At 55.7% G+C, this 51,832-nt stretch carries 50 protein-coding genes and 1 pseudogene; 15 read left to right on the top strand and 36 right to left on the bottom strand.

The genetic code is table 11. The features are described from left to right. The first annotated feature begins 287 nt into the window (after positions 1-287). From WC600_16445 to WC600_16430, 4 genes are all read left to right on the top strand, one after another. The gene (locus tag WC600_16445) at positions 288-677 is read left to right on the top strand and encodes a hypothetical protein (GenBank protein ID MFA4904325.1); all 390 of its coding nucleotides are present in this window, start codon (positions 288-290) and stop codon (positions 675-677) included. 382 nt (positions 678-1,059) lie between these two features. Beyond that, the gene (locus WC600_16440) at positions 1,060-1,521 is read left to right on the top strand and encodes a universal stress protein (GenBank protein MFA4904324.1); all 462 of its coding nucleotides are present in this window, start codon (positions 1,060-1,062) and stop codon (positions 1,519-1,521) included. 83 nt (positions 1,522-1,604) lie between these two features. After that, a complete protein-coding gene (gap, locus tag WC600_16435; protein ID MFA4904323.1) occupies positions 1,605-2,597 on the top strand; it encodes a type I glyceraldehyde-3-phosphate dehydrogenase in 993 nt (330 codons plus the stop codon). Positions 2,598-2,759: 162 nt separating this feature from the next. Continuing rightward, positions 2,760-3,911 carry a hypothetical protein gene (locus WC600_16430; GenBank protein MFA4904322.1) on the top strand — a complete coding sequence of 384 codons (1,152 nt, stop codon included), beginning with the start codon at positions 2,760-2,762 and terminating at the stop codon, positions 3,909-3,911. Between the two features lie 191 nt (positions 3,912-4,102). Here WC600_16430 and WC600_16425 read toward each other — a convergent pair whose 3' ends face one another. The 5 genes from WC600_16425 to WC600_16405 form a co-directional block, all read right to left on the bottom strand. Beyond that, entirely contained in the window at positions 4,103-5,089 is a 987-nt protein-coding gene (locus WC600_16425) for a lysylphosphatidylglycerol synthase domain-containing protein (GenBank protein ID MFA4904321.1), read from the bottom strand. A 27-nt stretch (positions 5,090-5,116) separates the two neighbouring features. Further along, a complete protein-coding gene (locus WC600_16420) occupies positions 5,117-5,947 on the bottom strand; it encodes a class I SAM-dependent methyltransferase (protein MFA4904320.1) in 831 nt (276 codons plus the stop codon). A 155-nt stretch (positions 5,948-6,102) separates the two neighbouring features. Continuing rightward, a complete protein-coding gene (locus WC600_16415; GenBank protein MFA4904319.1) occupies positions 6,103-7,242 on the bottom strand; it encodes a glycosyltransferase family 4 protein in 1,140 nt (379 codons plus the stop codon). A gap of 112 nt (positions 7,243-7,354) precedes the next feature. Next, positions 7,355-8,326, bottom strand: a complete 972-nt coding sequence (locus WC600_16410) for a glycosyltransferase family 2 protein (GenBank protein ID MFA4904318.1) — start codon at positions 8,324-8,326, stop codon at positions 7,355-7,357. 183 nt (positions 8,327-8,509) lie between these two features. Then, positions 8,510-10,192, bottom strand: coding sequence for a hypothetical protein (locus WC600_16405; GenBank protein ID MFA4904317.1), 1,683 nt, complete (start codon positions 10,190-10,192; stop codon positions 8,510-8,512). A 466-nt stretch (positions 10,193-10,658) separates the two neighbouring features. Here WC600_16405 and WC600_16400 point away from each other — a divergent pair, with 466 nt between their 5' ends. Further along, positions 10,659-11,396: a DUF72 domain-containing protein gene (locus WC600_16400; protein ID MFA4904316.1), complete on the top strand. Its 738-nt coding sequence runs from the start codon at positions 10,659-10,661 to the stop codon at positions 11,394-11,396. 120 nt (positions 11,397-11,516) lie between these two features. Here the strand turns inward: WC600_16400 and WC600_16395 are convergent, their stop codons facing one another. From WC600_16395 to trxA, 3 genes are read right to left on the bottom strand one after another with little or no spacing between them, the layout of a single operon-like run. Next, a complete protein-coding gene (locus WC600_16395) occupies positions 11,517-12,245 on the bottom strand; it encodes an outer membrane protein assembly factor BamD (protein ID MFA4904315.1) in 729 nt (242 codons plus the stop codon). Between the two features lie 14 nt (positions 12,246-12,259). Next, a complete protein-coding gene (locus tag WC600_16390) occupies positions 12,260-12,409 on the bottom strand; it encodes a hypothetical protein (protein ID MFA4904314.1) in 150 nt (49 codons plus the stop codon). A gap of 38 nt (positions 12,410-12,447) precedes the next feature. Next, positions 12,448-12,771 (bottom strand): thioredoxin, encoded by a 324-nt coding sequence (gene trxA / locus WC600_16385; protein ID MFA4904313.1) that lies wholly within the window; start codon positions 12,769-12,771, stop codon positions 12,448-12,450. A 268-nt stretch (positions 12,772-13,039) separates the two neighbouring features. Between trxA and WC600_16380 the strand changes: the two genes are divergently transcribed. Together WC600_16380 and WC600_16375 are read left to right on the top strand one after the other, a co-directional pair. After that, entirely contained in the window at positions 13,040-13,360 is a 321-nt protein-coding gene (locus tag WC600_16380) for a nucleotidyltransferase domain-containing protein (protein MFA4904312.1), read from the top strand. Next, a complete protein-coding gene (locus tag WC600_16375; GenBank protein MFA4904311.1) occupies positions 13,357-13,731 on the top strand; it encodes a HEPN domain-containing protein in 375 nt (124 codons plus the stop codon). The genes WC600_16380 and WC600_16375 overlap by 4 nt, the downstream gene beginning before the upstream one ends. 15 nt (positions 13,732-13,746) lie before the next feature. Here the strand turns inward: WC600_16375 and WC600_16370 are convergent, their stop codons facing one another. The 7 genes from WC600_16370 to WC600_16340 all read right to left on the bottom strand — a co-directional run bounded on the left by WC600_16370 (position 13,747) and on the right by WC600_16340 (position 19,210). After that, positions 13,747-13,983, bottom strand: coding sequence for a hypothetical protein (locus tag WC600_16370; GenBank protein MFA4904310.1), 237 nt, complete (start codon positions 13,981-13,983; stop codon positions 13,747-13,749). Positions 13,984-14,026: 43 nt separating this feature from the next. Next, a complete protein-coding gene (locus tag WC600_16365; GenBank protein ID MFA4904309.1) occupies positions 14,027-14,668 on the bottom strand; it encodes a hypothetical protein in 642 nt (213 codons plus the stop codon). Positions 14,669-14,749: 81 nt separating this feature from the next. Next, a complete protein-coding gene (gene cooS / locus WC600_16360; protein ID MFA4904308.1) occupies positions 14,750-16,636 on the bottom strand; it encodes an anaerobic carbon-monoxide dehydrogenase catalytic subunit in 1,887 nt (628 codons plus the stop codon). A gap of 212 nt (positions 16,637-16,848) precedes the next feature. After that, on the bottom strand, positions 16,849-17,238 hold the full coding sequence (locus WC600_16355; GenBank protein ID MFA4904307.1) for a type II toxin-antitoxin system VapC family toxin: 390 nt from the start codon (positions 17,236-17,238) through the stop codon (positions 16,849-16,851). Beyond that, a complete protein-coding gene (locus tag WC600_16350) occupies positions 17,235-17,459 on the bottom strand; it encodes a type II toxin-antitoxin system Phd/YefM family antitoxin (protein ID MFA4904306.1) in 225 nt (74 codons plus the stop codon). Before WC600_16350 ends, WC600_16355 begins: the two co-directional genes overlap by 4 nt. A 138-nt stretch (positions 17,460-17,597) precedes the next feature. After that, complete coding sequence (locus tag WC600_16345) at positions 17,598-18,542, bottom strand: methylenetetrahydrofolate reductase (protein MFA4904305.1); 945 nt, start codon at positions 18,540-18,542, stop codon at positions 17,598-17,600. After that, a complete protein-coding gene (locus WC600_16340) occupies positions 18,539-19,210 on the bottom strand; it encodes a methylenetetrahydrofolate reductase C-terminal domain-containing protein (protein ID MFA4904304.1) in 672 nt (223 codons plus the stop codon). The genes WC600_16345 and WC600_16340 overlap by 4 nt, the downstream gene beginning before the upstream one ends. A gap of 451 nt (positions 19,211-19,661) precedes the next feature. Between WC600_16340 and WC600_16335 the strand changes: the two genes are divergently transcribed. The 3 genes from WC600_16335 (at position 19,662) to gltA (ending at position 24,349) form a co-directional block, all read left to right on the top strand. Further along, on the top strand, positions 19,662-21,449 hold the full coding sequence (locus WC600_16335) for a formate--tetrahydrofolate ligase (GenBank protein ID MFA4904303.1): 1,788 nt from the start codon (positions 19,662-19,664) through the stop codon (positions 21,447-21,449). A gap of 581 nt (positions 21,450-22,030) precedes the next feature. Further along, positions 22,031-22,888, top strand: a complete 858-nt coding sequence (locus WC600_16330) for a sulfide/dihydroorotate dehydrogenase-like FAD/NAD-binding protein (protein MFA4904302.1) — start codon at positions 22,031-22,033, stop codon at positions 22,886-22,888. Between the two features lie 42 nt (positions 22,889-22,930). Continuing rightward, on the top strand, positions 22,931-24,349 hold the full coding sequence (gltA, locus tag WC600_16325; protein ID MFA4904301.1) for an NADPH-dependent glutamate synthase: 1,419 nt from the start codon (positions 22,931-22,933) through the stop codon (positions 24,347-24,349). A gap of 363 nt (positions 24,350-24,712) precedes the next feature. On the opposite strand, the gene WC600_16320 is transcribed toward gltA, so the two are convergent. Next, positions 24,713-25,885: a pentapeptide repeat-containing protein gene (locus tag WC600_16320; GenBank protein ID MFA4904300.1), complete on the bottom strand. Its 1,173-nt coding sequence runs from the start codon at positions 25,883-25,885 to the stop codon at positions 24,713-24,715. Between the two features lie 186 nt (positions 25,886-26,071). Beyond that, positions 26,072-27,175, bottom strand: a complete 1,104-nt coding sequence (gene dinB, locus WC600_16315) for a DNA polymerase IV (GenBank protein ID MFA4904299.1) — start codon at positions 27,173-27,175, stop codon at positions 26,072-26,074. Between the two features lie 101 nt (positions 27,176-27,276). Here dinB and WC600_16310 point away from each other — a divergent pair, with 101 nt between their 5' ends. Next, positions 27,277-28,026, top strand: coding sequence for a trypsin-like peptidase domain-containing protein (locus WC600_16310; GenBank protein ID MFA4904298.1), 750 nt, complete (start codon positions 27,277-27,279; stop codon positions 28,024-28,026). 507 nt (positions 28,027-28,533) lie between these two features. Beyond that, entirely contained in the window at positions 28,534-29,064 is a 531-nt protein-coding gene (locus WC600_16305; protein MFA4904297.1) for a phospholipase D family protein, read from the top strand. A gap of 13 nt (positions 29,065-29,077) precedes the next feature. On the opposite strand, the gene WC600_16300 is transcribed toward WC600_16305, so the two are convergent. The 7 genes from WC600_16300 to WC600_16270 form a co-directional block, all read right to left on the bottom strand. Continuing rightward, positions 29,078-29,929 carry a hypothetical protein gene (locus WC600_16300; protein ID MFA4904296.1) on the bottom strand — a complete coding sequence of 284 codons (852 nt, stop codon included), beginning with the start codon at positions 29,927-29,929 and terminating at the stop codon, positions 29,078-29,080. Between the two features lie 73 nt (positions 29,930-30,002). Further along, a complete protein-coding gene (argS, locus tag WC600_16295) occupies positions 30,003-31,670 on the bottom strand; it encodes an arginine--tRNA ligase (GenBank protein MFA4904295.1) in 1,668 nt (555 codons plus the stop codon). A 219-nt stretch (positions 31,671-31,889) separates the two neighbouring features. Next, the gene (locus WC600_16290) at positions 31,890-32,063 is read right to left on the bottom strand and encodes a hypothetical protein (GenBank protein ID MFA4904294.1); all 174 of its coding nucleotides are present in this window, start codon (positions 32,061-32,063) and stop codon (positions 31,890-31,892) included. 1 nt (position 32,064) lies between these two features. Beyond that, positions 32,065-33,189 (bottom strand): alanine racemase, encoded by a 1,125-nt coding sequence (alr, locus tag WC600_16285; protein ID MFA4904293.1) that lies wholly within the window; start codon positions 33,187-33,189, stop codon positions 32,065-32,067. Positions 33,190-33,209: 20 nt separating this feature from the next. Beyond that, on the bottom strand, positions 33,210-33,725 hold the full coding sequence (gene purE, locus WC600_16280) for a 5-(carboxyamino)imidazole ribonucleotide mutase (GenBank protein MFA4904292.1): 516 nt from the start codon (positions 33,723-33,725) through the stop codon (positions 33,210-33,212). 101 nt (positions 33,726-33,826) lie between these two features. Then, a complete protein-coding gene (gene polX / locus WC600_16275) occupies positions 33,827-35,545 on the bottom strand; it encodes a DNA polymerase/3'-5' exonuclease PolX (protein MFA4904291.1) in 1,719 nt (572 codons plus the stop codon). 6 nt (positions 35,546-35,551) lie between these two features. After that, positions 35,552-36,385 (bottom strand): lytic murein transglycosylase, encoded by an 834-nt coding sequence (locus tag WC600_16270; protein ID MFA4904290.1) that lies wholly within the window; start codon positions 36,383-36,385, stop codon positions 35,552-35,554. Between the two features lie 736 nt (positions 36,386-37,121). Here WC600_16270 and WC600_16265 point away from each other — a divergent pair. Continuing rightward, positions 37,122-37,454, top strand: a complete 333-nt coding sequence (locus tag WC600_16265; GenBank protein ID MFA4904289.1) for a helix-turn-helix transcriptional regulator — start codon at positions 37,122-37,124, stop codon at positions 37,452-37,454. Further along, the gene (gene murB, locus WC600_16260) at positions 37,447-38,385 is read left to right on the top strand and encodes a UDP-N-acetylmuramate dehydrogenase (protein ID MFA4904288.1); all 939 of its coding nucleotides are present in this window, start codon (positions 37,447-37,449) and stop codon (positions 38,383-38,385) included. Before WC600_16265 ends, murB begins: the two co-directional genes overlap by 8 nt. Positions 38,386-38,391: 6 nt before the next feature. Here the strand turns inward: murB and WC600_16255 are convergent, their stop codons facing one another. The 6 genes from WC600_16255 to WC600_16230 form a co-directional block, all read right to left on the bottom strand. After that, positions 38,392-39,864 (bottom strand): ATP-binding protein, encoded by a 1,473-nt coding sequence (locus WC600_16255; protein MFA4904287.1) that lies wholly within the window; start codon positions 39,862-39,864, stop codon positions 38,392-38,394. A gap of 121 nt (positions 39,865-39,985) precedes the next feature. After that, complete coding sequence (locus tag WC600_16250; GenBank protein MFA4904286.1) at positions 39,986-40,633, bottom strand: MBL fold metallo-hydrolase; 648 nt, start codon at positions 40,631-40,633, stop codon at positions 39,986-39,988. Between the two features lie 33 nt (positions 40,634-40,666). Continuing rightward, positions 40,667-41,188 (bottom strand): hypothetical protein, encoded by a 522-nt coding sequence (locus WC600_16245; protein MFA4904285.1) that lies wholly within the window; start codon positions 41,186-41,188, stop codon positions 40,667-40,669. A gap of 176 nt (positions 41,189-41,364) precedes the next feature. After that, complete coding sequence (locus WC600_16240) at positions 41,365-42,345, bottom strand: L,D-transpeptidase family protein (protein MFA4904284.1); 981 nt, start codon at positions 42,343-42,345, stop codon at positions 41,365-41,367. A gap of 2 nt (positions 42,346-42,347) precedes the next feature. Then, a complete protein-coding gene (locus WC600_16235; protein ID MFA4904283.1) occupies positions 42,348-43,109 on the bottom strand; it encodes an endonuclease/exonuclease/phosphatase family protein in 762 nt (253 codons plus the stop codon). Positions 43,110-43,116: 7 nt separating this feature from the next. Beyond that, the gene (locus WC600_16230; GenBank protein MFA4904282.1) at positions 43,117-44,280 is read right to left on the bottom strand and encodes an HD domain-containing protein; all 1,164 of its coding nucleotides are present in this window, start codon (positions 44,278-44,280) and stop codon (positions 43,117-43,119) included. A 210-nt stretch (positions 44,281-44,490) separates the two neighbouring features. On the opposite strand from WC600_16230, the gene WC600_16225 reads away from it, so the two are divergent. Further along, positions 44,491-44,772: an antibiotic biosynthesis monooxygenase family protein gene (locus WC600_16225; GenBank protein MFA4904281.1), complete on the top strand. Its 282-nt coding sequence runs from the start codon at positions 44,491-44,493 to the stop codon at positions 44,770-44,772. 228 nt (positions 44,773-45,000) lie between these two features. On the opposite strand, the gene WC600_16220 is transcribed toward WC600_16225, so the two are convergent. From WC600_16220 to panC, 6 genes and pseudogenes are all read right to left on the bottom strand, one after another. After that, positions 45,001-45,633 carry a site-2 protease family protein gene (locus WC600_16220; protein MFA4904280.1) on the bottom strand — a complete coding sequence of 211 codons (633 nt, stop codon included), beginning with the start codon at positions 45,631-45,633 and terminating at the stop codon, positions 45,001-45,003. 1 nt (position 45,634) lies between these two features. Beyond that, positions 45,635-47,053: a phosphoglucomutase/phosphomannomutase family protein gene (locus WC600_16215; protein ID MFA4904279.1), complete on the bottom strand. Its 1,419-nt coding sequence runs from the start codon at positions 47,051-47,053 to the stop codon at positions 45,635-45,637. Positions 47,054-47,182: 129 nt separating this feature from the next. Continuing rightward, complete coding sequence (ahcY, locus tag WC600_16210) at positions 47,183-48,439, bottom strand: adenosylhomocysteinase (protein ID MFA4904278.1); 1,257 nt, start codon at positions 48,437-48,439, stop codon at positions 47,183-47,185. 85 nt (positions 48,440-48,524) lie between these two features. Further along, positions 48,525-49,685 (bottom strand): annotated as a pseudogene (metK, locus tag WC600_16205) (methionine adenosyltransferase). Between the two features lie 86 nt (positions 49,686-49,771). Beyond that, on the bottom strand, positions 49,772-50,167 hold the full coding sequence (gene panD / locus WC600_16200; protein MFA4904277.1) for an aspartate 1-decarboxylase: 396 nt from the start codon (positions 50,165-50,167) through the stop codon (positions 49,772-49,774). Positions 50,168-50,348: 181 nt separating this feature from the next. Further along, positions 50,349-51,212: a pantoate--beta-alanine ligase gene (gene panC / locus WC600_16195; protein MFA4904276.1), complete on the bottom strand. Its 864-nt coding sequence runs from the start codon at positions 51,210-51,212 to the stop codon at positions 50,349-50,351. Between the last annotated feature and the right edge of the window lie 620 nt (positions 51,213-51,832).

The following is a 51,832-nucleotide window of genomic DNA, read 5'->3' as shown; positions in this document are numbered from 1 at the left end:
GCTCATACAGGTAATTTTGTTTTTGTAGGGGCGGACCTATGTGTCCGCCCTCATGGTGGCCGAACATGCAGGTACGATCCTACAAAACCGAAGCTATTTTTACTTCTATGGACGCAACTTGGTATTATCCCCCCCTTTGCCAAAGGGGGGTTAGGGGGGATTTCTCTGCCAACTGCTTCATCCATTCTGGCCCCCGTCCCCTCCCCAGGGTAAATTTCTGACCAGGTGGCACCGGCGTCCCGCTAGCACGGTACCATCAATCTCTAAAACCTTGAGGAGTGTCCCACATGCCCATAAAAAATTCTAAGAACCTTACCCCCCGGTCCGGCCTCTGTTCCGTCTGCCACCACCCATCTCAGGAAGAGATCGACCACGCCTTGATAAGTGGCATGTCTCTGCGCCCCCTGGCGGCCATGTACGGCCTCTCCCCTTCGGCGCTCTCCCGCCACACCAAGCATCTCCGCCGAGCCCTCGAGACCCAGCACCACCAGAACCACCAGGCCAAGCTCACCGCCGACCTGGACGAACTGGACCTCCTCCGGGTCCGCCTGGACCGCCTCTTCCGCAAGTCCGAAGACTCCCAGTCCCTCCACATCTCCTTGGGCTGCCTTCAGGAGTCCCTCAAACTCCTGGCCCTGCGCACCAGACTCCGCCACACCCTGGATGGCAGATATTAGCGTGTTCGCCCCAGCATCCCTCCTTCATTCCCCTCTCTCCTATTCTCCTCTCCCCTTGAGGCTTCCTTATTCCCCCTCCCCTTGTGGGAGGGGGTTAGGGGGAGGGGTAAACGACCAACTACCTTGTGCCCCAAGCCCCCTGCCCCTGTCCCGGCACGCCCTCGCCTTAACCCAGATTTACTGCGGATATACCATGACTTACCCACGCAAACCCGGCGCTTGCGCCCGGGATCACCTCGACCCAACCCCGGCACAACCCCGCGAGCCTCCCGCGCTCTGCCCAAGGATTTGCCCAAATATTATGGAAAATGCGGCCTTGCAACTCTCTTTTGGGGTGGTTAAATTGATTAAACAGCCCACGGGAGGAGGAAAATAAGTGTTCATGTTGCCCTTTAAGCGCATTCTTTGTCCCACCGATTTTAGTGAACCTGCCCTGGTTGCCTTAAAACGCGCCGAGGAACTGGCCCGGCATTTCTCGGCGGAATTGCTCGTAGCCCATGCCGTTCCGGAGTTGCCTGGCCCCCACGCCTACGCCGACCCGCCGGTGGCCACCAGTTTCGACGTGCCCTTGTATCAGCAAGAGCTGGCCATATATGCGGAGAAGATGCTCAAGGAGCTGGTGTCGCACCAGGTATCGCCGGAAGTGCGCACCCGGGATGTTGTGACCACGGGAGACCCCGCACCGGAAATCCTCCGGATCGCCGCGGCAGAGCACGTGGACCTCATCGTCATCGCCTCGCACGGCGAGACGGGCTGGCGGCGGCTGGTCTTCGGCTCCGTGGCCGAAAAGGTGGTGCGGCATGCGCCCTGCCCCGTGCTGACCATCACGGCGCCAGAAGAATAAAAATAATTAAAAAGCTCATTTGCGTATAATCAGGACATGAGACTATAATGGGCATGACATGAACTTTGTTGAGGAGGTTGGTTATGACCAAGGTGGCGATTAACGGTATGGGACGGATTGGCCGGGCAGCTTTCAAGGTAATTATGGACAACCCGGATTTGGAGCTGGTGGCGGTCAACGATCTGATGGAGCTGGGTAACCTGGTCTACTTGCTGAATTATGACACAGTGTATGGAGTATATAAGCATCGGGTGGCTGCCAGTGGCGACAACGTGGAAGTTGCTGGCAAGTCCATAAAATTCTTGAGTGTCAAGGACCCGGCTCAACTGCCCTGGAAAGACCTGGGGGTGGAGATCGCCTTGGAGTGCACCGGGCTGTTCACCCAGGCGGAGGGGCTGAGCAAACATATTGCCGCAGGGGCCAAATATGCGATGCTGTCGGCGCCACCCAAGGGACCGGAAGTCTGCTGCATCGTCCATGGAGTAACGAAGCCGGGGATCGATGACCGCATGATTTCCTGCGCGTCCTGCACCACCAACTGTATCACCCCGGTGGTCGAGGTCATGGGACGGCGGATCGGCATCAAGAAAGCGGTCATGACCACCATCCACGCCTACACTTCCTCCCAAGCCATGGTGGACGGCCCCAACAAGAAATGGCGGCGCGGCCGGGCCGGCGCAGCTAACCTGGTGCCCACCTCCACAGGCGCGGCGGTGGCCACCACCAATACGCTGCCCCAGTATAAAGGGAAATTCGACGGGGTCTCGGTACGCTGCCCTGTGCCGTGCGGTTCTTTGGCTGACCTGGTGTTCGTGACCGAGCGAACCACCACGGTGGAGGAAATCAACAAGATTTTTCTGGAAGAGTCCGAGGGGCGCTATAAGGGGATTTTAGAGTATGCCAAAGACCCCATCGTGTCGTCCGATATCATCATGAATCCCCATGCCTCCATTTTTGACCCCAGCATGACCCAGGTGGTGGACGGCGACCTGGTCAAAATTTTTAGCTGGTACGACAACGAGTGGGGTTATACCAATCAAATGGTGCGGGAGGCTGTGCGGCTCGCTAAAGGGTAAGCCGATGCCAGATGCCCCCTGGCTTGGTGCCGCCGACTCCCTCCACCCTGCGATAAGGGGTTGAGGGAGTTGAGGCATCGGGGGCCCACGCAGATTGCCTCAACGTCTCCGCTGCCACCCGGGTCTTCCAACAATCCCATCAGATGATCAGAGGAGGCGGATATGAGAATATTTACCCGAGAGGAGCTGAGGACCCTGGTAGAATCGTCCCAGGTGCCGTGTGTGTCCGTCTATATGCCTACCCACCGGATTCCCACGGAAAATCAACAAGACCGCACCCGGCTGAAAAATTTGTTGCGCCAGGCCCAAGAATCCCTCCAGGCTTACGGCCTGCGCCTGGCTGAGGCGGAGGCGCTCCTGGAACCGGCCACCCGGCTCTTGGGGGCTATCCCTTTCTGGAAAGACAAACGTGACGGGCTGGCCTTGTTCATCTCTCCCGGCATATTTCGCCAGTACCAGTTGCCCACCAGCTTCGAGTCCCTGGTGGTGGTGGCGCATCGTTTCCACGTAAAACCCCTTTTGGGTTTTCTGGGGGGCAAAGAGTTCTTTGTTTTGGCCCTGAGCCAGAATGCGGTCAAGCTTTTTGAGGGGTCCCCCTTTGGCCTCAGCGCCATCGACGACCCGGAGGGCGTACCCAAGAGTCTGGCGGACGCCCTGAAATACGATGAACTGATCAAGCAACTTCAATTTCGCACTGGCATCGGCACAGGCGGCGCCAGAGGCGAGCGGGCCGCCATGTTTCACGGCCAGAGCGCGGACGATGCCAAGGACAGAATCCAGCGGTATTTCCGCCAGATTGACCAGGGACTGCGGGACTTGTTGCGGGAGGCCCAGTCTCCCCTGGTTCTGGCCGGGGTCGAGTATCTCCTGCCGATTTACAAGGAAGTGAACACCTACCCGCACCTGCTGAACGGCGGGATTCCCGGCAACCCTGAAGGGGTGAACCCCGAGGATCTGCACCGGCAGGCCTGGGCCCAGGTGGAGCCTTACTTCAAACGGGAGCAAGAAGAGGCCGCGGCTCGCTATCGGCAACTGGCCGGCACTGGCAGAACCTCCTATGACCCCGGGGAGATCGTGCCCGCGGCGTATCATGGCCGGGTGGAGTGCCTGTTTGTGGCGGTGGCTCGCCAGCAATGGGGCGACTACGATCCGGGCGCCAACCAGGTGAACCTCCATGAGGCGCCCCAGCCCGGTAGCTTCGATCTCCTGGACTTGGCCGCCACCCAAACCTTGCTGAACGGCGGCGCGGTTTACGCCGTGGAGCCCTCCGAGGTGCCGGATGAGACGCTGCTCGCCGCCGTCTTCCGCTATTGAACGGCTGATACCAATCTGCGATCAAACAGGTAATTTAATTTTTGTAGGGGCGGACCTATGTGTCCGCCCTCAGGTTGGGCGCACACTCGGGTACTCCACTACAGACCGTGAGCTTTTCTTACTTCTATGAGCGCAACTTAGTATGAGGCTGGAGAATGCAGTAAAACCATTTTGAAATCAGCCCAACACGACTATAGGCATGATCGAAAAGAATCAAGACGGCCGATTTTCTGAAAACACCAGAGACCCAGGATGGCCTGAATGATGATTCCCAAAAAATGATAGACCAGGCTAAAGGCCAGCACTGTGGCGGCTCGGGCTTCGGGGTTGGCCAGCGGCACGTAAGGACTGATTAACAAGACCATGCTTCCCTGGAAAGTTCCCAGGCCTGCAGGGGTGATCGGTAGAGCACTGAGGAAAAGGATTACCGGGATCAGGATTATCCCCTTCAGCAAAGGGATTGGAATACCCCAAAGTTGAAGCGCTCCCCAAAAGGTGAGAATCAGGACCAAGACATGCGGCATTCTTCCTGCTGCCGCCCGCAAGTGGCCGCCTAAGCCGGCTTCCAAGAGAGGTGCAATCAGTCGCCAACTCTGCAAAAATCTGGGACGCAGCGAGACCACGCTCAGGTAAGCCAGGAGGCAGCCAGTCAACCCAAAGGCCAGAGAAGCGAACCTTGAAAAGCTCCCCCCGAAAAAAGCGCCGGCCAACACACCCAGGCAAGACATTAACAGAAACATACCGGAGTTTACGATGAGCAAAAACAGCATAATTCCGGCGGCCCGTACCGTTGGCACTCCGGAACGTTGTAGGTAAACACCGAAGGCCCCCTGTCCCAGAGAGTAATTGAGTAAGCCCAAGAGATAGGTGGCCCCGCGCACCAGAAAGATTTGGGAAAACCGTAGATTAAGACCTGTGACGGTCAGAGCCATATCCATAGCGTAGACGTCAGCCAGGAGGGCAAGGAGCACCACAAATACGCTATAGGCTCCCAACCAGAGCCACGGACCGGTCGCCAGGGCGTCCCATAAAGCTGCCCGGGGGATGCGGGCGAATAAATACGCCAGAATGGCCAGGGCCAGGAGGAGCGGCCACAATTTAGCCAGGAATCTCTTCAGGCCGGGAAAGGAGAAGCCAGTTACAGGAAGCCCTGGTGCCCTATCTTTAGAAGGAAACATGGTCGGTGATGAAGCCCCCGGAGCTCATTAATTATCCGTATGGGCAACTGCTACGATTATTCCAAAACCCCGGAACCGCTGCAAAAGGTAGTCAAGCCTTGAAAAGCCCCATAGAATTCTGAAAATGGCCACATAGGCCGAGAAGGCCATGCCCCCCTCTAGCTCTGCAATCTCTGACCAGGTCCATGACTTTCTATGGTATTTGAGGCGTTGGTACAATATATTAATAATGCTAATAATATCGGTAACAAGTCGAGTAAAAAAGCGCAAATAATATGCTGACTGTTTTATTATTAATCCATTTTTATTAAAAACTTTCCGCAATGAATTCTCATCGTAGCCCGACCTGAAATGGCGCTCCGGTCCCGGAAAATCGTGGACAGTTTTTATTCTCAGCACCTCCAAAAAACTTGCAAACCCCAACCCGCTGTATGGCACACTGACGACTGCTCGCCCAGACGGAGCAAGCACGCGCCCAATTTCATTTACAGCCGCCTGATCATCCTCCAGGTGCTCGAGCACTTCACTGCAAAGAATGTTTCTGAAAACGGCTGATTTGAAAGGCAGGTGAGTAGCTCTTGCCACTACACACATCGGGTAGATGCTGGGAGAAAGACGGGCAATCTTCTCCCGCAAATTGCGCAAGTTGGGCTCATGCAAGTCCAAACAGACTATACGCCGATCACCGAAGACACGGTAAGTTAAATAACCCGTACCGATACCAATATCAAGTATCGGGCCATCGCATTTAGGTCCTATCATTCTCTTAAGAATCGGAATTTTATCTTGCGTACATAAGTCATAGGCAGAAACTTGGAAATAGTGATCTATGGACGTTGCGAATTTATGAATATTCATAAGGATTATCTTTTGGAAAATTATAACGTTTGCCAAAAGTTTTTTCCTCTAATTCTCCTCTCCCCTTGTGGGAGAGGGTAGGGTGAGGGGTTAATAAGAAAAAACTTTTGGCAATGAGTATAAATATTAAAATATTTTCAATTAACATTATTCATTTATTCTTTTCTTGTTAAACTTCCAATTACCCGGAGATATCTATTTCCCATTAACTGGGTGCTCCACTTTTGTGCCACCAGCTCTCTGCCGTTTTTGCCGAGAGAAACGGCTAATCCGGGTATCTCAAATACCTGAGTTAATGCTTCAGAGAACGATGCTGCCAGTCGCTCCACCGGAAGACCAGCTTTCCCTTGTGCGAGGATCGCGGTGAAAGGCTCTCCTTTTGAAACCAAAACTGGCAATCCGGTAGCCAATGCCTCATGAACGGCCACCGGGAATCCTTCGCCATGCGAAGGCAATAAGAATACATCCGCGGCCTGGTAAACCAACTGCATGCGATCCTGGAAGATATAGGGGAACCAGGTGAGATTTTCTAGGACCGGAGGACGAAGCGGTCCATCGCCCACCATGAGAAAGTGCAGGTCAGGCCTCCCACGAACTACTTCCAGAAATAAGTCGACCCCCTTCTTTTCTACCAAACGGCCAACAAACAATACTACCTTAGGCCCGTTCTGTAAACCCAAACTCTGGCGAGCCAAAGCCCGTTCCTCAGAAGTAGGCGGATGATACCGCTCGATGTCTATCCCATAAGGGATTATAGTGGCGTTGTTGGGTGAGATTCCTAAAAATTCCCTGATGAACTCTTCAACCGGTGGAGTACAAAAGATTACGTGCGAGACTAAACGGATCACTGCTCGCCCAACGGTCCGGTAAGCCAGGTTCTCGATGGCGTTAAGTATTCTTGAACGGTAAGTGATAAAGCCAATATGCTGAGATAGGATACACGGCTTATGCGCTTTCCTTGCCAGTACTGCTGCTATTATATTGCCCATATAAAGACAGTCATGGATATGGAGGATATCGGCCCAATGAACGACTTGAGATATTTGACGCCACCCTTGAGGCCCCCATACAGGCCAGGGTACGCCAAGCCAGCGTTCGGACCAATTGCAGCATGAGACACGGATGCGCCCGTCATTGAAGCTCGGGGTAGTGGCTGGCTCCCGACTGGCCACCCAACGTACCTCGCAGCCCGCCTCTCGATATGCGTGAAAGAGGTTTTCCGCTAAAACTTCTAAACCTCCAAGATGTGGAGGCATGAAGCTGGTGATTATGCCGATTTTCGGCTTTGGGCTCAAGCTTCCCTCCAACGTTAGTTTCCTCTTTTTATAAGACTGTTAAGTTGGTGATTCTCTAGCCTAACAAAAAATACGATGCTCCCTTTCATTGTATGTCTTCCAAGTTATTGCTTTATGATTCAATATGAGAAGGCGAGTCTGTTCCAAAATGTTTCAACCAAAATTGTTGAAAAAAGCGCCGTTGTCGGGCCATAGTCTCTAATACCAACCCAACTCCTATCATTTGAAAGGCCAAAAGTTCTAAACTAGCTGCCAAAATAGCGGTTGGGAACCTGCCAACCATTCCAGTCTTATAAAAGTCCATAATTACTGGAATGCCTAATAGTAAACCTGCAAATATCAGCATCAACGATGCTGTTCCAAAAAACAACATCGGCCTACAGTCTCTAAAAATACTAAAAATAGTCTTGAATATCAGAAGTCCATCGCGGTAGGTACTTAACTTAGATATACTCTGCTGGGGCCTACTACCGTATGAAACAGGTATTTCACTTATTTGCAAATCAAACTCAAGCGCATGTAAAGTCATCTCAGTCTCAATTTCAAAGCCCCTACTTAAAAATGGCACCACCTTAGCATAATTTCTGGACAAAACCCTATAACCACTCAATACATCAGTAAGATTCGTATTAAATAATAGATTGATAATTTTAGTTATTAATTTATTGCCTAATTGGTGTAAAGGGCGAAAGGATCCCTTTGGATCAATAGGCCTTCTAACCCCAACAACCATAAAGGCTTTTTTTAAAATAATTTCCGAAATAAGCTTTGGTAATTCATTGGCATAATATGTAGAATCACCATCAACCAATATAAATAAATCGGCATCAACTTCATGCAAGAGGCGTCTTACCGCGTATCCTTTCCCCTTTCTTGACTCATACATGACAATGGCGCCAGCTGCCTCGGCTATTTGCGCTGTGCCATCATTTGAATTGTTATCACAAACATAGATATCGGCATCAGATAGGATATTACGGAAGTCAGAGATAACCGTGGCAATTGTAGCTGACTCGTTATAGCAGGGGATCAAAATGGCAATTCGATAATTCTTCGAGTATTTGGAGATATCATTCTTATACATTCCAGCATCCTTTCAGAAAAAATCCGCTTCAAATTAAATTATAGGTCAGAGACTAAATAAAATCCCAATTTAGATAATTATTTCTGCCCAGCTGCAGGGTTGTATTCTCTGGAGGGGCTGGAGTCCGATATTTCCCTTGACTACCTCGGTCAGAGAGTGGCTGATGGCTCCGTAAGCCTTGCCTCAAGGTGCTGCTGCTCCCTTTTCCTGCTCTTTTTCGGTTCCAGAAAGCCCACCTCTCACCAAGCCAAACCTCGCCAATTCTTCCGATTCAACTTTATACAACTTTCCCATCTTCTTCAGTCGTTCCAACTGGTGCTCGGACAATTTGTTACTGGAAAAAAACTTGGGCCGATTGCAGAGAAAGGGGTCGTTCCTGACAAAATCCTGCGAGTACCAGATTTCCTTTTTATCTATGAGAATAAAAGGTTCAGGCCGGCTCTTTAGGTAATGCATGCCGGCAGCAAAAGGACGGACAAAGGCTTCGGCCTGGACGCATCGGATGGGAAACTGGATGAATAGGCCCAATGCCAGGGTAACTACCATAAAATTAACGGCCTTTTCAACGCCGATGGTTTCCCGCAACTCATACCAGCCAGCCGCTGCCAGTAAGATGAGATTGCCCAGCACTCCATATATATAACGGTATCCCCAGCCATGTCCCTGGTCGGAAGCAAAAAAGAAATAAAACCCAAACGTCAGAGCGCATCCCCAGAACAAATCATGTTGAAGAGAACCTATCTGCCGCCATTTCCTGATGACCAAAAAAGCCAAAATAGTGATGGCCAGCGATTGCCATGATATTATCAAAAATAAATTAATGGGTTGAATTATTAATAATTGGATTAATCCTGGAGGACCAAATATCCTGACATGATTATTAGTTGAGCCGAGACTTGGAATGGGACAGATAACTTTCCAATAATAGAACCAAAATAAAACTCCCAGTCCATAAATCACGCCAACATAAAGGGAAAATTTCCAGGTCCGTTCCCTTAAAATGCGTAATAAAAATGGCGCCACAAACAAGGCGTGGACAAACGGGTTATGGACCCCCAAAGCAATAACGCCGATAATCGGCAAAAGAAACCCTAAAAATTCCTGCTTGTGAGTATAGCAATAGATCCAGACAATATTAAGGAGAAGATGGGCCGGCATTGAATATCCAGTCATGGAAGTTATCAAAAATTGTGAGGAAGACATCAACAGGAGCATGGCCAAGAGCGGTGCATTTTTCTCGCGAGGCCAGATATTTCTGGCTGCCAGTCCGATAAAGATCACGCTTAACGCGGCCAGAAATGGGTTTGTGACTGAAGCAAAACCCAATTTCAAGAAAAGAGCTCTAATGGCCGCATAAACCGGCAAATAGGCTTGATGCCAACTATGCGAACTGTTGTCATAGACCGTAAAGATAGGTTGTAATGAGGTAGCAAATTCCCGCCAGGGCTGTGCCACCACAGCTTTTAGTCTTCCAGCTGCAAATATCGCCGCCTGAAACTGAGGGGCATATTCATCCATGGCTAATGGGTAATTGTGAAAAACAATAAAGGTCCCGATAAACGTAATTATAAACGTAGCAACAGGTAAACAAAAATTAACTTTTGTTGTTAAGGTTAATACACTATGCTTTTTATGAACCGAAGCCATAAAGTTGATTTTATTTATTGCTAAATAGACAAGAGCGAGCATAATATAAATTAAAATGAAAATTAAAATCTCATATTTGGCGAATAATACATAAAATACACTGGGGTTTTCACTCCCGCTCAGTATATTTTTAATCAAAAACACATATAAAATAGCATAACTGTTTAACCAAGCAAAAGTGATAATCTCTCTATTTAGATATTTATTTGTATTTTGCATATATTCAAATAGCTATACGTATTATAATAGGTTGATAATGAGGCAAATACCTACCGATATAAGAAATTAACCAAGGAAACTAACTTTTTATTTGCCGAGAATATGAGTCAGCCAAGGCCAACGCGTTCAATAAAATGGGAACTCTGGTTCAGAGTTTTACACAAGAATTTTTCTCCTTTGAAAGCGAGATGCATGATAGCATAAATTTCGTCGAAAAAATAATTTTCCAAAACCATTTGGCATACCAAACTCCCAGAACCAATTACTTCATTACAGCCGAGCTTTTGAACCAATACCAATACCCCTGATAATGGCTCGATTAGTGAAGATTGTGGCCGCATGGACATGCCACCTGCGAGAAATGGTAACTATCTATCTGAAAAAACCTTGCAGAGAGAAGGGGGTATTCAAGGATAGTGACTAGCTACCCAATTATCTGTTTGAGCGCATTTTCGTCCTTGCCGCGATGAAGACCGCTGGACTTATCCATATCGGCACCTCGGGATGGCACTACAGACATTGGCGGGGGCCTTTTTATCCTGAAACCCTGGGCTCGGAAGGGTTCCTGGCATTCTACGCCCGCCATTTCCATACCGTAGAAATCAATAATTCTTTCTACCAACTGCCCACGGAACGAGCTCTGTCGACCTGGCGGGACGGTGTACCCCCGGGCTTCATTTTTTCCGTCAAAGGCAGCCGCTTCATCACCCACATGAAGAAACTGAAGGACCCGGAGCGGTCCCTGGCGCCATTTCTGGAAAGGGTGCCGCTCCTCAAGGACAAGTTGGGTCCCATCCTCTTCCAGTTGCCCCCGGGCTGGCACTTTAATAGAGAGCGGCTGGCCGCGTTTCTTACGGCGCTGCCCGAGACCTGGCGCTATACTCTTGAGTTGCGGGATCAGAGCTGGATCAATGACCAGACATTAGACCTGCTGATGCAGTATAATGTGGCGTTCTGTATCTATGACCTTGGCGGATATCTCTCCCCCTTAGAAGTCACGGCAGATTTTGTCTATATCCGGCTTCATGGCCCCAAAGGCCCCTATCAGGGCCGGTACCTCGCCCAGACCCTGGAAGAATGGGCCGGAGCCATTGCTGCCTGGAGCCGACAGGGTCGAGAGGTCTTTTGCTACTTCGATAACGACGAAGCCGGCTTTGCAGCCCAAAACGCCTGGCAGTTACAAAATCTGCTTATAAACAGGTGACCCTGGCATGACGTGGGCGAGATTGTCGAGGGGGTGGCTAGGCTTGTGGCTGAGATGACAAGTGAGAAAGGCTCAAAGCTAAAGCAGGGGGGCCGGCACTGAGCCGACCCCGGGGAGTCGTTACCACTTGGCGTCAAAAATGCTGCCAACCTTGGAGAGGATGCCGTTGGGCTTGTCTGTCTTGGCAAGGTTCTTTTGACATTCCTCGATACTTTGCTTGGCTTGGGGAACCTTGGGGTGGTCGGGATAATCCTGAATCAGGGTTTGATAGCGGTCGAGGGCGGCCTGGTGGCGCTTCGTCTTATGATAATACTCAGCCACATAGAACTCATGGTCCGCCAGGTCTTTGCGGCAGCGGGCCAGATAGGTATCTGCCTTGGACACATATTCGGAATCGGGGAACTTTTGTTTTAACCGCTTGAACTCGTCAATGGCCCTTTGGGTATAGGTCTGGTCCCGATCTATAGTCGAGCGCTGGCGATAGCAGCACTGACCTTCCCGGTAAATGCAGTAAGGCACGGCCTTACTGGTGGGGTGAAGTTTTTCGTATTCCTTGTAAGCCTGCATGGCTTCGTCATACTTTTTTTTGAAGAAATAGGCGTCGGCGACCTTGAGCTGGGCCATAGTGGCCTGCTCACTGTAAGGGTACCGGTCCCTCACTTTTTCGAAGGTCTCGATAGCATCATCGTACTTTTTCTTTTTTAAGTTTTTAATACCTTCCTCGGCCAAGACGTCCGGGGGCGCATCGGGTTTCTTTTTAGAGAACCAGCCCTTGAAGGTACCGCAACCGCTGATGGCGAACACCAGGACCAGTGCTAAAAGGTTTTGAGCGATAGTTTTTTTGGTCATAGGTTACCCTCGCTTCAGCTCTTCCAGGTAGTTTTCCACGGTAATGGCCGCAACCGAGCCATCTCCCGCGGTTCCAGGACTTCTTGGCGGCGGAATTCGAGATCGAAGCCGGTGACTCCCTTGGGGAATCCCGGGTAGTTTTCAATGAGATTGGTGGTCATCATCTGCCCATTATCCCACTCAGGCATGCCAGATCGACGGCTTAGAGGGCTTTCTTTAAGGCGTTTTCGATGATGGAACGGGAGACGGCGCCAGTGATCTGTTCCACCACCTGTCCCCCTTTGAAGATGATCAAAGTGGGGATGGCCCTGATGCCGTATTTTGCCGGAGTTTTTGCGTTTTCATCCACGTTCATCTTGGCCACTTTCACCTTGCCTTGGTAATCCCGGGCCAATTCTTCCACCACCGGAGCAATGGCCCGGCAGGGGCCGCACCAAGCCGCCCAAAAATCCACCAAAGCCGGCATATCGGACTTCAGGATTTCCTGTTCGAAATCAGCATCGCTTACCTGAAGGGGCTCAGCCATTCTCTTCCTCCTAAGAAAAGTTAGGACCTAATTTTATAAAAATATCTTTTTTTACCCCATTTTGTCAATGACTTTTGCAGGGGTGAGTCAGGGGTGAGGCCGTAGACGGGCGCCAATTCAAACCCTGAATGGCCAAGACCACAGGCTTAATAATTTATCGGGAAAGGGCGATTGATTAATCGCGGTCTTGATAATAAGGTTTGAAACATTCTATTATAATTGTTAATTTGTTCCATCTAAGAGATTATACCAATCAAAAAGAGACGGTATGAATCCGTTAATCCAGACGGTATTGTCAGCATTGCAGAAATCTCTGCGCGGGCTCTACGGCGATCGGTTGGTCCAGTTGGTTCACTATGGCTCCACTGCCCGCGGGGATGCTGAACCAGACTCCGATATCGACCTTCTGGTAGTGTTGAAGGGACCGGTGGACGCCGGGTTGGAGATCGAACGCACCGGCGAAGTGGTATCGACATTGAGCCTGAGACACGATGTGGTTATCGCCTGTATCTTCATGGACCAGGAAAGATTTTTTCATCGTCACGGCCCTTTCTTACGCAACGTGCGGCAAGATGGAATAACTCTATGACACCTGACCAGGAAGAACTCCTTGGTCGCGCCAGGGAGAGCATAGCCGCAGCCCGCTTATTGCTTGAAGGCGGCTTCCCCGGGTTTGCTGCCTCCAGAGCCTATTATGCCATGTTTTATCTAACCCAAGCCGTTTTGGAGGGGGAAGGGCTGGCTTTCTCGAAACATTCCGCAGTAATCGCCGCCTTTGGCAAATACCTGGTCAAACCCGGCCGTATTTCCGCTGAATATCATCGCTATTTGCTGGACGCCTTGGAAGCACGACACGAAGGCGATTATTCACCGGTTTCTAGTATTACCATCGAGACAGCCAAAGAACACTTGAAACGTGCCGAAAAATTCCTAACCCTGGTTGAAAGCTTCCTTCAGTAGAAACTTAGGCATCCTTTATCCATTGTTTCGATTCTGATCATCCGCCCGGCTTCCGAAAAAGATAAGTCTTATCAACCTCCCCAATAAAGCAATGCCTAAAAGCACGGCCACTACTATGCCAATGAATATGGCCAGATAAACGCTTATCTTAAAGATAAGGACCAGTATGGGAACCACAAAGATGGCTATCACGATTACCAGGCAGCCGGTGACAAAGTCTCTGGGGCCCAGCTTATCGGTTTCATTGGTCACGCGAATTTTCCCCTTAGCGAGCCTCCAGGCCCGGGAATCGACGCTACTTCTGAGCAATAACCAATGTAAAATTAGCTCGAGAGATTTTTCCCTTGCCAAAAAAGATCTTGATCATTGCTGGGTATTTCCCATTTGGTGGGATTGTCTTGTGTTTCAATCTTAAATTATAAGTGATTTCAGTAGAGTATCGCCCTGGCAATTCAATTAAGGGCATATTTTTAGGGTCAATATAAAACTCATACTGGAATTTTGGTTCGTCTGTACTTTTAAACAAAAAATTAATTGGATTTGAAGAGTATATCTTAGTGTATAAAGGCCCACTTAAAGAATCGCCTATATTTCTGATAGTTAGATTTATTTGCATTACGAAATGACCATCTTCCTCTTTTTCAAAAGTAGCCTCTATTTCCTGATTAGCTAGAGGTAAACCATTCGTGCCAAGTATCTCTAGTTCAGGCGGGGATTCAACCTTGCCCAATTCGGCTTTGATATCTTTTTGAAATTCTCTTAAGGAATCTCTTTCAGCTTTGTAGTTCCAACTCAATATGACCGTCAACAAACTGAAGACGATCATGAAAACACCGGTTACACCGCCGAAATACCATTTAATATCATCAAAGCGTTTTTCTGCACTTACCAATCGCTTGTCGAGTTCATCAAAACGAACTTTAATTTCGTCGTCCATCTTTTCGTCCTTTAACAAGTGTTTTGCTTTTAAATAATTGCAGGGTGCGTATTGCATGAACACCCTGCAATTATTAAAGCCTCACCTCGCTTCCAAACCCAACCCCCGGCGCTTGCCTTCCACATGCGCAATGATAAGGTCTGCGGCCTTGGCCGGGTCGGTCTCTACCGCGAAGGTGGCCCCCACATGGGCTTCCAGACCGTTCAATAACAGGTCGGTGACCGCGCTGCTGCCCAGGACCGGGGGCATGACCCCCAGTACGGTGTAGACGCCGCTGGCCACGGCATAGCAGGCGATGGTGGCGGCCTTCTCGGAATACCATTCGGGGGCCGCCGCGGCCAGGGGCAGTTGATCCAGATCCACACCCAGGGCCTGGGCCAGTTCCGCGGCCAGATTGATGATGCGGGTGTTGTCCACACACGACCCCATGTGGAGGACCGGCGGGATACCCAGGGCTTGGCAGACCGCCTTCAGGCCCGGACCGGCCAGGGCCGCGGCCGAAAGCTGTTTGAAGCCCGCCTTGGCGTGGGCCACCGCGGCACAGCCGGTGTCCACCACCAGAATGTCATGTTCGATGAGCTTCCGGGTGAGGGTGGTATGGCCGTAGTCATGTACCACCTTCGGATTGTTGCAGCCCACCACGCCCACCGCGCCCCTAATCTGGCCTGCTTTGATGGCGTCCAGCAAGGGGTCCCAGGTGCCGCCTAAGGCTTCCTTGATGATCTCCACCGAGAAGCCGCTTACCTGGGACACGGGGGTTCCGGGGATGAGCACCCTCTCGGGCCGGCGTCGGGCGAAGTTCTCCACCGCCTGGGAAACCAACTCGCGGCCCAACTCCTCGCCGGTTTCCGGGGAGAACGGCAGGTGAATGGCTCCGGGAAACTTGGCCTTGGCCGCGGTGGTGTAAAATTTGGTGTGGTAGCACGCGGCCAGGTCCCCCAAAGACGGCATGATGCACTGGTAGTCCACCACCATGGCCTCCACCGCGCCGGTGATCAGGGTGAGTTCCTGCACCAGGTGGTTGCCGACCATGGGAATCCCTTGGCGCATGAGGACCTCGTTGCCGGTGCAGCACAAGCCCACCACGTTGATGGCCCCCGCCCCCAATTCTTTTGCCCGGGCCACCAGTTTCGGGTCCTGGGCGGCCCGGACCACCATTTCCGAAACCAGAGGCGAGTGGCCATGGAGGATGAGGTTCACCTGGTCCCCTTTGAGCACGCCTAAATTAACCTGAGAGGCCGTGGGTTTGGGAGTGCCGAAGAGGACGTCGGAAATCTCCGTGGCAATCATGGAGCCGCCCCAGCCGTCCGCCAGGGCCACCCTAAGTGCCTGGACCAGGAGGTTGACCGCGTCGTTGTCCACGCCCATGTGGGTGCGGTGCATCATTTCGGTGACTTCCCAATCCACCCCCCGGGGCTCGATGCCCAGGGCGCGCCATTTTTCCAGGCGCACCGCGGGCAGGCGCCGGGTGAAGGTGAGGTAGCCCTTCTTGATGCCGTATTCTTCCATCATGGCCAGGGCCAGCTCCTTGGCCTTGGCCAAGGGTTCAAGCTCCGCCGCCACCCCGAACTCCGCGGCCAGGCGGTTCAGTTTGTCCCCGTCCGCGATGCCGAACCCCGGCGCCCGGCCTTCACCCACGGCCAGGAGTGTTTCCAGCAGGTCACGGCCGTGATCGGAGTGGGAGGCTGCGCCCGCGGCCACCATACGGCCCAGGTTGCGGGCCACCATGATGTGGGCGTCGGCGCCGCAAATACCCCGCTGAGGGCCGTCGCCAAAGGGATCAATCCGGCAAGGTCCCATAACGCAGATGCGGCAGGAAAGCCCCAACTCGCAAAAGCCGCACTGGGGCTCCTGAGCCGCGGCCCGATCCCAGATGATCTCCAATCCTTCGGCCCGGGCCTTGTCCACCATGGCCAGAGTATCGGAGTGGATGGAGACGGGCTTATCGCGGGAAGAGGAATGGTCCATATTCTGACCTCCTGAGGGATATCTTTTTGATAAAACAGGATTGCGGTAGGGGGCGGATTTCAAACCCACCCCTTCTATCAATCCACCATACAACATCCGCTCAAATAAAAAAAGCCCGATCCTGTCGGACCGGGCTTGGATATTGCTAATAAGAATTGCCTTAATACGCTGCTACCCTGGGAGACCCCGGACTCAAGAGATTGGGTTGCCCGCTACCAGATGGTTTCTACGTCGCCGAACTGGATAATTCTCTGATCCGCAGTCACCAACGGCATCCCCAACACCCGCGAGGTGGCCACGATGATCTGATCCGCGGGGTCCCGGTGAAATCCTTGCAGATTGGTACTTTCCACCGCGATTTCGGGGGTCAACTCCACGATGCGGATATCATTTTCGTTTAAGGAACGGCGGATCCAGCTCAGAGTGGAAATGGTGAACCTGATACGTTGCCGCTCCACCAACTTAGCCAACTCCCAACAGGAAATGGCAGAAATCCAACGACTGCCGCCGCTTAATTCCTGTTGGGCCTGAGCGGAGCGGGAATGTAGATCGCCGATGCTCAGCCAAATCCAAACATGGGTATCCAGAAGGATTGATTTCATTTGAGAGATTCCCAATCCTCTGCAGCCACCGGCGAGATGATATCCCCCATAAAGGCCACCGTCTCGTTCAGGGGCACCGGCTCCGTTTCCGTGTCATAGGGAATCAATTCAGCGATGGGCTTGCCCCGTTTGGTAATGATTATCCGCTTCTTGGTTTTGGCCACCTCTTCCACCACCGCCAGGCAGGTTGCTTTGAATTTCGACACCGTTAGAGAGTCCATAGTGTTTTCCTCAAACAATTGATTATAGTAAAATTACTATGGTCATTATAATGCATCCTGCGATAGCGTTCAACCTTCCCCCATAAAAAAAGCCCGATCCTTTTGGACCGGGCTTGAGTATTGTCAGGAAATATTGCCTTAGTCGGCTTCTATCACCGGCCGCGGCAGGAGACCGGCGGCTTCGACGATCTCCGGCACATGGTCTTCCCATTCGATGGCCATGAGGTGGATGCCTGATACGCCTTTCATGGCCAGGCACTCATGGATCTGCTCCACCGCGATCTTGATGCCTTCTGCGGCCACCTTGTCCTTAGGCACGCCCTTCAACCGGGTGATGAAGGAGTCGGGCACGTCCAGGCCGGGCACGAATTTTTTCATGTAGTTGGCCATACCCACGGATTTCAGCGGCGTAATGCCGGCCATGATGAAGCACTTTTCCGTGAGGCCCATGTCGTTGGCCATTTCCATGAACTTCCGCCAGCGCTCCATATTATAAATGCACTGGGTCTGGACGAACTGGACCCCGGCATTGATCTTTTTGCCCAGGCGCACCACCCGGAATTCCTGGGGGTCGGCAAAGGGGTTGGCCGCGGCGCCGATGAAGATTTTGGGCCGGCCCTGGAGTTCGGTGCCACTGATCATCTTGCCCTCATCCCGCATGTTCTTGACGGTGTGGGCCAGCATGACGGAATCCAGGTCGTGAACGTTCTTGGCCTGGGGATGGTCGCCGAAGGACTGGTGATCGCCGGTCAGGCACAGCAGGTTCTTGATCCCCAAGGCCGCAGCGCCTAGAATATTGCTCTGGAGGCCGATGCGGTTCATATCCCGGGTGACCATCTGCATCACCGGTTCCATGCCCATTTCCAGGAGGATTTTCGCGGCGGCCATGGAACAGAACCGCACTACCGCGGTCTGGTTGTCGGTGACGTTGACGGCATCAACGTTACCTTTCAGAAAATTCGCCTTGTGCTTGAAATGCTCGACGTCGCAGCCCCGGGGCGGGCCGCATTCGCCGGTCACGGCCTTCTGGCCGCTCCTAAAGATTTTTTCCAGTTTGCTTCCCGCGGAGTATTCGGCGGTCATTGTTTCAATTCCTCCCGTATCGTGGTGCGTAACCCGCCGTCCCGGCTGGTAGACCAATTTTTATAGAGCTGCACTTCGGTGAGTTTGTGCAACTCCCCGAGATTTTTCAGGCGATCGTAAATCAGTTGCCAGATGCAGGGGATGGAGCCCTTACCGACTTCGCAGATGCCCTCGGAAGAGCCTCCACAGGGCCCATTCAAGAGCTGCTTGGCGCAGCGGGTGATGGGGCACAGCCCACCAAAATTGCCGATGATACAGCTACCGCAGGCCTGGCAAAATTCCTTCCAGACCCCGTGTTCCGTAGCCCCGCCGATGCTGGTAGTGTTGAGGCCCGGGAAAACCCGGAGATAGGGGTAGCGGGCGGCGCAATACTGGGGCCCGACGCTACAGGCAATGGAGACTATGGCGTCAGCGCCGTCCACCAGGTCGTCCAGCGGCTCGATATATTCGGGATCGCATTGCCGTTCACAGGTATATTCCTTCACTTCCAACTCATTCCCGGCGGCTTTGCGGGCGATCTTGAGCTCGGAGGCCAGAATGGCCACCTCTTTTTCGCCACCCGCACAACATACGGTCACGCAGCCTTTACAGCCAGCCACCACGATCTTTTTGAAATCCTTGACCATATCCAGGATTTCCGCCAGGGGTTTCGATTCCGCTATGACCATAGCGTTCCTCCTATTCCATTAATCCATTTATCCAGCGCAAAAAAAAATCGTTAACTTCTCCACAGTTGTCTCTTCGGGCCCCCGGATCCACGTGGCGTAAAGGGGCTTGGATCTAAGCAAAATTATCCGCGGCCAACTTCTTTTAATGAATATGAAAAGGGCCACGTCGGGCCTTGTACTTCTATTCACTTAATTCTATGGCGAAACCAGGGGTATTGTCAAATAGAAAAATCCAGAGGAATTTTGGGCTGACTGATTTAAAAAGTCAAAAATTTATTGACAAATGCACTTGAGGTCTATTTAATGGGGGACTATGTGAAAAAAAGTATGAGCTGCGATCTGTCCCCTCCTCGGGGACGGGGGGCTCGAGTATGCTGTCCCATCACCTGGGCCACCCCGGGGATGACCATTAGATAGCCAATAATTACCATATCTTAAGGAGGCAGTTTTTATGGCGAAGTATGATCCGGTTAAACAGGCTGACTGGCAGATTGCCGAAATCGCCGAAGCGGAGATGATTCCTTTTGACGCAATGTGCGATAAGTTGGAAATCCCCAAAGACGAGCGCATCCCGCACGGTCAGAAAATCGGCCGCGTCGATTACATGAAGTGCCTGGAACGCCTGAAGAACAAACCCGACGGCAAGTACATCGAAGTCACCGCCATCACCCCCACTCCCCTGGGGGAAGGCAAATCCACCACCTCCATGGGCCTGATCGAGGGCCTGGGCGCCCGCAAGCAGAACGTGGGCGGCGCCCTCCGCCAGCCCTCCGGCGGCCCCACCATGAACATCAAGGGCACCGCGGCCGGCGGCGGTATCTCGCTGCTGATCCCCATGACCGAATTCTCCCTGGGCCTCACCGGCGACATCAACAACATCATGAACGCCCACAACCTGGCCATGGTGGCGATGACCTCCCGGATGCAGCACGAATTTAACTATGACGACGCCCAACTGGCCAAACGGAATCTGAAGCGCCTGAACATGGACCCTCGCAACGTCGAAATGGGCTGGATCCTTGACTTCTGCGCCCAATCCCTGCGGAACATGATCATCGGTATGGGCACCACCAAGGCCGACGGCTTCATGATGCAGTCCAAAACCGGCATCGCCGTGTCCTCCGAAGTTATGGCCATCCTGTCCATTTTTAACGGCTTGGCGGACTTCAAGAAACGCTTGAACGAAATCGTCGTAGCTTACGACAAGAAGGGCAACCCTGTCACCACCGGCGACCTGGAAGTGGGCAACGCCATGATGGCCTGGATGGTCCCCTCCATCAACCCCACCCTGATGCAGAGCGTGGAGAAGCAGCCTGTCTTCGTGCACGCCGGTCCCTTTGCCAACATCGCCGTGGGGCAAAGCTCCATCGTCGCCGACCAGGTCGGCCTGAAGCTGTTCGACTACCACATCACCGAGTCCGGCTTTGGCGCTGACATCGGCTTTGAGAAATTCTGGAACGTCAAATGCCGTTTCAGCGGCCTCATTCCCAATGTGTCGGTGCTTACCGCCACCGTCCGCGGCCTGAAACACCACGGGGTCAACGCCGGCGCCCTGCCGTGCCCTCCGGGCCGGCCCGTCCCCAAAGAGTACTTCTCATCCTCGCCCGAGACCTTCAAATGGTTGGAAGAGGGCGTACAGAACGCGGTGCACCATGTCCGCAACATCAAGAAAGCCGGCATCAACCCGGTGGTGTGTATCAACGCCTTCCATTTCGACTCCAAGGAAGAGCATGACCTGATCCGGCGGGCCTGTGAAGCCGAAGGCGCCCGGGTGGCAGTGTCCAAGCACTGGCAGTTCGGCGGCGAAGGCGCCCTGGAGTTTGCCGATGCGGTCATAGATGCTTGCAAAGAGAAGAACGAGTTCAAGTTCCTCTATCCCAACGAGCTGCCCCTGCGCAAGCGCGTTGAGTTGATCGCCAAAGAAGTGTACGGCGCTGACGGCGTGGACTTCGCCCCCGAAGCCAATGCCAAGGCCATACGTTTTGAAGCGGATCCCAAGTTCAACGAATATGCCACCATGATGGTCAAGACGCACCTGTCCCTGACCCATGATCCCAGCAAGAAAGGCACTCCCAAGGGTTGGCGGTTGCCCGTCCGTGACTTCCTCATCTACGGCGGCGCCAAGTTCATCTGCCCCGTGTGCGGCGCCATCTCCCTGATGCCCGGCACCGGTTCCGACCCGGCCTACCGCCGTGTCGACGTCGATGTGAAGACCGGCAAAGTGACCGGCCTGTTCTAAATGAAAGGTGGGGTGCGCCCTGCGCCCCCCTGACTTGAACCATAAACCGGCTTCCCGAGGCATTGCCCAAGGAAGCCGGTTTTTTTTTATGATTGCTCTGTTCTTTCCTTATAATTCCCCTCTCCCCTTGTGGGAGAGGGCTAGGGTGAGGGGTGGATAAGTGAAAAACTTCTCGTTTTGCCCTCGTTCCCAAGCTCCAGCTTGGGAATGCAAATTTCCGGCGAAGCTCTGCTTCGCCACCTTATCGCCTCTTCACCCGATGACAGAAGTCGGCTGATTATGATCCATGATTTTTCTATCGGTTTGTGATATTTATCACTTGCGCCGTTGCCTCCGCGCATGGTAATAAACATGCGATGTAGAAGAGACCAAGGCAGGTTTAGACTGAAGCCGATAGGCGCATAGTGGCAGCCCCCTTGTGTTTTATTTCCGGCACAACGGCTTCACCGGCCCCCATCCGCGAGATCTCGGCGGTGGCCATAAATTCTTCACCAGTTGTCTGTAGGGGCGGGGTTGCCCCGAACCTATAACGCAAACGGGGATTGTGAAATAAATTTTTCGCGAAGTGAGGAGAGTCTCAAATGTTCGAAATAGTGGAACGCGTCGAAATGGCCCAGGGCACTATCATCAGCAACTGGATCAAGGCCCCCAAGATTGCGGCCAAGGCCAAACCGGGGCAGTTCGTCATCCTGCGGGCCAATGAGAAGGGCGAACGCATCCCCCTGACCATGGCGGATACCGATCCGGCCAAAGGTCTGATCAACATCATTTATATGGTGGTGGGCAAGAGCACTGCGCTCTTCAAAACTTTGAAGGTCGGAGACTCCTACCTGGATGTCATCGGTCCTTTGGGACAGGCCACCCACCTGGAAAACGTGGGTAAGGTGATCTGCGTCGGCGGCGGCACCGGTATCGCAGTCCTGCACCCCATTACCCGGGGCCTGAAACAGATAGGCAATTATGTCTATTCCGTCATCGGCTCCCGCTCCAAAGACCTGCTCATCATGGAAGACAAGATGAAGGCCGCGTCCGATGAGCTCATGATCTGCACCGACGACGGCACTTACGGCCATAAGGGGTTCGTCACCGAAAAACTGAAGGAAACCCTGGCCAGGGATAAGGACATTAAACTGGCAGTGTGCATAGGCCCCGTGCCCATGATGAAGTTCTGCTGCAAGGTCACGAAGGAATTTGGGGTTAAAACCCTGGTGAGCCTTAACCCCATCATGGTGGATGGCACCGGCATGTGCGGCTGCTGCCGGGTCAAAGTCGCGGACCAGATGAAGTTCGCCTGCGTGGACGGGCCGGAGTTTGAAGGCCATGAGGTCGATTGGGACGAACTGGACCTGCGCCTGCGCTCTTATATGATCGAGGAAAAGGTCACCTACGACCAGTTCAAAGAATGCCACGGCGGCGGGAAATGCTCCTGTTGCAGCTAAGAAATTACCCGTAAAGGCACATAAGCCAGGAGGAGAAGGATAATGTCGGAAGAAGCAAAAGCCCCCAAAAAAGAAAAGATCCCCAGGCAAAAGATGCCGGAGCAGGAACCCAAGGTCAGGGCCCGCAACTTCGAAGAAGTGCCCTTCGGTTACACCGTTGACCAGGCTATGCTTGAGGCCCAACGCTGCATCCAGTGCAAAGACCCCCGCTGCAAACAGGGCTGCCCGGTAGAAATCGATATACCCCAGTTTATCTTAAAGATTAAGGAAGGCGACTTTGAAGGCGCCATCCGCAAACTCTGGGAGAAAAACTCCCTGCCCGCGGTGTGCGGCCGGGTCTGCCCCCAGGAAGTGCAGTGCGAAGGCATGTGCATTGTCGGCAAAAAAGACGCCCCGGTGGCCATCGGCAACCTGGAGCGCTTTGCGGCTGACTATCAGCGGGAACATGGCAAGCAAATCCTGCCCCCCAAGCCCGAACCCTCAGGCAAGAAGGTGGCGGTGGTGGGAGCGGGTCCCTCGGGCCTGACCGTGGCCGGCGACCTGATGCAGAAGGGCCATGACGTCACCATCTTTGAGGCCCTGCACGGCCCAGGCGGCGTGCTGCTCTACGGTATCCCGGAATTCCGTCTGCCCAAGGCCATTGTGGCCCAGGAGTGTAATTTCCTGGAACAAATGGGGGCCAAGATCGAGGTCAACTCGGTCATCGGCCGCTCCGAGACCGTGGATGAATTGCTGGAACGCTTCGACGCCGTCTTTCTGGGCGTGGGCGCAGGCCTGCCCGTGTTCCTGAAAATTCCCGGCGAGCACTTCATCGGGGTCTACTCCGCCAACGAGTACCTGACCCGCGCCAACCTCATGAAGGCCTACGACTTCCCCAACTACGACACGCCCATCGTCAAAGGCAAGAACGTGGCCACCTTCGGCGGCGGCAACGTGGCCATGGACGGAGCCCGCACCGCCCTGCGCCTGGGCGCCGACCATTCCTACATCATCTACCGGCGCTCTCATGACGAACTGCCCGCCCGCGGCGCTGAAGTCCACCACGCCGAGGAAGAGGGCGTCGAGTTCCTGCTGCTCTCCAATCCGCTGCGTTTCCTGGGCGATGAGGCCACCGGTCGTCTCACCGGGGTCGAGTGCCTGAAGATGGAACTGGGCGAGCCCGATGCCTCCGGGCGGCGGCGTCCGGTACCCATACCGGGCTCCGAGTTCATCGTGGAAATCGACACTGCGGTTATCTCCATCGGTTCAGGCAGCAACCCCTTGCTCACCAAGAGCACCCCGGGTCTGGCCTTGAATAAATGGGGCTACATCGTAGCCGACCCCAAGACCGGCAAAACCATGAAACCCAGAGTCTGGGCCGGCGGCGATATCGTCACGGGTTCTGCCACCGTCATCCTGGCCATGGGCGCCGGCCGCCAGGCCTCCAACTCCATCCACGACTACCTGATCACAGGGTGGTAGAAAAGAATTTGGGGGAGGGGCAAAGGGCTTTTTCGTAAGTGCCCTTTCCCCCTCACAAAAAACCCCAAACCCCCACCCCAATCCCATAAGCATAAAATAGCAGGAGGGCCAGAAATGGCCCTCCTTCTTTATCCGGTAGGGCGGGCGTCCCCGCCCGCCTCAGCGCTTTTCCGTAGGGGCGGACCTGCGTGTCCGCCCTGATTTGCTTGGCTCTATTTACCCTCGTTCCCAAGCTCCTGCTTATTTTCTCTTATCTCGTTCCCAAGTTGCACTTGGGAACGCCAATATTCGCCCAAGCTCTGCTTGGGCACCTCTATCATTTCCTTAAGCAAACCCAGCCTCATGCCATGAAAAATTCACCCATTATTCCTCTTGGCCCCCCTCCGGCCCTTTGCCCTCTTGGGTTTCCTCCTGCAAATAATCGGGCAAGATGGTTTTCTCATCTATAATAGCCTGGGCCAGTTGCTCCGGGGTGAGGCCCATGGCTCCCCTGAGGTCGGCGCCCTCCAGGTGGGTTTCCAAGAGGTCGGTCCCCTCCAGGAAGCCCACCTTGAGGTCGGCCCCCTCCAGGTGGGCTTCCCAGAGGTCGGCCCCCTCCAGGTGGGCGAACCAGAGGTTGGCCCCCTCCAGGTGGGTTTTCCAGAGGTTGGCCCCCTCCAGGTGGGCTACCGTGAGGTCGGCGCCCTCCAGGTGGGCTTCCTGGAGGTCGGCGTCCTCCAGGTGGGCTTTGACGAGGTTGGCCCCCTCCAGGTGGGCTACCGTGAGGTCGGCCCCACGCAAATCGGTGTTCCGCAAATCCAACCGCCCCTTCTCTTCTTTCTGGCGGTAGCGGTACTTGCGCCTCCCCAATACCGTTAAAATGGCCTGGATGTCCGTGGCCGGCTTGGGGGCCGCCGGCGCCGGGGTGATCGCGGTTGCCGCAGTGGCGTTCTGTTCTTCTGCGGCTCCGGCCGCGGTGGGCGCCTCCGGGGTTAAGGCTTCCTGAACCACGGGTTCTTCCCCGGAGGTTTTCCCTTTTTCGTCCTGGGCTTGCTCCCGCCAGGGCACCCGCTCCCGCACGTACGCGGTAAGGGTCTCCATAATCGTCCAGTAATCTTTGTCCGAGTCGTTGGCGATGCGCTCCAAGGCGTAGATGCCCCCCAGACGGATTTCCATCCGGTCGCTGCCCAACTGCTCGATGGCCCGGGTGAAGCGTTCGGTGATCTGGCCTTCCTGGGCCACCACAACCTGCTGCTCCAAAGACCTAACCTGATTCTCCGAAGCCCGGATACGCCTAAAGCCCATATAGATGCCGATGATAGCCAGAACGCCAGCCATAATGTAAGCCAGGGTCTTTCTGGCCTCGTTTTCAATATCGAAGCAAATCTTGGGCGGCAGACCATCCTTGCCCGGCGGACAGACCGGCACCTGCATCTTGGGCACATAAATCAAGGCCCAGACAGCCCCGGCCGCCACCAAAACAACCAGAAACCCCAGGATACAAGGCTTAACCCGTCGCCACACCTGCCCCACTTTTTCCAAGCGCGCTCCCACCATCGCCCCCTGCTGCTTTATTCACATACCGCTCTCTTACCTTGGTTTCCCAAAAAGATCAATATCTTCGGCAAAACTCTTTGCCCATCTTGCTTTTCGTAGGGGCGGACACATGGGTCCGCGGCAACTTTTCAGGGTAGCAGCCGTAGGGTGCGCACTGCGCACCATCTTTGGCGGGCAGTGCCCGCCCTACATAACCTCCCCCACTCCAAAATCCTCCTTCCCCAACTTCTCCACCCGCACGCCGATAAGGCGAATCAATTTATGCTTGGGGTTCTCTCGATTGTCTAAAAACGGCATGAGCAGTTTCATGGCGGCGAAGGTGAGGGTGCGCAGGGTGGCCGCGGGCGCTGGCCGGGTGTGGGAGCGGGTAAAGGTGGCGAAATCGGCAAAGCGCACGGTGACCACCACGGTGCGGTACGTGTGGAAGCCCCCATTGGTAAAGCGCCGATGTACCTCATGGCAGAGAGCCCAAAGGCGCTGGAAAATAAAGTCTAGGTCCAGCGTGTCTTTGGCAAAGGTTTCTTGCTCTCCAACGGATTTGGGCTCCCACTCGGTGACCAGTGGACTATCATGGCGGCCCCGAATCCGCTCATAGAGCGACGGCCCCCAGGACCCGAACCGTTCTTCCAACTCTTTCGCAGAAAACCTCTTTAAATCTTGGACAGTCTTAATGCCCAGACGGGCCAGGGAGTGCTCGGTCTTGGGGCCTATGCCGGGGATTTTGCGCACCACCATGGGTGCCAAAAAATCTTCCGCCTCCGCCGCGGTGACCACCGTCAGGCCGTCGGGCTTTTGAAAGTCCGAGGCGATCTTGGCGATCAGCTTGTTGGGACCGAGGCCGATGGAGGCAGTGAGCCTTTCTTGGACCAGGATTTCCGTTTTGATCTTACGGGCCAGGTCTGCGGCCCGATCATATGATCCGGTGAAACTCAGGTCGAAGTAAGCTTCATCGATGCCGGCGGTCTCCACCACCGGGGCATAACGGTGCAGAATCGCCATGATCTTATCCGAGACCTCCCGATACCTGGAGTAATTGCCCCGGGTGAAGACGGTGGCAGGCTGGCCCCGGCGCCGGGCCGCTTCGGCCAACTTCCAGGCCGTTGAGATGGGCAGGGCGGAATGGATGCCGTAGACGCGGGCCGGGTAGTTGGCTGTGGACACCACTCCACGCCCCTGCCCTCCCGCGGGGTCGGCCCCCACTACCACAGGCCGCCCTTTGAGTTCCGGGTGGTCCCGCTCTTCGATGGCCGCGAAAAAGGCATCCATATCCAGGTGGCCGATGATGCGCATATGGATCATTGTAACCAAGGATCGGAGCCGGGCCAAGGAATCGGGAAAGGGATTGCCAAACCGCGTCAACTCAGATAAGAAACAAAGATGGGCGAACCGATATGAGATGCAGGGATAATGGGCAATTCGCGGCCGTCTTGGCAATAATGGTGGTCTTCCTTGGAAGCCTGGGGGCAGGCGCGGCCTGGGGTCAGGAGAGTCTGCCGGAGCTGATTAAAAAGGTCTCCCCTGCCGTGGTGACCGTGGCCGGGTTTAATGCGCAAGGCAAAGTCATCCGCATCGGAAGCGGCTTTTTTGTGGATGCGCAGGGTCACCTCATCACCAATCTGCACGTCATCAAAGGGGTGGCCCGGGCTGAAGTGAAACTGCCCAAGGGAGAGGTTTACCCTCTGACTGAGATGGTAGCGGCGGATGACAAGGCCGATCTAGTCAAATTGGTAGTGAATCTGCCCGGCGGCCCGCCGCATTACCTGACGGTGAGCGGCGCCCGGCCGGAAGTGGGGGAACACGTGGTGGTGCTGGGCAGCCCCCTGGGATTGGAACACACGGTGACCGACGGCATGGTGTCGGCGATCCGCACCATTAAAGACCGGGGTGAGTTCCTGCAAATTTCGGCCCCCATTTCGCCAGGCTCCAGCGGCGGCCCGGTGGTCAATATGAAGGGCCAGGTCATTGGGATTGCCACGTTTCAGGTGAGAGGCCAGAATATCAATTTCGCGGTGCCTGGCTACCGGGTGCTGGCCCTAAAGGAAGGTCCGTCTAGGGGGCTGCCGGGCCAGGGAGCAGACGGTAAAATTCTACCGGCGCGCCCTGGGGTGAATGTGCCGCGGCCCCAGATACAGATGAAATAGGGACTGCGTCCAAACACCCGAGCGCGGCGGCGCCGCATGTTCATGATCTGCTGGTAAGACAAAAGGCGCTGGATCGCAGCAGTGTCCGGTTTGGTTTTTGCAAATGAGGAAGTTCGTTGGGCGTAGTCCAACAGCTCAAAAATTCGCTGCGCCCTTCCGGCTCCGAGAAGATTACTTCCCCTCACCCTAACCCTCTCCCCCATTGGGGAGAGGGGAAAAAGTGGAACCGATTTAATGCCTTATACCAAGTTGCGCTCATACAGGTAATTTTGCTTTTGTAGGGGCGGACCTATGTGTCCGCCCTCAGAGTGGTCGCACATGCAAGTGTGCCTCTACAAAACCGAAGCTATTTTTACTTCTATGGACGCAACTTAGTATTATGGTTACTAAAACGGCCACATCTCCTACCCCCTCTCCACCCGCTTCGGGGGGAGAGGGCTGGGGTGAGGGGGGCAGAACAACCTCATGCAATTTTCTAACCGGACGCTGCTGGCTGGATCGACTTTTATGAAGAAAAAAACGCTTATTCTCTTGTTGGTTACGCTTTGCCTGTGGTCTGCGGTCGCCCTGGCCCAGACCGGGTCTATCCGGGTCTATTTCTCCCCCAACGGCGGCTGTACCGACGCCATCCTGGCGCAGATTAACCGGGCCAAGACGGAAATCCTGATTCAGGCTTATTCATTCACCAGCAAACCTATCGCCCAGGCCTTGATTGCCGCCCAGAAGCGCGGGGTCAGGGTCACCGCAGTGTTGGACAAGTCTAACCGGACCCAGAAATATTCCGCGGCCACCTTCTTGAAGAACGTGGGCGTCCCGGTCTACATCGACGACAAGCACGCCATTGCCCACAATAAAATCATGATTATTGACAACCGGGTGGTTATCACCGGCTCCTTTAACTTCACCATGGCGGCTGAAAACAAGAACGCCGAGAACCTGTTGATCATGGAGGATATGCCCGACTTCACGAGGGCTTACCGGGAGAATTTTCAGAAACACCTGCGGCATTCCGTGGCGTACCGCCCCGTTGAGGATTGATCAAGCTCAATATTTATTCGGCCGGTTTTTTGGGGGCGCTGCTGCTCTTTTCCTTTTTAGCCAGCTTTTCGGTGTCCGTGTGAGCGGGGCTCCCGGGTTTATAGACGATATACAACGTTCCTTTGGCGTCCTTGCTCGTCTTGAGCGACGCTTTGACACCTTTTTTCTGCAACTCGGCCACCTTGGCTTGGGCCTCCTTGCTGGTCTTATACTGGCCGACCCGCACTTGAGTAGGTTGAGCCTTGGCGCCCTTGGCTTGTTCTTTGGACTTAGGCAGCCGCGCCTTGGGAGCGGTGTCGAAGCTATTCTGGAAATTGAGCTTCTTGGAAAATTCCTGGCGCTCTCGCCGCATTTCTTCTTCCCGGGCTTTGGGATCATGGTGCGCCGCGCCGGTTTTCCCTTTTTTCTTAGCGGCTGCCGCAGGTACGGGAGGAGATAGCGGAGTGATGGAGGCGGTAACCGGAGCCGGGTGTGCTGGCTTGGCCGCCGCCACCGGTGCTGGACCCGGAACCGGAACCTTTGCTGGAGCCTGAGGTGCGGGGGTGACGGCAGGCGCAGTCGCCGTTGCCACAGGCGGAATTGGTTCAGGAGCTGCTTCCGGCCCTGCTGGGACCGAGGCTATGGCTGGGGGCCCGCCGCCAGTTCCGGTGGGCGGTGGCCACTGGGCCACTTTGGGCCCTTCCTGGGACATCAGCCCCCAGGAGGAAGCCGCCCGGTAAATGTCTCCCCGGCCCGCCAGAGCTCCCAGGGCGAAACTCATCAGCATCAAACCTGCGACGCCGACCCCGGTGAAGATGGTTTCCTTGATTCCCAGGGTGAGATGCCACCCGGTCTTTTTGCTTTTTTTCCCCCGGCCTGTCTCCACTTCACCTCCTGATGGTTGTTTCTGCTGGAACCCCGGTAAGCGCAATTGTCGGCCCAAACGTTCTCCCACCGATCTACATGGTTTCCGGGGCCTCCACCCCTAAGATCCCCAAACCATGCGCCAATACGGTCTTCACGCTGCTTACCAGCCAAAAGCGGGCCTGGGTCAGCCCGGCGTCTTCAGAGATAAAGCGATGTTTGTAATAATAACTATGCAATTGGGCGGCCAGTTCCGTCAAGAAATAAGTGATGCGATGGGGCTCAAGATTGCGGGCCGCGCTCTCAACCAGTTCGGGATAATTGGCCAGTAGCTTGAGGATGGTCAACTCCTCGGGCAGGGTCAAGAGAGAGAGGCGATGCGGGTCCAGCTCCTCCATGACAATTCCCTGGGCCGCGGCCTGGCGAAAGACCGAGGCCAACCGGGCGTAGGCATATTGGACGTAATAGACCGGGTTTTCGCTGTTCTGCTGTTTGGCCACTTCCAGGTCGAACTCCAACTGGGCGTCGGGCCGCCGGGAAAGAAAAATGAAGCGGGCGGCATCCTTCCCCACTTCGTCGATGACCTCCCGCAAGGTGACAAAAGTGCCGCCCCTGGTGGTCATGGCCACGGGCTCCCCCTGGCGCAGGAGCGAGACCAATTGCACCAGGATAACTTTGAGGCGGCCGGTAAACCCCAAAGCCTGGGCCGCAGCCTGGAGCCGGGGGACATAGCCGTGGTGATCGGCCCCCCAGATATCCACCACCAGGCCATAGCCCTGCCGGAATTTGTGCAGGTGGTAAGCGATGTCCGAGGCGAAGTAAGTGGTGACCCCGTTGCTGCGCCGCACCACCCGGTCCTTTTCGTCCCCGAACGCGGTGGCCTTGAACCACAAGGCGCCGTCCTCTTCGTAAAGATAGCCTATATCCCGCAGCAGGGTGAAACTCTGGTCCACCAGACCCTGGCGGTAGAGTTCGGTTTCGCTGAACCAGGTATCAAAGTTGACGCCGAAATCATCTAAGTCTTGCTGGATGCCCGCCAGGATGACGTCGCCGGCATAGCGGCCCAGGGCTTCCAGGGTGTCCGGGTCGGGCTCTGGTGGGGGCATAGGCTTGCCTTGGGCCAGGTAGTCCCGGGCCAGGTCCTTCATGTAGTCGCCCTGATAGCCTTCCTCAGGAAATTCCACCACATCGCCCGCCAACTCTCGAAGGCGGAAATAGAGGGACTTGCCTAAAGTGAGGATCTGGTTGCCCACGTCGTTGATGTAGTATTCCCGCACCACGTCGTGTCCGGTGACCCGCAAGAGATTAGCCAGGGCATCACCCAGCGCGGCGCCGCGGCCGTGGCCGATGTGCAAAGGCCCGGTGGGGTTGGCGCTGACAAACTCCACCTGCACCTTTTGCCCCGCACCCAGGTCGCTGTCGCCGTAGGCCGCGCCCAGGTGGTGAATTTCTGGAATCACTTTGTACCAGTAGCTGTCGGCGATAAAGAAGTTGATAAAGCCTGGTCCGGCGATCTCCACTTTCTGGAGCATGCCTTCCGGGGCCGCGAGGTGGTTGATGATGGTTTCGGCCACCTTCCGGGGCGGCATCTTGGCCTGCTTGGCCAGGACCAGGGCCAGGTTGGTAGCCAGATCGCCATGATCGGCGAGTTTCGTGGCCTCCACTTCGAAGGCGGGCAAGGTCACAAAGGTGAGTTGGCCCGCGGCCCGGGCGTTTTCAACCGAGGCCGTGATGAGATCACGTAGGGTTTGCTTAATGCGCATTTATGCTCAGCTTTCTCAGTGATTATAGGGCGGCCCGTGGCCGCCACGGCGTTCCCAAGTGGAACTTGGGAACGAGGGTTGAAAGTGTGGCGCCGCCGCCCTCGGCGGCGTCAATGCGGGTTTCAGCCTGCGTTGGCACAGGCGAGACGCCTGTGCCAACAGGAACATTTTTAAACGGCGGCCGCAGGCCGCCCTATACCCCTTTCGCCTTTTCCCCTTTTAACCTTTTTCCCCTTTTTTCGGCGCCTCCCCCACCGGCTTGGCCTTCAGGGTCATATCCCGGGTGTACTCCAGGCAATGCTGGCCGGTGAAGGAAAATCTTTTGACGCAGGTCTCCCGCCAGGCGCAGACCACACAAATACTGGCCTCCCGGGTGTCGGGTTTTCGGTCCATATCAAGCTCCGGTGTAGTTCCTGACATTGGCAGTGCCAAGGGCACAGTAAATTTCATAACTGATGGTCTGGGCCCATTCCGCCAGGTCCTCGCCCCGCAATTGCTCCCCCTGGTCCTGACCTAAGAATACGGCCCGGTCGCCTTCCTTCACCTCCGGGATGCCGGTGACGTCCACCATGGTGAGATTCATACATACCCGGCCCCGGATGGGGGCTCGGCGGCCATGGATCAGGACCTCGCCCCGGTTGGAAAAAAGGCGGCTGTAACCGTTGCAGTACCCCACCGGCAGCACCGCCAGGTCACACCAATCAGGGGTAGTGTAGGTGCAGCCATAGCTGATGCTGCTCCCCGGGGGCAGGCGCTTTACCTGGAGCACCTGGGCCGCGAGGGACATCACCGGCTGGAGGTCCACCGACGGCAGCCGCTGGGGGGAAGGGGGCGAGCCATAGAGCATGAGGCCGGGCCGCACCAAGCCCAAATGGGCCTCGGGCACCTCCCAGAGCGCTGCGCTGTTGGTAATATGACTTAACGGCAGCTTCCAGCCCTCCTGCCGGGCTGCGGCCAGAAGGGAAGTAAATTCACTGACTTGTTTAGAAGTATAGGTCTTGTCTTCCTGATCCGCCACCGCAAGATGGGAAATCAGGCCAACGACGTTAAAATTACGCAATTTCTTCAACCCTGCCAAAAACGGCAGAATTTCCGAAGGAAGCAATCCCAGGCGACCCATGCCCGTATCCACTTTGAGATGCACCCGGGCCTTTTTGCCCTGATTGTGCGCCGCGGCCGCCAGGGCCTGAGCCACGTCCAAGCGGAACAGAGCCACATCCAGGTCATGGTTCACGGCACATCCGGCTTCCTCCGGCAGAATTCCCAAGAGCAACAACAACGGCAGGGTGATTCCCGCCCGGCGCAGCATCAGGCCTTCTTCCAGGGAACCGACCCCGAAATAATCCACCCCGGCGGCAGCAAGCTTCCGGGCCACAGGGACCAGCCCATGCCCATAGGCATCGGCTTTGACCACCGCCAGCATCTTAACCTGGGGATTACAGAGACCGCGCAGCTGGCGATAGTTGTGCTCCAGGGCCGCCAAGTCAATGGCCAGGTCCACCATGGTGGTGATCATCATGGGCGTACCTTCCTCTGTAATTAGTCGTTGCGGCGATATTCAGCCGGAATCTTATCCGCTTGCTGGGTCACGTTCTGCTCCAAGTCCTGTTTATGGCGCTTGAGCTTTTCTTTAAGACGCGAGTCGCTGAGTGCCAGGATTTGGGCGGCAAAGATGGCGGCGTTCTTGGCCCCGGCCGCGCCAATGGCCATGGTGGCGACAGGCACTCCGGCGGGCATCTGTACCGTAGACAACAAGCTGTCCAACCCCTGGAGACTGGAGCCTGCCATGGGCACGCCGATTACCGGCAAGGTGGTCTCCGCGGCCACAACCCCTGCCAGATGCGCGGCCATCCCGGCCGCGGCAATGATGACCTTTACACCCCGGGCCGCGGCATCCCGGGCGTAGGCCTGGACCTGGCGGGGAGCACGGTGGGCTGAAGCCACCACGACTTCGCACGTGATGCCCCAATCCTTGAGCAACACCGCAGCGGGCTCCACCTGGGGCCAATCCGAGGCGCTGCCCAATACGATACCGACGTCTGCTGATGTGGTCATGTGGCTTGCCTTTCTAAGGCCAGTGGTCAGTGGTCAGTGGCCAGTAGTCAGTAAAAAACAACCGGTAACCGGTAATCGATCTGGTCCTTTTCCCAAGATCTTTATCCCGCCCGGCGGCGGCGCAGGATTTGGGCCACCTCGGCCGGGGGGTAGGTATTGAGTATGTCTTCCGGGGCCAGCCAGCCTTTCCGGGCCGTCATTACTCCATAGTTTACGTCATCCAGGCCTTCCAGGCTATGGGCGTCGGGGTTAATACTGATTAAAATTCCCAATTCTTTAGCCCGGCGCAGCCAGCGCCAGTCCAGATCCAGGCGGTAGGGACTGGCGTTGATTTCCATGATCACCTGGTGGGCCCCGGCGAATTTTAGGATAGCCTCCAGATCGAAGGCATAAGGTTCCCGGGCCAGGAGAAGGCGGCCGCTTATGTGCCCCAGCATGGTACAGAAGGGGGTGGCCAGGGCCTTGAGGATGCGCTCGGTCATGGCCTCCTTTTGCAGGTTAAACTGGGAATGAATGGAGGCGATGACGAAATCGAAGCCTTGCAAGATGTCATCGGGGTAATCCAGAGAGCCGTCGCTCATAATGTCCGATTCCACTCCCCAGAACAAGCTAAAATTCGGATGCTCTCGGCGGCGGGCCTCCACGTCCTGTCTTTGCCGGTCCAGGTCCGGGGGTTTCAGCCCTCCGGCATAAAAGGCCGTTTGGCTGTGGTCCGACAGGCCCAGGAAACTCCAGCCGCGCTGGGTGGCGGCATTGATGAGCTCCTCCAGGGAATTGACGCCGTCACTATAGTAAGAGTGGACGTGAAAGCAGCCCCGGATATCCGCGCCAGTGACGAGACGGGGCAGGCGGTTATCCCGTCCGGCCTCGATTTCTCCCAGACCCTCCCGCAACTCGGGAGGAATAAGCGGCAAACCCAGCCGCCCATAGATGTCGGCTTCTTCCCGGCAGGGCTGGAGGGCGCCCGCGGCGAACAGACCTTGGGAAGCCAGATCCAGGTTATGGTCCTGGGCCAGGCTTTGGACGGCCTGGAAGTGGGCTTCGCTGCCTGTAGCCGCGAGCCACGCGGCTCCGAAAAACTCAGGCGTAGCCAGGGTCAAGCGCAAAGGCATTCCTTGGGGCAGGGTGGCTTCAATCTTTCCGGGGCCACGGTCTATAAACTCCGCGCCCAAGATTTTTTCCAGGCTTGCCACTACCTGCTGGGGCTGGTCGGTGGCGATTGCCAGGTCAATGGCCCCGGCCACTTCCAGGCCACGGCGGATGGGCCCGGCCAGTTCCAAACGCTGGATGCCGGGCACTTTCCGCCATCGGGCCGCGATGGATTCGGCCAAGGGCAGGAGATCCCCCAGGCGGAAAAGCCCGGCATAGCGCCGCAGGCTGGCCAACCCGGCTTTGATCTTCTCCTGGGATTTGACTCCAAAACCGGGGAGAGCGGTCAACCGGTTTTCCTGGCAGGCATATTCCAATTCCCCGATACCGGTGATGTTCAGGTCTTGGAACAGTATGCGGGCCTTCTTGGGGCCCAGGCCCGGCACCTGGAGCAGTTCCATCAGGCCGGGCGGGGTCTTGGCTTTGAGCTCCCGGTAAAGGGCGGCGTCCCCCTGGCTGAACAGTTCACCGATGACCCCGGCCAGGGACTTGCCGATGCCCTTGACTTGGGCCAGGTCTCCGGAACTCAGAGCGGAGGCCAGATCTCCGGGATAGGTGAGCACCGCCCGGGCGCCTGCCTCATAGGCTCTGACCTTGAAAGGGCTTTCCCCGGCCAACTCCAGGAGGTGAGCGATTTCATCCAGGACGGCCGCCACCGCTTTCTTATCCATGGGAAATCATTGGTACCAACTGGCCAGGGTTAAAACCGTGTCCACATAGGCATCGGAGTGGTTGTAGCTATGGACCGCCCGGCTCCAGGAGGCCCGGTTTTTGATCTGAAAGCCGCTCTTGTGGAGATAGCAGGCAATGCTGAAGATGGCGTCGTCGTGGGTGAAGAGGTCCACCGGGCCTTTGCCGCTGGCCGATACACCGCAGCGATTCAGACTGGAAGGGAGAAACTGGCAAAAGCCCATGGCCCCGGCCCAGGAGCCGCAGAGGGAAAATGGGTCAACATGATGGGAGGCGCAGTACTCCAGAAATATGCCCAATTCCCGTCGGCCCCAGGCCGCCTTCTTTTTCAGGCGGTCCGGTGTCGCGTTCAATCCCACCTCCCGGATCACCTCGGGGTTATCCATGACGGCCAGAGAGGCAAAGACGTTAAAGACCGGATATTTGCCGGTGTTGCTGCCCAGGCCAGACTCCACCGTGAGGATGCCGACGATGACTGCCGCGGCCACGCCATAGCGGGCTTCGGCCCGAGTTAAGACTGCCTTGTGGGCTTCCATATAGGCCCGGCCCCGGGCGGCGGTCTCCGGGGTCAGGAATTTCTTATAGATATCCGGGGATTCCTTGCGAAGGTGAGCGATCTTGCGGACAACGTCCGGCAGGAATTGATTGCGGGGGTCAGCAAAGGTCTTAAAGACGAAGTCTTTATCCAGACCATGGCGCACCAAGCTGTACTTGAGCCCCACATAGGCCACGGGCTGGGGCTCGGCCTGCACCCCTGTCGCCCCTACCAGCACCCCCAGGAGGATGCCCGCCACCACTCCCCAGAATCGGCTCCCCACCATGCTCTCCCCCTTAATCCACAGAGATAACGCTACCTTGTTTGTACGGAATTGTCAAGGTGGGCGGGGGGCGCCACAGGGTCGGCTGAAAAGGATAAGCGAGGAGAGTTTGGTCTTTCTAATCCAACCCAGAAGGTTTGGTCGAAAGGTTTATTTTTTCTTGACAATAGTTTATGTTTATATAAACATTGTATCATGCCGAAAGAGCGAAGCGAACCCTTTGTCTTTGGGAGGAAAGTGAGGGTTGATTTTTTCTTGTCTCCTGCAGGTCAATGTCCAGCGAAAAAATTTTTAAATGGATTGCCGGTTAACCATAAAGCAAAAGTTTCAAAAATTATCGAATATTTTTCGCAGCATGGAAAAACAAGCAATCCTGATTATTGTAATACCAAGTTGCGGTCATACAGGTAATTATAGTTTTTGTAGGGGCTGACCTATGTGTCCGCCCTCAGAGTGGTCGCACATGCAAGTGTGCCTCTACAAAACCGAAGCTATTTTTACTTCTATGAGCGCAACTTGGTATAAGACATTAAAAGGGAAAAAACTGCAGGGTTTTATGAATTCAGAGATGTTCATATTTCTAAAACAAGATTCTTTTTTTTCTATGTTAGCTATCATCACATAGTTATTACACATGGTTGTCATAAAAAGCGCGATGCTGCTGACCAAACTGAACTATATAAAATGACTGAAATAAAGAAAATCTATGAAAACGAAGCATTATATGAGGATTAATATCATGAAGACTACTATCCTTGATGAATACCTGAAGGATGACGAATTTCTGAGGGCTTTTGCTCAAGAGGATCTTATCATGGAAGTCACCGAAACTCTCTGTGAGCTTCTTGAGAAGGAGAAGGTCTCCCGGAAAGAACTAGCAGAGCGGTTGGGCAAATCCAAAGGATTTGTCTCCCAATTGTTGAACGGCGGGCGCAATCTAACTCTGCGTACCGTGGCTGACATTCTCCACGTCTTGGGCTATAAAGTTACCCTCACCCCATATAAAGAAGGCGAGCCGAAGCAAGAAAGCCATATCAGATCTCACCCCAAGCGAACCAGAAACGTTGCCTAGTAAGCTAATTTCACTGAAAACGAGCGGGCTCATCTTGGAAAACCAGCCCCTGGCCCCCCTGACCACCTGGAAGATCGGCGGGGCGGCGGCGCGGTTGGCGGCGCCCGCGGACGTAGAAGGCGTCTACCGTCTGATGAGACTGGCTCAGGACCGGGGCTGGCCGCTGTTCTTCCTGGGGCGAGGGTCGAACGTGCTTATTGATGACGCGGGGCTGCCGGGGCTTACCCTCCACCTGGCTAAAAGTCTCCAAGGCATCGAGCCTCAGGGCGAGACGCTACGGGTGGGGGCTGGGGTGGCCTTGCCCAGGCTAGCCCAGGCCGCGGCCCGATTGGGTTTTGCCGGATTTGAGTTCTTAGCCGGCATCCCCGGCACCGTGGGCGCGGCGCTGCGCCTCAACGCCGGGGCCGAGGGGTGTAGCCTGGGCGGGGTCTTGCGGCGACTGTGGGTGGCCACTCCCCAACTGCATCTGGTGGAATTCCAGGCAGCGGAACTGGGTCTGGGCTACCGGTCTTCCCTGCTGCTTAACTTCCCGCATTGGCTGGTGGTGGAAGCGGAGTTTAACCTCGCACAGCCCGCCGACCCTGAGGCCATCAAGGCCCGCATGCGGGAGTTGCTCCTGGCCCGGCGAGCCCGGCAGCCGGCCAATCCCCGGAGTTGTGGCAGTGTCTTCAAGAATCCGCCCGGAGGACCGGCCGCAGGCTGGCTCATCGATCAAGCCCGGTTCAAAGGGCGAAGTTACGGGGATGCCGTGGTGTCCCGCGAGCATGCCAATTTTATCCTCAACCGCGGGCAGGCTACTGCGGCCCAGGTCAAAGGCCTTATCCAGGAAATCCAGGCAACGGTCTGGCAGACCCAGGGGATCGCCCTGGAGCGAGAAGTGATCTTTCTGCCGGAGGATTTGGGATCTCTTCACAACGAAGCGAGCTTTTGAAGACTTCTAGGTCGGGGCCAGGGGCAGGGTTATGGTGCAGGTGGTTCCGCGGTCCGCTTCGCTGGTGATGCTGATCTCTCCCTGATGTTGGGAAATAAGACCCCGGCAGATGGTCAGCCCCAAGCCAGTGCCGCCCTGCTTGGTGGTAAAAAACGGCGTAAACAGGTTGGGCAACTGCTCCGGAGGGATGCCGCAGCCGGTGTCGGCGATGGTGAGGGCCAGCGTATTGGATTGCACCGCGGCGGTGACATTGAGTTCACCGCCATGGGGCATCGCCTCTAAGGCGTTTTTTAAGAGATTGATGAGCACCTGGCGAATTTGCCCCGGATCAAAGGCAAACGCGCTGACTTGGGACGGGGTCTGCAGGTGAAAAACGACCCCGCGCTCTGTGAAAGCGCTGTCCATGAGTTCGGCCACTTCCCTAACCAAGGCCAGGAGGTCTCCCACGGTTTTTTGCGGCGGCGCGCCTTTGGTATAGGTGCTCATATCACCGAGAAACTTCTCCAGACGCTGCACTTCTTGATAGATGAGGGTTAAACGGCGGCGGACGTTATCGGGCAGGTCGGGCAGACGTCCCAGTTGGGCGGCAAATCCCCCGATAGTTGCCAAGGGGTTCTTGATTTCATGGCTGATATGCGCCACCATCTTGCCCAAGGTGGCCAGCCGTTCGCTTCTGAGGAGTTCCACCTCCAGGCGCTGCCGTTCTCGGAGGTCCCGGAAATAGCCGACGATGCCGACCTCCCGGCTATCTTCGTGCAAGAGGCGGGCCGACAGCCAGATGGGCACCAGGGAGCCGTCTTTATGGAGAGCCCGGGTTTCGTAATTTTCCAAAATGCCCACACCCCCATGGGTGGGGTCGTAAATCAACCGTTTGATTTCCTGGGCGGTTTTATCCGGATAGAATTTATAGACCTTGACCTTGCCGACGACCTCGTCCGGGATATACCCCAGAATTTTGCTGGCGCCGTCGTTGAAGATGAGGACATTTCCCAGCAGGTCATTGACGATGATGCCGTCCATGGAGGCCTGCATCAGATTACGCTCTAGTTCGTCCATCTGCCGGACCTGAGATTCCAACCGAAAACGGTCAGTGACATCCCGGAGGGACCAGAAGGTCCAGGCGGCCCTGCCGGGCCCCGCCAGGTGATATAGGGTGGTCTCGTAAACGTGAACTTTGCCCTGCGCCTCTCGGGTCAGGTGGGTCTTGGCCGGATAGTATGGCGTCATCTCGGTGGTGCAAAAACCCACCTCCAGGGCATCAGTGCCCAGGAAGGGCTTCCCCAGGTCGTGGCAGGTGCGGCCGCAAATCTCTTCCCATTTTAGTCCGAAGTGCTCAAGAAAAGAGAGGTTGGCGTAGGTAATCAACCCATCCTGGTCCAGCACCAGGGCATACATATCCATAACGCTGTCCAGGAGGCGGGCGAACAGCCCCTCCGGCGGTTTACGGATTAAGAGACAGGACTTTTGCGAGGAAGTCATGGTAACCTCTGGTTTAATGTAGTCCTGCACTTAGGTGGATGCAAGGGATTTTGGGCAGAAGCAGATAGCCCAGGGGAATCGACGCTCGCAAGAACAAGGGCTGTTAACTTGAAGGGGTCTGTTAGAAAAAATCGGTGAGGTAGGGATTATTGACCTTTTCTTCTCCCAGGGTGGAGGTGGGGGTGTCGCCGTAGTCATGGCCGGGCCAGACGCGGGTGTCGTCCGGCAGGGTCATGATTTTTTCTTCCAGGGAGGAGATGAGTTGGGCCAGGGAGCCCCCCGGAAGGTCGGTCCGGCCGGCGGCGCCCACGAATAAGGTATCGCCGCTGAATAGGTGGCCGGGGAAATAGAGGCAGATGGCTCCCGGGGTGTGGCCGGGGGTATGGAGGACGAGGGCCTCGAACGAGCCCAGAAGGATGGGCTGGCCATCGACCACCAGGACATCCGCCCGGGTCAACGGTGGAAAGCCTTCGGCCAGGGCCGCGGCCTGCATCTCGGGGGTCCGGAAGAACTCCCAGTCTAACTGGTGGATGACGATACGGGCGCCGGTTTCTAAAGCCCACTGGTCATTGCCCGCGGTGTGATCCGCGTGGCCGTGGGTGTTGACGAGCCAGCGTAGCCGCCAGCCTTCATCCCGAAGTTTAGCCGTCAGTTCGCCGGAGGGGCCGCCGGGGTCAATGAGGAGGGCCTCCCCCGTTTCCTGGCAGGCCACCAGGTAGGTGATCACCTGGAGTGGCCCCGTTGTCGCCGCGGTTATATTCAGACGCATCGACTTATCTCCCCAGCCGCGGGGAGCGACTGATCACCTGCCCAGAAAACCGAATACCATCTGCTGGTTGCGCAGGGCGTAGATTTCCGATTTGATGGAGCGCTTGTGGGCCTGTTCGTATTCGCTCTTGGCTTCCCGCTGCAATTTTACCGAGACATCCGGTTGAGCGGCCTCCATCTTGGCGGCCTTCTGGGATTTTTCGTCTGCGGACTTCATCAGGCGTTCCGCCTGGGCCAATTCATCCGCAGCGAGCTTCTGATTGATAGCTTCCTGTTGGACCTCTTTTTCCGTCAAGTCCCGCTCCTTCTGAGCAGGGCCGCATTCTTTCTGGAGGATGGTAAACAGAGAGTTGGCTTCCTTCGTCAGAGACTTGGCTTCTGCAGTATAGCCCGCAGTCAACTTCTTTTCGGCGGTATCCAGAAGCTTCACTGCCCGCTTATACAGGATGGCGTGATCGGGGCCACACTTTGCCGGGGGGTTCTGGGCCTGGGCGGCAAGCGGCACAAATAACAGGAGTGCTCCTAAAACCGTTGGTACAAACCAAAATCGAATCATAGAGGCGTCCTTTGTCAATGCTTTGGAAAAGTTCAAGGTTCGAAGTTGAAGGTTCAAGGTTCAAGATTAAGCTGGCAGGGGGCACGGAGGCCCATCCTCCCGGTTTTGAAGTTTTTGCGAGAACCCAAGGCTCACCAGTGACTGTCCAAATTACGCCCGGGGTTACCGGACGGAACCTATTCTAACTTGGCCGACTTGCCTTGTAAAGGAGAAAGCCCGACCTGCGTGGAAGTGGGGGGGATTGAGGTCCCGGCGGGGATGGGCACCTCCGGAGCCTTGGTGATATCATGGGCGATCCCATCCCGCCTTCTGAGGATGTTCGGGACCTTACTCCAATCGATGCGTTCCGTAATCTGGTAATATTCGGCCATGCTCTTGACGTAGTCCAGGGAATTCAACTCCCACTGGTAGATATTGAGATTGGCTTCCAGGTATACTTTCCCCTCGGGAGTGACGGCGATTTTGATGGGCCGATAAATAATCTTTACTGGAGTGCCCACCGGTATTTGGGGGAAGAGTTGTTCGATTTCCTGAGGAAGCATGCGAATACAGCCGTGGGACACAAAGTAGCCCACGCTCCAGGGGCGGTTGGTGGCATGAATGCCCACCCCTGCGGCAGTGGTCCCCATATAAAATTTTCCCAGGGGGTTCTTGGGTCCGGGAGGGACCTTTTCCACCACTTCCTGACCTGATTCTTCCATTTCCTCCTGGATGGAGGGCGGCACGTTCCAGGTGGGGTTCTTGCGCTTTTCGAAGATCTTATACGTCCCGGTGGGGGTGGGCCAACTGGGTTTGCCCACGGCCAGGGCATAGCGCCGTTGGTAGACCCCGTTCTTAACATAGTAGAGATTCAGCTCCGGCAGGTTAATGACCAGGCCGTCTTTGAGCTCGGCGGGGACGATGTGGGTATGGTTGATCTTAATGCACTCGCCGGGGTTAAGCCGGTAGGGCTTTTTCAGGCGATTTTGCCCGACCACCACGGTCCAACGCACCCCTCGCTCCAGGGCCAGGTTGGCCACGTTGGTGCGTTTCTCCACTGCAACCGTTTCCTCGCTCCCGGCCACCTGTTTATAGAGGGGCGGGGCCGTTTCGGTAGCGGCCGCAGCGTAGGCCCCGGCCAGGAGGGCTAAGACAATAAGCCAAATTCTTACAACCATAATTAATATTCAACCTCTGCTTCATAGGGAAAATGGTCGGAAGGATAGCGGCCTTCCTGACTATCGGCGACTACGGCCGCCCGCCCGACCTGAAAGGGCGGGGTCACCAGAATCCAATCGATGCGGTGCCCCTTAAGTTTGCCGTCGAACCCGTGTTGGGTGGTAGCCTCTTCCTCCCGGGGATGCACCGCTCTCCAGGTATCCCGGAGGGGGCTGTCCCCGCCGAGAAGTTCCTGGTAAACCGGGTCTTCCGGCGGTTCATTAAAATCCCCTACCAAGATTATCGGCAGGTTCAAGGAAAAGAAATAATTTCGAATCATCCGGGCTCCCTCAAGCCGGGCCGCCTCCGAGATGTGATCCAGGTGGGTGTTGATGAAATAAAACCCGGTGGTGCGGCCTTTTTCCCGAAAGAGCCCATAGGTGGCCAGACGGGGAAAGGCCGAGCCCCAACTCAGGCTGCGGTGGACCCCAGGGGTCTCGGAGAGCCAAAATTCATTGCTCTCCTGCACGTGGAAGCGGTCGGCCCGGTAAAAAATGGTTGGGTACTGGCAGGTGGGGTCTACCTGGCGATGGTCCGTCAAGGGCCGATAGCCCGGCAGATGCTCCGTAAGAAACTGGAGCTGAGGCGCCGTGCCTTCCTGGGTGCCCAGCAGATCCGGCCTATGGTTCAGGATAACTTCCACTACCAGTTCCTTCCTAAATTCCCATTCATTGGGTCCGTCCACCGGAGTGGCGAACCTGAGATTAAAGGTCATGAGGCGCATGAGCCCCTCAAGCAAACCCTACCCGCAAGGGCTGAGGGAAGAACAGTTCCTGGGACGTGCGCAAAAAATGGGCGTCCGTCATGGAGGCCAGGAAATCCCGGACGATTTCCGCGGGTTGGTGGCTCTGATGATATCCTGGGTCCATGTCGGCCAGAAAATCGTTCCAGATTGGGGAATCTTTTCGGCCCGCCTCCACATCCGCCAAAAACCGGTCGAAGAGATGGCGAAAAAGGACCTCGATCTTTGGCGTCTCCCGCTTGATCAGGGGATTATTGTAAATGCGCCGGTAATTGAACTCCTTGAGTCGCTTTAAGAGCCCGCCTATTTGAGGACTGTAGCCTACATAATTCTTATCATAACTATGGGTAATGAGATCGGCAACCAGGCTGTAGACAATAGCCCCGTTGGTTTTGCCCAGGCCCTGGGCAATCTCCGGCGGCAACTCCTCCCGCTGTACCAGCTTCAGGGTGATAGCGTCTTCCAGGTCCCGGCCGATATAGCTAATGGTATCGGCCAAGCGGACGACGCAGCCCTCCAGGGTCATGGGTTTCAGGTCCATGGCCGGATCGGCCAGCTTGGCCCGGATCTCATCTGCAAGACAAGCAAAGGTCTTATCCCCCTGGGGAGAGAGGCGTTCCAGGTGGGGTTCCCCGTCGTGGCACAGAATGCCATCCAGGACTTGGAGGGAGAGGTTGAGCCCTTTGCCCCTCTTTTCCAGGCTATCAAGGAAGCGCACCCCCTGGATGCTATGGAGAAAGGGACCGATGCCTTGGGACTCACAGATGTCCGAGAGGATGCGCTCGCCGTCGTGGCCGAAGGGTGGGTGGCCGATGTCGTGGCCCAGGGCGATGGCCTCCAGGAGGTCTTCGTTTAAGCGGAGAAACTTTCCGATAGTCCGGGCGATCTTGGACAGAAGCTGGACGTGGAGCACCCGGTGGCTGATTTGTTCGTGGTCGACGAGGTAAAAGACCTGGGTTTTATCGATGTAGCGGGTGTAGGCCTGGGAGTGGAGGATGCGGTCGGCATCCACGGCAAAGTTCTGGCGGTGGCCCTCATTGATGCGCTCTTGAAAGCGCCGGCGCCTGGCCGTGACACTACGGCAGGCATAAGGCGACAGCCAGCCTTCCTCCTGCTTATCCAGGATTTGCCGTAATTCTGATAGGTTAACCATCAGGCACCCACTTCCCCCGCGCTTATTCTACCATAGAGCCTGACATCTCTCAAGAGCGTTTGAGTGCAATCACCTTGAACTTGTTGGGTATCTGCTTATAATAAAGAGAAAAATGCTTGAAAGCAGTGGACCCCTTTCCGGACCGCCAGTTCAAAGTGCCGGCCGGAAACGGCATTTCCTCCAACCCGATTCTTGCAGAAGGAGCCTACCATGGTCAAGGTGTTGATGGAAAGGACGATTCGAGGCCAAAACGTGGAGCAAATCGTGCGCCTGCTGCGTCACCTTCGGATTATGGCCATGCAGCAGCCCGGCTATATTACCGGCGAGACCTTGCATGGGGTGGATGACCCCAATTATTATCTGGTGATCAGCACCTGGGAATCCCTGGAAGATTGGCAGAACTGGTATAACCACGCGGAGCGGCAGAGATTGGCTGCCGAAATCGACAGCTATCTGGAATCCCCCACCCGGACACGGGTAGCGACCACGTGAGGCGAGGACGTTCGGGCCTCTTTTCGGCCAGGTGCCGAGGTTATGCAGGGGCGGGTGTTATACCAAGTCGCGGTCATACAGGTAATTATAGTTTTTGTAGGGGCGGACCTATGTGTCCGCCCTTGTTACACTCGCACATATAGATACGACCTATAAAACCGGAGCTATTCTTACTTCTATGACAGCAACTTGGTGTTAAACCCGCCTCTGGCCGTTTCTGGCCGGGGATCAGCCTCCCAGCATAAGGATGGCGATCTGGCGGTACAGGGGCATGATGATGACCCCCATGATCCCGGTGTAGAACAGGATCAGGATGAGGACGAACCCCACCGGCCCTTGGAGGTAGGCGTACAGCCGGGCCAATTCCCGGGGCAAAAAGAGGGCCAGGATGTGGGAGCCGTCCAGGGGCGGGATGGGAATCAGGTTGAACAAGGCCAGGAAGATGTTGATGGTAACGCCGAAATAGGCCATTTGCATGAGGCCCGGATTATTGAGCCCCATCCGCAGGAGAACCGAAAAGAGCGCGGCCAGGGCCAGGTTGCTCACGGGACCGGCGGCGCTCACTGCGAACTCACCCCAACGGTAGTTGCGATAGTTGAGAGGGTTGACCGGCACCGGTTTGGCCCAGCCGAAGAGAATGCCGGCGTGGGTGATCAGAAGCAATAACGGCAAGATGATCGTGCCGAAGGGATCGATGTGGGGAGCCGGATTCAACGTGATGCGGCCCAACATCTTGGCCGTGGGGTCGCCGTTTATGAGGGCCACATAGCCGTGGGCCACCTCATGGACAATGACGGAAAAGAGCAGCACGATGGCCATGAGGGCTGCTTGCACGAGGTAAGGGAGGTTCATGCCAGGCATGTTAGGCTTCCTTGATCACGGCTTCACCCGCATTCTTAAGCCGCTCTAGTTCCGCAAAAGACGACGCTTCGTAGTAGAAACGCACCACCGGCTCGGTGCCGGAGGGACGGAAACAGACCCAACTGCCGTCCTCCAGAACATACTTGTGTCCATCCAAGGTGATGTGCTCGGTCACGGCCAGGCCGGCAAACCGGGCCGGAGAGGTCTGAAGCTTGGCCAAAAGCCGCGCTTTGGCATCGGGGGCGAGGGCGAAATTGAGGCGGCGGTTGTAAACCGGACCGACTTTGGCAAAGAGGTCATCAATAAGTTCCGGCAGGCCCTTGCCTTTCCGGGCCACCATTTCGGCTACCAGGACGCAGGCCAATATGCCGTCTTTTTCCGGCAGATGGTTTTTCATGGAGAAGCCATCGCTCTCTTCGCCGATCATGAGCGCACGATCATCAAGGATATATTGCCCCAGGTGCTTGAAGCCCACCTTGGTAACATAGACCGGCCTCTTGTACCGTGCGGCTACCCGGTCGATCAGATGGGTGGTGGCCACGCTTTTGGCCACGCCGCCGTCCCAGCCCCGGGTTTCGATAAGATAATCGAAGAGCAGGGCCAGGATGGTGTTGGCATCCCGATAAATACCTGCCGCGTCCATGACCCCGAAGCGGTCGGCGTCGGCGTCCACCGCCAGGCCCAGATGCGCGCCGGTGGCCTTGATTCGGGCCGAAAGATCCTGCAGGAATTCCTCGCAGGGCTCCGGCCGGCGCCCCCCGAAGTAGGCGTCTCGGTAGCCGTTGAGGACCTCAACCTGTACTCCCGCCTCCCGCAAGAAGGTATCCAGATAATCCCGGCCAGCCCCAAAGAGCAGGTCCGCCACCACCTTGAGGCCTGATTTCTTGAGCACTTCTGTATCGATGAGGTCTTTCAGGTGTCGGAAATACGAGGCTCGGGGGTCCAGGTCCAGGACCAAGTTCTGTTCCCGGGCTTGGGCCAGGGGCATTGTCTTGATGCTTTCAGGCGTAAGCGTGCGGGTGAAGGCTTCAATGACGTCAGTCACCGATGAGGAAGCCTGTCCGCCGGTGGCGGGTGAGAACTTTATGCCGTTGTATTCCGGGGGATTGTGGCTGGCCGTGATGTTGATGGCCCCGGCGTGGTTGCCTTCCCGAATGGCCCAACTCACCACCGGCGTCGGGCAATCACGTACGGTGAAATGACTGGTGATCCCGTTCGCGGCCATCACTTCGGCCGCGGCCGCGGCAAAGGCCTCGGAGCGGAACCGGGTATCATAGCCAATTACCATGCCCTGACCGGCGAGACCTTCCTGCTTCAGGTAGTCGGCAATGGCCTGGCAGACCAGACGAGCGTTGGCAAAGGTGAAATCTTCCGCCATAATGCCACGCCACCCTGAGGTGCCGAATTTTATTTCAGTCATTGTCATGCAGGAATCACAGGTGTCAGGTTCCAGTGGCTGGATGATATTTGCCTGAAACCTGACACCTGGAACCTGACACCTGCTTTGATATTTGTCTGAAACCTAACACCTGACACCTGACACCTGCTTTTAGGTTCCCAAATCGTAGGAGGCCAGATATTTTTCCTGCTCAGGCGTCAGGGTATCGATTGCCACCTGCATGGCTGCCAGTTTCAGTCGGGCGATTTCCTGGTCGATATCCTCAGGGACCGGATAGACTTGCTTGGCGAACTTCTGGTGGTTTTTGGAAATAAATTCCGCGGACAGGGCCTGATTGGCAAAGCTCATATCCATGACCGCCGAGGGATGGCCTTCGGCCGCAGCCAGGTTGACCAGGCGCCCTTCCGCCAGCACATAAAGGCAGGTGCCGTTTTTCAGGGTGAATTCTTCCACCGAGTCCCGAATATGCCGCCGGGCGGTGCTCATGCGTTCCAGGCTGGGGATATCGATTTCCACGTTGAAGTGCCCTGAATTGGCCAGGATGGCGCCATCTTTCATGAGGCCGAAATGCTCTTCCCGGATGACATTGATGTCGCCGGTGAGGGTGCAGAAGATGTCGCCGACACGCGCGGCTTGCTCCATGGGCAGGACTTCGTAGCCGTCCATCAGGGCTTCCAGGGCCTTCAAGGGGTTGACCTCGGTAATCACCACCCGGGCGCCCATGCCCCGGGCCCGCATAGCCAGCCCGCGGCCGCACCAGCCGTATCCGGCCACCACGAAGATGTTTCCGGACATCAGCCGGTTGGTAGCCCGGAGAATACCGTCCAGGGTGCTTTGCCCGGTGCCGTAGCGGTTGTCGAAGAGATACTTGGTCATGGCATCGTTCACGGCGATGATGGGATAGCGCAGCACCCCATCTTTGGCCATGGCCTTGAGGCGAATCACGCCGGTGGTGGTCTCTTCGGTGCCGGCAAAAATGTCGGGAAGCAGGTCCTGGCGCTTGGTGTGGACGGTGAAGACCAGGTCGGCCCCGTCGTCCATGGTCATTTGAGGCTTGACTTCAAGGGCCTGGTTAATATGGCGATAGTAGGTGTCGCCGTCCTCGCCTTTAATGGCAAACGTAGGGATGCCTTCGTACTTGGCCAGAAAGGCGGCCACGTCGTCCTGCGTGCTTAAGGGGTTGGAGGCGCAGACATAGACTTCAGCCCCGCCGGCCTTTAAGGTAGCAGCCAAAACCCCGGTCTCGGTGGTGACATGTAAACAGGCGGCGAGCCTGAGCCCGGCCAGGGGTTTTTCCCGCTCGAAGCGCTCCCGGATGGCATTCAAGACCGGCATATCCCGCCGGGCCCACTCCACGCGCAGGCGACCCTTGTCCGCCAGATTGATATCTTTGACGTCGTAGTTCATGCGTTCCTCATTTCGCTTATTTGGCTTTTTTCACTTCTTTCGCTATGGCAATTTCCGGCTGGCAGATGCAGACGGGGGAGGGGCCTTTGAGTCCGGCTTTTTCCCGCAGGATATCGATCTTATTGACATATTCCCAGGTAAAGTCTGGATCGGTGCGGCCGAAATGGCCGTAAGCCGCGGTCTTTTTGAAGATGGGCCGCTGGAGCTCCAGATACTGAATCATGGAGGCGGGTTTGAAGCTGAAGGTGGACTTAATGATCTCCAGGAGCTTTTCTTCGGAAATGACCGCAGTACCGTAAGTATAGACCATGATGGACAGGGGATCGGGCAGGCCGATGGAGTAAGCCACCTGGACTTCGCAACGCTTGGCCAGGCCCGCGGCCACGACGTTTTTGGCCACGTGGCGGAGCATGTAACAACTGGTGCGGTCAACCTTGGTGGGGTCTTTGCCCGAGAAGGCGCCGCCGCCGTGATAGCCCCGGCCGCCGTAGGTATCCACGATAATTTTGCGGCCGGTGATGCCGCAGTCGCCCAGGGGGCCGCCCACCACAAAGCGGCCGGTGGTGTTGATCAGGAACTTGGTGTCCACCAGCAGATTGGCCGGGATGGTCTTTTTAATGACTTCCTCGACGACGGCCTCTTTCAGGTCCTCATATTTGACGTCGGGGGCGTGCTGGGCCGCGATGACGACGGTATGGACGCTCACGGGCAAGCCGTTATCGTAGCGCACCGTCACCTGGGTCTTGCCGTCGGGACGCAGCCACGGCAACATGTCGGTTTTGCGCACTTTGGCCAGGCGCTCCGCCAGACGGTGGGCATACCAGATGGGCATGGGCATCAGGTTTTCCGTGGAGGTGGAGGCATAGCCGAACATCAAACCCTGGTCCCCGGCCCCCTGCTCCGGCGACAGACCCCGGCCTTCCACCCCCTGGGCGATATCCGGCGACTGCCGGTCCAGGGAAGTTAGGACGGCGCAGGTTTCCCAATCAAAGCCCATCGAGGAGTCGTTATAGCCGATCTCTTTAATGGTTTCACGGACGATAGCGGGGAAATCCAGCCGCGCGGTGGTGGTAATCTCGCCCGCAATCATGGCCAGGCCGGTGGTTACCATGGTTTCACAGGCCACCCGGGAGAACTTGTCTTGGGCCAGGATGCCGTCTAAAATCGCGTCGGATATCTGGTCCGCCACTTTATCGGGATGTCCCTCGGTTACTGACTCCGAGGTAAAGAGAAATTCATTGGCCATCCTTCGTGGACTCCTTGGTTTCTTTGGTTTTCTTTGTAAGTGAATAATCAAAGCGCGGGATATCTCCCGCGCCTATCCGGCATATTTTAATTGGAAACTGAGAAAAAAGCGAGGGGTTTTTCGGCCGAGGTGGTATTTTTGAGGCGATTGCTGCTGTCCACCAGGACCACTTTGGGGTGGTGCGCCGAAAGTTCCGCATCCGCGTACGTGGCATAGGTAGTGATAATGATCAAATCTCCCGGGGCGCCTTTGCGGGCCGCGGCCCCGTTCAAACAGATCACCCCGGTCTCGGCCTCGCCTTCAATGGCGTAGGTTTCAAAGCGTTCGCCATTGGAGATGTTGTAAACGTGGACCATTTCGTAGGGCAGGATGTCCGCGGCCCGCATCAGTTCCGCCGATATGGTGAGAGACCCTTCGTAGTGCATATCAGCCTGGGTGATGGTGGCCCGGTGGATTTTGGATTTCATCATTACACGCAACATAAACAGGACTCCGTTAACCACGTATTATCAATTTTTGTACTCGTTTTTGTACTCATTCCCAAACTCCAGCTTTTTACTCGTTCTTGTACTCGTTCCCAAGCTCAGCTTGGGAACGTATATTTTCAGTCCAGGCTCAGCCTGGACACCTCTAGGCGGGTTTTTCGCACGGCCGGTAACAACCTTACACGCAACATAAAAGGGACTCCGACAACAAGGTATTGTCGATGAGGCGGGTTTTATTAATCCAGACGGCCAGCAACAACCGGGCCTCGCCCTCTAAGATATCAACTTCTTGGAGGGTCTGCGGGTTCACTAAAGCCACATAATCGATGCTGGTATGAGGCGTCGCAGTGATAATTTGGCGCACCGCTTCTGTAATCTGGTCCCCGCTCTTGGCCCCAGAGACCGCCAGTTCCCGGGCTGCCAGCAAGGCCCGATAGAGGCAGAGGGCCGCGGCCCGCTCTTCCGGGTTTAAGTAGGTGTTCCGGGAACTCAGGGCCAGCCCGTCGGGCTCCCGGACGATGGGCCGGCCGGCGATCTCGGTGGGCACATCCAGATCTGCAACCATTCTTTTCACGACCTGCAGCTGCTGATAGTCTTTCTCGCCGAACACGGCCACCTGGGGCGTTACCTGATTGAGCAACTTGAGCACCACCGTGGCCACGCCCTGAAAATGGCCCGGCCGCGAGGCCCCGCACAAGCCCTGGGAGAGCCGCTCTACACTGACAAACGTCTGGTGCCCCGGAGGGTACATGGATGCGGCCGCGGGGGTGTAAAGAATGTCGACCCCGGCCTCCCGGGCCAGGCGGGCATCCCGGTCCAGGTCACGGGGATAACGCGCCAAATCTTCTGTGGGCCCGAACTGGGTGGGATTGACGAACAGGCTCACCACCAGCCGGTCACCCTTGGTGCGCCCATAGTCCATCAGGCTCACATGCCCCTGGTGGAAAAAGCCCATGGTGGGCACCAGGACGATTTTCAGGCCCTGGCCCCGAAACGAACGGGCCAGGCCTTGCATATCTTGTGGGTCGCTGATGATCTCCATAAAAAAACCCCAGTCTGATTCTCTGGGGGCGGGCCACCCTCCGAGTCTCAGTCCGCCTCTGGCAGATCCAAGCTCTAGTAAAAACCATTAATTTTTACCATGATTGCCAGAGAATTGTCAATATTTTGTTAAATTTTCGCGGCTTCGGGAGGTAGTCAGGTCCTTGCACCCCCACCCCAGCCCTCCCCCATCGAAGGGGAGGGAGGCAAAAGAAGGAACTTCTTTCAGAGGTTCTTGCAAAAAGCCTTTTTGTCATCCTGAGCGAAGCGAAGGATCTCGTATTTTCACCCACTTATGAGATTCTTCGGTCGATTCGCTCCCTCAGAATGACAGGCAGGGAGATATTTGCAAGAGGCTCAGGCTCTGATTAATATATGGGTTCCCAAGGTAACTGGGAACCAGGTGAAAAAATACCAAGTAGCGCTCATAAAGGTAATTTCAAAGGATTTTAAGGCCGGCTGAACCTTCGTGTCCGAAACCGGCTAGCCTTAAGAGCCTCTTGCAATAATAATCTTCTTATACCAAGTTGCGGTCATACAGGTAATTATAGTTTTTGTAGGGGCGGACCTATGTGTCCGCCCTCAGAGTGGTCGCACATGCAAGTGTGCCTCTACAAAACC

The sequence above is a fragment of the Desulfobaccales bacterium genome (genome assembly GCA_041648175.1).
Taxonomy (GTDB): Bacteria; Desulfobacterota; Desulfobaccia; order Desulfobaccales; family 0-14-0-80-60-11; genus 0-14-0-80-60-11.
Note: the sequence above shows the minus strand (reverse complement) of the source record. Positions and strands in the feature narration are given on the sequence as shown.

Coding starts and splice junctions, on each gene's coding strand:
- WC600_16445 (MFA4904325.1), top strand. CDS start 288: ATGCCCATAAAAAATTCTAAGAACCTTACCCCCCGGTCCGGCCTCTGT.
- WC600_16440 (MFA4904324.1), top strand. CDS start 1,060: ATGTTGCCCTTTAAGCGCATTCTTTGTCCCACCGATTTTAGTGAACCT.
- gap (MFA4904323.1), top strand. CDS start 1,605: ATGACCAAGGTGGCGATTAACGGTATGGGACGGATTGGCCGGGCAGCT.
- WC600_16430 (MFA4904322.1), top strand. CDS start 2,760: ATGAGAATATTTACCCGAGAGGAGCTGAGGACCCTGGTAGAATCGTCC.
- WC600_16425 (MFA4904321.1), bottom strand. CDS start 5,089: ATGTTTCCTTCTAAAGATAGGGCACCAGGGCTTCCTGTAACTGGCTTC.
- WC600_16420 (MFA4904320.1), bottom strand. CDS start 5,947: ATGAATATTCATAAATTCGCAACGTCCATAGATCACTATTTCCAAGTT.
- WC600_16410 (MFA4904318.1), bottom strand. CDS start 8,326: ATGTATAAGAATGATATCTCCAAATACTCGAAGAATTATCGAATTGCC.
- WC600_16405 (MFA4904317.1), bottom strand. CDS start 10,192: ATGCAAAATACAAATAAATATCTAAATAGAGAGATTATCACTTTTGCT.
- WC600_16400 (MFA4904316.1), top strand. CDS start 10,659: ATGAAGACCGCTGGACTTATCCATATCGGCACCTCGGGATGGCACTAC.
- WC600_16395 (MFA4904315.1), bottom strand. CDS start 12,245: ATGACCAAAAAAACTATCGCTCAAAACCTTTTAGCACTGGTCCTGGTG.
- WC600_16390 (MFA4904314.1), bottom strand. CDS start 12,409: ATGATGACCACCAATCTCATTGAAAACTACCCGGGATTCCCCAAGGGA.
- trxA (MFA4904313.1), bottom strand. CDS start 12,771: ATGGCTGAGCCCCTTCAGGTAAGCGATGCTGATTTCGAACAGGAAATC.
- WC600_16380 (MFA4904312.1), top strand. CDS start 13,040: ATGAATCCGTTAATCCAGACGGTATTGTCAGCATTGCAGAAATCTCTG.
- WC600_16375 (MFA4904311.1), top strand. CDS start 13,357: ATGACACCTGACCAGGAAGAACTCCTTGGTCGCGCCAGGGAGAGCATA.
- WC600_16365 (MFA4904309.1), bottom strand. CDS start 14,668: ATGGACGACGAAATTAAAGTTCGTTTTGATGAACTCGACAAGCGATTG.
- cooS (MFA4904308.1), bottom strand. CDS start 16,636: ATGGACCATTCCTCTTCCCGCGATAAGCCCGTCTCCATCCACTCCGAT.
- WC600_16355 (MFA4904307.1), bottom strand. CDS start 17,238: ATGAAATCAATCCTTCTGGATACCCATGTTTGGATTTGGCTGAGCATC.
- WC600_16350 (MFA4904306.1), bottom strand. CDS start 17,459: ATGGACTCTCTAACGGTGTCGAAATTCAAAGCAACCTGCCTGGCGGTG.
- WC600_16345 (MFA4904305.1), bottom strand. CDS start 18,542: ATGACCGCCGAATACTCCGCGGGAAGCAAACTGGAAAAAATCTTTAGG.
- WC600_16340 (MFA4904304.1), bottom strand. CDS start 19,210: ATGGTCATAGCGGAATCGAAACCCCTGGCGGAAATCCTGGATATGGTC.
- WC600_16335 (MFA4904303.1), top strand. CDS start 19,662: ATGGCGAAGTATGATCCGGTTAAACAGGCTGACTGGCAGATTGCCGAA.
- WC600_16330 (MFA4904302.1), top strand. CDS start 22,031: ATGTTCGAAATAGTGGAACGCGTCGAAATGGCCCAGGGCACTATCATC.
- gltA (MFA4904301.1), top strand. CDS start 22,931: ATGTCGGAAGAAGCAAAAGCCCCCAAAAAAGAAAAGATCCCCAGGCAA.
- WC600_16320 (MFA4904300.1), bottom strand. CDS start 25,885: ATGGTGGGAGCGCGCTTGGAAAAAGTGGGGCAGGTGTGGCGACGGGTT.
- dinB (MFA4904299.1), bottom strand. CDS start 27,175: ATGCGCATCATCGGCCACCTGGATATGGATGCCTTTTTCGCGGCCATC.
- WC600_16310 (MFA4904298.1), top strand. CDS start 27,277: ATGAGATGCAGGGATAATGGGCAATTCGCGGCCGTCTTGGCAATAATG.
- WC600_16305 (MFA4904297.1), top strand. CDS start 28,534: ATGAAGAAAAAAACGCTTATTCTCTTGTTGGTTACGCTTTGCCTGTGG.
- argS (MFA4904295.1), bottom strand. CDS start 31,670: ATGCGCATTAAGCAAACCCTACGTGATCTCATCACGGCCTCGGTTGAA.
- WC600_16290 (MFA4904294.1), bottom strand. CDS start 32,063: ATGGACCGAAAACCCGACACCCGGGAGGCCAGTATTTGTGTGGTCTGC.
- alr (MFA4904293.1), bottom strand. CDS start 33,189: ATGATGATCACCACCATGGTGGACCTGGCCATTGACTTGGCGGCCCTG.
- purE (MFA4904292.1), bottom strand. CDS start 33,725: ATGACCACATCAGCAGACGTCGGTATCGTATTGGGCAGCGCCTCGGAT.
- polX (MFA4904291.1), bottom strand. CDS start 35,545: ATGGATAAGAAAGCGGTGGCGGCCGTCCTGGATGAAATCGCTCACCTC.
- WC600_16270 (MFA4904290.1), bottom strand. CDS start 36,385: ATGGTGGGGAGCCGATTCTGGGGAGTGGTGGCGGGCATCCTCCTGGGG.
- WC600_16265 (MFA4904289.1), top strand. CDS start 37,122: ATGAAGACTACTATCCTTGATGAATACCTGAAGGATGACGAATTTCTG.
- WC600_16255 (MFA4904287.1), bottom strand. CDS start 39,864: ATGACTTCCTCGCAAAAGTCCTGTCTCTTAATCCGTAAACCGCCGGAG.
- WC600_16250 (MFA4904286.1), bottom strand. CDS start 40,633: ATGCGTCTGAATATAACCGCGGCGACAACGGGGCCACTCCAGGTGATC.
- WC600_16245 (MFA4904285.1), bottom strand. CDS start 41,188: ATGATTCGATTTTGGTTTGTACCAACGGTTTTAGGAGCACTCCTGTTA.
- WC600_16240 (MFA4904284.1), bottom strand. CDS start 42,345: ATGGTTGTAAGAATTTGGCTTATTGTCTTAGCCCTCCTGGCCGGGGCC.
- WC600_16235 (MFA4904283.1), bottom strand. CDS start 43,109: ATGCGCCTCATGACCTTTAATCTCAGGTTCGCCACTCCGGTGGACGGA.
- WC600_16230 (MFA4904282.1), bottom strand. CDS start 44,280: ATGGTTAACCTATCAGAATTACGGCAAATCCTGGATAAGCAGGAGGAA.
- WC600_16225 (MFA4904281.1), top strand. CDS start 44,491: ATGGTCAAGGTGTTGATGGAAAGGACGATTCGAGGCCAAAACGTGGAG.
- WC600_16220 (MFA4904280.1), bottom strand. CDS start 45,633: ATGCCTGGCATGAACCTCCCTTACCTCGTGCAAGCAGCCCTCATGGCC.
- WC600_16215 (MFA4904279.1), bottom strand. CDS start 47,053: ATGACTGAAATAAAATTCGGCACCTCAGGGTGGCGTGGCATTATGGCG.
- ahcY (MFA4904278.1), bottom strand. CDS start 48,439: ATGAACTACGACGTCAAAGATATCAATCTGGCGGACAAGGGTCGCCTG.
- panD (MFA4904277.1), bottom strand. CDS start 50,167: ATGTTGCGTGTAATGATGAAATCCAAAATCCACCGGGCCACCATCACC.
- panC (MFA4904276.1), bottom strand. CDS start 51,212: ATGGAGATCATCAGCGACCCACAAGATATGCAAGGCCTGGCCCGTTCG.